Origin of the sequence: Duganella sp. Leaf126, from assembly GCF_001423125.1 — a bacterium.
Taxonomy (GTDB): Bacteria; Pseudomonadota; Gammaproteobacteria; order Burkholderiales; family Burkholderiaceae_D; genus Rugamonas.
Window position 1 is genome coordinate 399,721 of the sequence record NZ_LMNW01000023.1, and the last position, 57,671, is coordinate 457,391.

General features: G+C 67.5%; 36 protein-coding genes and 2 pseudogenes (2 of these 38 only partly in view). 13 read left to right on the top strand and 25 right to left on the bottom strand.

The features are described 5' to 3' along the window. Positions 1-232: pseudogene (locus tag ASF61_RS24600) on the bottom strand (LysR family transcriptional regulator); its annotated part reaches 50 nt to the left of the window's first position; the annotation flags it as partial. Between ASF61_RS24600 and ASF61_RS12960 the strand changes: the two are divergent. The 3 genes from ASF61_RS12960 (at position 204) to ASF61_RS22815 (ending at position 2,415) form a co-directional block, all read left to right on the top strand. Then, positions 204-824, top strand: a complete 621-nt coding sequence (locus ASF61_RS12960; RefSeq protein WP_056156411.1) for an FMN-dependent NADH-azoreductase — start codon at positions 204-206, stop codon at positions 822-824. The pseudogene ASF61_RS24600 and the gene ASF61_RS12960 sit on opposite strands and share 29 nt — an antisense overlap. A gap of 32 nt (positions 825-856) precedes the next feature. Next, positions 857-1,168, top strand: a complete 312-nt coding sequence (locus tag ASF61_RS12965; protein ID WP_056156412.1) for a YciI family protein — start codon at positions 857-859, stop codon at positions 1,166-1,168. Positions 1,169-1,575: 407 nt separating this feature from the next. Then, positions 1,576-2,415 carry an alpha/beta fold hydrolase gene (locus tag ASF61_RS22815; protein ID WP_229205836.1) on the top strand — a complete coding sequence of 280 codons (840 nt, stop codon included), beginning with the start codon at positions 1,576-1,578 and terminating at the stop codon, positions 2,413-2,415. On the opposite strand, the gene ASF61_RS12975 is transcribed toward ASF61_RS22815, so the two are convergent. The 3 genes from ASF61_RS12975 to ASF61_RS24100 form a co-directional block, all read right to left on the bottom strand. Then, positions 2,412-3,026, bottom strand: coding sequence for a glutathione S-transferase family protein (locus ASF61_RS12975; RefSeq protein ID WP_056156415.1), 615 nt, complete (start codon positions 3,024-3,026; stop codon positions 2,412-2,414). The genes ASF61_RS22815 and ASF61_RS12975 overlap by 4 nt on opposite strands. Before the next feature lie 109 nt (positions 3,027-3,135). Continuing rightward, a complete protein-coding gene (locus tag ASF61_RS12980; protein WP_056156417.1) occupies positions 3,136-5,736 on the bottom strand; it encodes an EAL domain-containing protein in 2,601 nt (866 codons plus the stop codon). 252 nt (positions 5,737-5,988) lie between these two features. Continuing rightward, positions 5,989-8,952: a PAS domain-containing protein gene (locus ASF61_RS24100; RefSeq protein WP_056156420.1), complete on the bottom strand. Its 2,964-nt coding sequence runs from the start codon at positions 8,950-8,952 to the stop codon at positions 5,989-5,991. Between the two features lie 173 nt (positions 8,953-9,125). On the opposite strand from ASF61_RS24100, the gene fur reads away from it, so the two are divergent. Further along, complete coding sequence (fur, locus tag ASF61_RS12990) at positions 9,126-9,578, top strand: ferric iron uptake transcriptional regulator (protein WP_056156422.1); 453 nt, start codon at positions 9,126-9,128, stop codon at positions 9,576-9,578. A gap of 161 nt (positions 9,579-9,739) precedes the next feature. Here the strand turns inward: fur and ASF61_RS12995 are convergent, their stop codons facing one another. Continuing rightward, positions 9,740-13,933 (bottom strand): ATP-binding protein, encoded by a 4,194-nt coding sequence (locus tag ASF61_RS12995; RefSeq protein WP_056156425.1) that lies wholly within the window; start codon positions 13,931-13,933, stop codon positions 9,740-9,742. Positions 13,934-14,073: 140 nt separating this feature from the next. Here ASF61_RS12995 and ASF61_RS13000 point away from each other — a divergent pair, with 140 nt between their 5' ends. The 5 genes from ASF61_RS13000 to cphA all read left to right on the top strand — a co-directional run bounded on the left by ASF61_RS13000 (position 14,074) and on the right by cphA (position 26,055). Continuing rightward, on the top strand, positions 14,074-18,747 hold the full coding sequence (locus tag ASF61_RS13000; RefSeq protein WP_056156427.1) for a DEAD/DEAH box helicase: 4,674 nt from the start codon (positions 14,074-14,076) through the stop codon (positions 18,745-18,747). A gap of 99 nt (positions 18,748-18,846) precedes the next feature. Continuing rightward, a complete protein-coding gene (locus ASF61_RS13005) occupies positions 18,847-20,931 on the top strand; it encodes an AsmA family protein (protein ID WP_056156428.1) in 2,085 nt (694 codons plus the stop codon). A 134-nt stretch (positions 20,932-21,065) separates the two neighbouring features. Continuing rightward, positions 21,066-22,541, top strand: a complete 1,476-nt coding sequence (locus ASF61_RS13010; protein ID WP_056156431.1) for an iron-containing redox enzyme family protein — start codon at positions 21,066-21,068, stop codon at positions 22,539-22,541. A gap of 2 nt (positions 22,542-22,543) precedes the next feature. Next, on the top strand, positions 22,544-23,380 hold the full coding sequence (locus ASF61_RS13015; RefSeq protein WP_056156433.1) for a cyanophycinase: 837 nt from the start codon (positions 22,544-22,546) through the stop codon (positions 23,378-23,380). After that, positions 23,377-26,055 (top strand): cyanophycin synthetase, encoded by a 2,679-nt coding sequence (cphA, locus tag ASF61_RS13020; RefSeq protein WP_056156435.1) that lies wholly within the window; start codon positions 23,377-23,379, stop codon positions 26,053-26,055. The genes ASF61_RS13015 and cphA overlap by 4 nt, the downstream gene beginning before the upstream one ends. A 12-nt stretch (positions 26,056-26,067) precedes the next feature. Here the strand turns inward: cphA and ASF61_RS13025 are convergent, their stop codons facing one another. From ASF61_RS13025 to ASF61_RS13040, 4 genes and pseudogenes are all read right to left on the bottom strand, one after another. Further along, on the bottom strand, positions 26,068-28,518 hold the full coding sequence (locus ASF61_RS13025; RefSeq protein ID WP_229205837.1) for a glycoside hydrolase family 127 protein: 2,451 nt from the start codon (positions 28,516-28,518) through the stop codon (positions 26,068-26,070). A gap of 116 nt (positions 28,519-28,634) precedes the next feature. Then, entirely contained in the window at positions 28,635-29,597 is a 963-nt protein-coding gene (locus ASF61_RS13030) for a sigma-54-dependent Fis family transcriptional regulator (protein ID WP_229205838.1), read from the bottom strand. A gap of 1 nt (position 29,598) precedes the next feature. Further along, positions 29,599-30,315, bottom strand: a pseudogene (locus ASF61_RS22820) (dicarboxylate/amino acid:cation symporter); the annotation flags it as partial. 219 nt (positions 30,316-30,534) lie between these two features. Further along, the gene (locus tag ASF61_RS13040; RefSeq protein WP_056156438.1) at positions 30,535-30,909 is read right to left on the bottom strand and encodes a lysozyme inhibitor LprI family protein; all 375 of its coding nucleotides are present in this window, start codon (positions 30,907-30,909) and stop codon (positions 30,535-30,537) included. Between the two features lie 175 nt (positions 30,910-31,084). On the opposite strand from ASF61_RS13040, the gene ASF61_RS13045 reads away from it, so the two are divergent. Next, the gene (locus ASF61_RS13045; protein WP_056156441.1) at positions 31,085-31,918 is read left to right on the top strand and encodes a hypothetical protein; all 834 of its coding nucleotides are present in this window, start codon (positions 31,085-31,087) and stop codon (positions 31,916-31,918) included. Between the two features lie 25 nt (positions 31,919-31,943). Here ASF61_RS13045 and ASF61_RS23770 read toward each other — a convergent pair whose 3' ends face one another. The 3 genes from ASF61_RS23770 to ASF61_RS13060 all read right to left on the bottom strand — a co-directional run bounded on the left by ASF61_RS23770 (position 31,944) and on the right by ASF61_RS13060 (position 35,163). Beyond that, positions 31,944-32,984 carry a hypothetical protein gene (locus ASF61_RS23770; protein WP_200919858.1) on the bottom strand — a complete coding sequence of 347 codons (1,041 nt, stop codon included), beginning with the start codon at positions 32,982-32,984 and terminating at the stop codon, positions 31,944-31,946. A 68-nt stretch (positions 32,985-33,052) separates the two neighbouring features. Beyond that, on the bottom strand, positions 33,053-33,622 hold the full coding sequence (locus ASF61_RS13055; protein ID WP_156369584.1) for a hypothetical protein: 570 nt from the start codon (positions 33,620-33,622) through the stop codon (positions 33,053-33,055). A gap of 317 nt (positions 33,623-33,939) precedes the next feature. Continuing rightward, positions 33,940-35,163, bottom strand: coding sequence for a glycoside hydrolase family 30 beta sandwich domain-containing protein (locus ASF61_RS13060; RefSeq protein ID WP_056156444.1), 1,224 nt, complete (start codon positions 35,161-35,163; stop codon positions 33,940-33,942). Positions 35,164-35,437: 274 nt separating this feature from the next. On the opposite strand from ASF61_RS13060, the gene ASF61_RS13065 reads away from it, so the two are divergent. Next, the gene (locus ASF61_RS13065) at positions 35,438-37,009 is read left to right on the top strand and encodes a catalase (RefSeq protein ID WP_082491582.1); all 1,572 of its coding nucleotides are present in this window, start codon (positions 35,438-35,440) and stop codon (positions 37,007-37,009) included. Positions 37,010-37,073: 64 nt separating this feature from the next. On the opposite strand, the gene ASF61_RS13070 is transcribed toward ASF61_RS13065, so the two are convergent. From ASF61_RS13070 to ASF61_RS13085, 4 genes are all read right to left on the bottom strand, one after another. Further along, the gene (locus tag ASF61_RS13070) at positions 37,074-38,384 is read right to left on the bottom strand and encodes a right-handed parallel beta-helix repeat-containing protein (protein WP_056156446.1); all 1,311 of its coding nucleotides are present in this window, start codon (positions 38,382-38,384) and stop codon (positions 37,074-37,076) included. A 90-nt stretch (positions 38,385-38,474) separates the two neighbouring features. After that, complete coding sequence (locus tag ASF61_RS13075; RefSeq protein WP_056156449.1) at positions 38,475-39,716, bottom strand: glycosyltransferase; 1,242 nt, start codon at positions 39,714-39,716, stop codon at positions 38,475-38,477. A 141-nt stretch (positions 39,717-39,857) separates the two neighbouring features. Continuing rightward, positions 39,858-40,652 (bottom strand): ABC transporter substrate-binding protein, encoded by a 795-nt coding sequence (locus tag ASF61_RS13080; RefSeq protein WP_056156452.1) that lies wholly within the window; start codon positions 40,650-40,652, stop codon positions 39,858-39,860. A gap of 5 nt (positions 40,653-40,657) precedes the next feature. Further along, positions 40,658-44,914, bottom strand: coding sequence for an ATP-binding protein (locus ASF61_RS13085; RefSeq protein ID WP_056156454.1), 4,257 nt, complete (start codon positions 44,912-44,914; stop codon positions 40,658-40,660). A gap of 295 nt (positions 44,915-45,209) precedes the next feature. Between ASF61_RS13085 and ASF61_RS13090 the strand changes: the two genes are divergently transcribed. After that, the gene (locus ASF61_RS13090) at positions 45,210-46,490 is read left to right on the top strand and encodes a sugar MFS transporter (protein WP_056156456.1); all 1,281 of its coding nucleotides are present in this window, start codon (positions 45,210-45,212) and stop codon (positions 46,488-46,490) included. A gap of 45 nt (positions 46,491-46,535) precedes the next feature. Here the strand turns inward: ASF61_RS13090 and ASF61_RS13095 are convergent, their stop codons facing one another. From ASF61_RS13095 to ASF61_RS13105, 3 genes are all read right to left on the bottom strand, one after another. Further along, positions 46,536-46,889 (bottom strand): hypothetical protein, encoded by a 354-nt coding sequence (locus ASF61_RS13095; RefSeq protein ID WP_056156458.1) that lies wholly within the window; start codon positions 46,887-46,889, stop codon positions 46,536-46,538. Between the two features lie 127 nt (positions 46,890-47,016). Then, on the bottom strand, positions 47,017-48,852 hold the full coding sequence (locus ASF61_RS13100; protein ID WP_056156460.1) for a glycoside hydrolase family 28 protein: 1,836 nt from the start codon (positions 48,850-48,852) through the stop codon (positions 47,017-47,019). 124 nt (positions 48,853-48,976) lie between these two features. Beyond that, positions 48,977-50,752: a M14 family metallopeptidase gene (locus ASF61_RS13105; protein WP_056156462.1), complete on the bottom strand. Its 1,776-nt coding sequence runs from the start codon at positions 50,750-50,752 to the stop codon at positions 48,977-48,979. 68 nt (positions 50,753-50,820) lie between these two features. Here ASF61_RS13105 and ASF61_RS13110 point away from each other — a divergent pair, with 68 nt between their 5' ends. Beyond that, positions 50,821-51,189: a Fur family transcriptional regulator gene (locus ASF61_RS13110; protein ID WP_056156464.1), complete on the top strand. Its 369-nt coding sequence runs from the start codon at positions 50,821-50,823 to the stop codon at positions 51,187-51,189. Positions 51,190-51,217: 28 nt separating this feature from the next. On the opposite strand, the gene ASF61_RS13115 is transcribed toward ASF61_RS13110, so the two are convergent. From ASF61_RS13115 to ASF61_RS13135, 6 genes are all read right to left on the bottom strand, one after another. Further along, complete coding sequence (locus tag ASF61_RS13115) at positions 51,218-51,607, bottom strand: MerC domain-containing protein (RefSeq protein ID WP_056156466.1); 390 nt, start codon at positions 51,605-51,607, stop codon at positions 51,218-51,220. Continuing rightward, a complete protein-coding gene (locus ASF61_RS13120) occupies positions 51,607-53,703 on the bottom strand; it encodes a TonB-dependent receptor domain-containing protein (protein ID WP_056156468.1) in 2,097 nt (698 codons plus the stop codon). The genes ASF61_RS13115 and ASF61_RS13120 overlap by 1 nt, the downstream gene beginning before the upstream one ends. 80 nt (positions 53,704-53,783) lie before the next feature. Further along, entirely contained in the window at positions 53,784-53,915 is a 132-nt protein-coding gene (cydX, locus tag ASF61_RS22825) for a cytochrome bd-I oxidase subunit CydX (protein WP_082491585.1), read from the bottom strand. 40 nt (positions 53,916-53,955) lie between these two features. Beyond that, positions 53,956-55,110, bottom strand: coding sequence for a cytochrome d ubiquinol oxidase subunit II (gene cydB, locus ASF61_RS13125; protein WP_056156470.1), 1,155 nt, complete (start codon positions 55,108-55,110; stop codon positions 53,956-53,958). Between the two features lie 10 nt (positions 55,111-55,120). After that, complete coding sequence (locus tag ASF61_RS13130) at positions 55,121-56,725, bottom strand: cytochrome ubiquinol oxidase subunit I (protein WP_056156472.1); 1,605 nt, start codon at positions 56,723-56,725, stop codon at positions 55,121-55,123. Positions 56,726-56,812: 87 nt separating this feature from the next. Beyond that, positions 56,813-57,671: the final stretch of an amino acid ABC transporter ATP-binding/permease protein gene (locus tag ASF61_RS13135; protein ID WP_056156474.1), read on the bottom strand. It continues 944 nt past the right edge of the window; the window shows 859 of its 1,803 coding nt (coding positions 945-1,803); its start codon lies beyond the right edge, outside the window; it ends in the stop codon at positions 56,813-56,815.

The following is a 57,671-nucleotide window of genomic DNA, read 5'->3' on the forward strand; positions in this document are numbered from 1 at the left end:
GCAGCAACTCGGCAGCGCGGCCGACATTTTCCGTCTCTGCCACCGTGATAAAGAAATGCAGCTGCCGCAGGTCTAGCATGGTACGCCCGTGAAGTCGGAGTTGAGACCGGATCGGTCTGAACTCCAGCATAACCGGTCTTGGACAGGGCCGCCAGCTGCAGGCAAGCTGCACCCCATGCCAACCCTCTCCAGAAGGACTTACCATGCACATCCTGCACCTCGATTCCAGCATCCTCGGTGATGCCTCCGCCTCGCGCGCATTGAGCGCAGCGCTGGTCGCGCAACTGCTGGCGCAGCAACCTGGCGCCACCGTGGTGCGGCGCGACCTGGTGGCCAACCCGGTCGCCCACCTCGACGGCGCCATCGCTGCCGGCTTCCGCCCGATCCAGGGCGGCGCCGCCGGTCCGGCGCAGCACGCCGAACACGCACGCTCCGAAGAACTGGTGCGCGAGCTGCTTGCCAGCGATGTCATCGTCATCGGTTCGCCGATGTACAACTTGTCCATACCGAGCCAGCTGAAGGCCTGGATCGATCGCGTGGTCCAGCCGGGCATGACCTTCCGTTACACGGACACCGGCCCGGTGGGCCTGGCTGGCGGCAAGCACGTGATCGTGGTCTCCACGCGCGGCGGCATGTACTCGGACGGACCGGCAGCCGCGATGGACTTCCAGGAAGCGTATCTGAAAGCCGTCTTCGGTTTCATGGGCATCGACCGGGTACAGATAATGCGGGCCGAGAACCTGTCGCGCGGCCGCGAAGCACGCGCGCAATCGCTGCCCGCCGCGCACGCAACACTGGCCGAGATTGCCGCCATGGCCGGCTGATCGCCCCACCTTCAACTTTGCAGGAGAACCGCATGTTATACGTCGTCAAAATCATTTATACGGTGCCGATGGACCAGCTGGCGCCGCACATCCCGGCCCACAAGGCGTGGCTGTCCACCGAAGCGGGCAACGGCCACATCATCGTCGCGGGACCGTTCGAAGACCGCAGCGGCGGGATGCTGATCGCCCACTGCGACAGCCGCGCCGCACTGGACGCCATGCTGGCCCGGGATGCCTACCAGGTACACCAGGTGGCGACCTGCGAGGTAACCGCCTTCGACGCCGCCCTGCGCGCAGCCAGTTTCCCGGCAGCGTGGGCCGCAGCCGACGCCAGGGCCGCGTGATGGCCGCCATTTATAGGCTGCGGGCCCGCAACGACAGCGCCGGCGCTGCTGGAAACATGGCAGGTCGCTGCCGGCACGGCACAAAGCTGGATGGGTCGCTGCTGGCGCCTGCGATTCGATGCCTGGCTGGGAATGCAGCTCCCGGCCCAGGCGGCAGCCGTGCCGGCGGTATCGACGAGCTTGTGCGCGACGCTGGCGGCAGCACTGCTTGCAGCCGTGAGAGACATCGTGTCATCGGCCTGACCGGCGGCCCTGGAAGCAGTCCCCTTCAGGGGGCGGCTTGCGGGCCAGGCGGCAGCCTTGCTGGCAACTTTGCCGGCAACGCTGCGAGCACGCTCACCGGCGGCGCGGCGTCAGGTGCCGGTGCCAGGTTTGTCGGCGGCATTGCTGCCCTGCTGCTGGCCGCCTTGTCTGCTGCAGGCGCTGCGGCGGCAAGCACGCCAGCGAACCAGGTGCAGCAGCCTGCGCCGCCCGGCATTCGCAACATCGTACTGGTGCATGGCGCCTTTGCTGACGGTTCCTGCTGGACCGACGTGATGACGCTGTTACAACGCCGGGGCTACCACGTCACGGCGGTGCAGAATCCGCTCACGTCGCTGGCAGACGACGTTGCCGCCACGCAGCGCGTGCTCGCAAGGCAGCCGGGCGACGTACTGCTGGTCGGCCACTCGTGGGCCGGCGTGGTGATCACGCAGGCAGGCACTGCTGCGAACGTCAAGGGGCTGGTGTACCTGTCGGCCATCGTGCCCGACAGCGGCGAGTCGGCGGCCGACGTGCTGACCCGGCGCGGTGCGCCGATGGATGGCATGACGCCCGACGCGGATGGCCTGGTATGGCTCGACGACAGCAAGCGATACCGCGCGGTGATGGCCCACGATGTGGCGCGGGAAAAGGCCAACATGCTGGCAGCCGCCCAGCAACCGATCGCAGCCAGCGCATTCGGCCAGAACGTGACGACCGCGGCGTGGCGCAGCAAGCCGCGCTGGTACCTGGTGACGGACGACGACCGGGCATTACCGCCGGCGGTCCAGCGCTGGACCGCCGCCCACATCGGCGCGATGCGCCGCACGCTACGCTCGAGCCACATGTCGATGGTGGCGCATCCCGCGCAGGTGGCAGACTTCATCGCTGCAGCGGCGCGTGCACAGCCTCACCTGGCGGCGCCGACAGCGGCGCCGGGCCAGGCCCGGTACCGAAGCGCCGGCGCTGCCCGCGCCAGCGCTGAAGCCGAAACGGGGCAGCCTTAGCCGCCGGTCGCCGCCATCGCCTTTTGCCAGGCCGGGCGCGCTTCGATGGCGGCTGTGAATGCCTTGAGGCGCGGCCAGTTGCCTGCCTCGGGCTGCTTGGCGGCGATGCCGACCGGGAAGCTCAGCATGATGTCGGCGCCGGTCAGGTCGTCGCCGATGAAGTAGCCGGACGGCTCCAGGATGCTCTCGAGGTAGTCGAAGTGGCTGGCGACTTCGCTGTCGATGCGGCCGTGCAGCGGTGCGCCGCCCTCGCCCAGGCGCGACACGTAGATCCGCAACAGCAGCGGGATCATGGCCGAGCCTTCGGCGAAATGCATCAGCTGCAGGTGGCGCAGCGCGGCAGGCGTGCCGGCGGCTGGCTGAAAACGGCCCTTGCCATAGCGGTCGAGCAGGTATTGCACGATGGCGCCCGATTCCTCGATCAGCACACCGTCGTCTTCAAGCAAGGGCGACTTGCCCAGCGGGTGGATGGCTTTCAGTTCCGGCGGGGCAAAATTGGTGACCGGATCGCGCTGGTAACGCACCAGTTCATAGGGCAGGCCCAGTTCCTCGAGCAGCCAGACGATGCGCTGCGAACGGCTTTTGTTGAGATGGTGTACACGGATCGTCATAGTTTTTCCTCTCTAAACTTGGGAGAACCTCGTAAAACCTGCTGCGCGATCCGCTACGGTTTTTCGAGGTCCCCTTGGGAGGAAGATTGTACAACAGGGGCCGTTCTGTTCAGGCCGCTATCAGGGCCGGAGACGCCAGCATCTGTGCCAGCTGCTCCGGCGGCAGGGGGCGGCTGATCAGGTAGCCCTGCAGTTCGTCGCAGCCGTTCTCCGACAGGAAGCTGCGCTGCTGCTCGGTTTCCACGCCTTCGGCAATCACGCGCAGCTTGAGCCGGTGCGCCAGGCCGATGATGGACGTGGCGATCGCCTCGTCACCGAAGCTGCGCCCGAGGTCGCGCACGAAGGACTTGTCGATCTTGAGGGTGCTGATCGGGAACGACTTCAGCGCCGACAAACTGGAATAACCGGTGCCGAAATCGTCGATCGACAGGAACACGCCCATCGCCCGCAGCTGGCCCATCTTGTCCACCGCCTGCGCCAGGTCGCGCATGATCACGCCTTCGGTCACCTCCAGTTCCAGCCAGCGCGGGTCCATGCCGCTGTCGGCCAGCGCCCGCGCCACCCGGTCGACCAGGCCCTGCTCCTCGAACTGGCGCGGCGACACGTTGACGGAAATGCGCAGCGGCGCCAGGCCGGCGTCCTGCCAGGCCCGGTTCTGGAAGCAGGCGCTGCGCAGCACCCATTCGCCCAAAGCGACGATCATGCCGCTCTCCTCGGCCAGCGGGATAAAGCGGTCGGGACCGATCACGCCGCGCACCGGGTCGTTCCAGCGCACCAGCGCCTCGCAACCGAAGATGCGGCCGGTGCGCATGTCCACCTTGGGCTGGTACATCAGCCGGAACTGCTGCTGGTCGAGCGCAACCCGCAGCCCCTCCATCAAACGCAGTTTTTCCTCGATGTCGAGGTTCATCGCGCGCGTGTAGAACTGGTAATTGTTCTTGCCCAGCTCCTTGGCGCGGTACATGGCGGCGTCGGCGTGCATCAGCAGCGTTTCGGCGTCCGCCCCATCGTGCGGATAGACGGCCACGCCGATGCTGCAACTGACCTGCACCTGCTGCCCGGCCACGCACATGGCCTGCAGCACGGCGTGGCGCACCTGCTCGATCACGGCGGTGGCGTCGGCCGCGCTGGCGCTGGCGTCGAGCATGAGCACGAACTCGTCGCCGCCGAAGCGGCCCACGGTGTCGCCGGGGCGCAGGCAGCCCGCCATGCGGTCGGCGACGATCTTCAGCAATTCGTCGCCGGCGTTGTGGCCCAGGCCATCGTTGACCAGTTTGAATCCATCGAGGTCGATGAAGGCCACCATCACGGCGCCGCCGGCTGCGACCATCTGGTTCAGCCGCGCCGCGATCCGGATGCGGTTGGGCAGGCCGGTGAGATTGTCGTGGTGGGCCAGGTGCAGCATGCGCGCCTCGGCCAGCTTGCGCTCGGAGATGTCGCGCACGATGGCCACGATGCCGCCCTCCACCGACACCACCTGTTTCTGCATCCAGCGCGGATAGCGTGGCTGCGTGGTGTTTTCCCATTCGCGCTCGTGCACGGCGCCGTCTTCGCTGGCCTGCACCAGCAGCTGGAACATGCCGACCCGTCGCGCTTCCGGGATCATCTGCATCAGGGTCATGGCGCACAGCTGGTCACGCGTCATGCCGGTCATGCGCTCGGCGCGGGCATTGACGTCGATGAAGCGGAAATCGGTGATCACCTTGTCGGCATCGCGTACCTCGCGCAGCACGAAAAAGGCGTCCAGGCTGGCGGCGGAAGCGGCAGCGAAGGTCTCGCGCGCGCGCCGCACCCGGATGGCATTGCGCGCACCCTGCCAGGCCCAGATCCACAGCAGCGCCGTCGCCACCACCAGCGCCACGCTGACCATGGTCATGGCGAACAGCTTTTCGCGGGCATCGCGCTCGAACGCGGCCATGTGCTCGTTTTCGTCCAGGCCGGCCAGCACCCGCAGCGGCACCTGGTGCAGGTCGCGGGCGGCAGCGAAGCGGTTTACGCCATCGTCCACATCGACAGCACCGGCCGGCAATTGCTGGCCATACGAGACCTGGTCGCCCACGCGCAGTGCACGCACCACGCCATCGGTGCCGACCAGCGCCAGCATGCCGCGCTCGCCGAGACGGCTGCGTTCATAGCCGCTGGTGAAATAGGCGGGATCGGCGTCCAGCATCACGATGCCGGCGAAATTGCCCTGGTTGTCGTCGAGCCGGCGCGAGAACTGCAGGTGCGCTTCGGCGCTGGCCGGATCGCGCTGGGTATGGCCGATGAAGATACTGCCGCTGTCGCGCTGCTGGTGATACAGGAAAAAAGCCTGGTCGGCCACCGATACCGGCAGTGACCGCGGATTGCTGGCCACCACCATGCCGTGGCGATCGACCACGCTCACGCCAAATACCATGCCGGGAGGAAGCAGACCTTCGCGCGACAGTTCCGCCAGCGTGTTCGCCGCGCCGCTGCGCTCGACCGCGTACTTCATCACGCGCAGGGTCTGGTCGATGCCGTCTACGCTGCGCGCCACCTGGGCTTCGTAGGTGCCCAGTACCTCGCCGACCGTGTTGAGTGCCGCTGCACGCGCGCGCTCGCGTCCCTGCTCGATATCGTGCAGCGACAGCAGCCATAGCCCGCCCAGCAGGGCGAGCGCGAACAGTGGCAGAGAAATATAGGTATCGAGCCCGCGTCGCAGCCAGCGCGCAAGCAGATCAACGATCATGTGGAACTCCCGGCCCGGGCCGCAGGCCGCCCGGCGAACGAACGCAGGCGCGCCGGAGCGGGCGTGTACATCACAAAAAATGGGGCAGACCGGTGAGACGGCCGCAGTTAGGCAGCCGCGTGCCGTGAAGACACCGCAAAGATAATGCCATACGGCAATATATCAAAGATTCTCACCAAAAACCACCATTTATTTGATAGAAATACACCAATAATTGCTTCTTGTTATTAAAAATGGCGCCGGCTTCAGGGATCAGGGACGTGCCAGCGCGGTCACCAGCTGGTCGATACTGAACGGTTTGAGCAACAGTTGCGCACCGGCGTGCGGCGCCTTCGGCGTCTGCCCGCTGGCAAAGATCACTTGCAGCCCGGGGCACAGCGCCAACGCGCGCGCGACCAGCACTTCGCCCGACAGGTCGGGCAGCGAAATATCGGTGAGCATCACCTCGAAGGGGCAGGCCGCTAGGGCAGCGAGCGCGCTGGCCGCATCGCCGCAGGCTTCGACCTCGTGCCCGAGCAGCGCCAGCAATTCAGCCGTGGTCTCGCGCAGCTCCGGCTCGTCCTCGACCAGCAGGATGCGGCGGCCGGCCGCTGGCGACGGCGGCGTTGCCGGTACTGCTTGCGGTGCTTGCGGTGCTTGCGTTGTAGGTGTTGCTTGCGTTGCCGGCACTGTTTGCGGTGCATGCGTTGTCTGCGTTGCCGGTACTGTTTGCGCTGCGTGCATGGCAAACGCTGCCTGCTTCGCCTGCGTTGCCTGCACAGCGTGCGCTGCCTGCGCCCCCCGTGCAGTTTGCGTTACCAGCGCTGCCTGCGCTGCCAGCTGCCCCGCGTGCTGGCGGTTGGCCAGCACGTGGCGCACCTTGCGCGCCAGCGCTTCGCGGGTATAGGGCTTGCCCAGCAAGTCCACGCCGGCATCGAGACGGCCGCCGTGCACGATGGCGTTTTCGGTGTAACCCGACGTAAACAGCACGCCGATGCCGGGCAGGCGTTCGCGCGCCTTGCGCGCCAGTTCCGGGCTGCGCAGGGGTCCCGGCATCACCACGTCGGTAAACAGCAGGTCGATCGGGATGCCGCTGTCGATGATGGACAGGGCGCTGGCGGCGTCGCCCGCCTTCAGTACACGGTAACCGAGTTCGCCCAGCATCTCGACCACGGTGGCGCGCACGCCTTCGTCATCCTCGGCCACCAGGATGGTTTCCTGGCCGCCCACCACGGCGCGCGGTTCGGGCGGCGCCGGCGCATCCTCGATGTCGGTGGAGCGCGGCAGGTAGAGTTTGACCGTGGTGCCGCAACCGGGTTCGCTGTAGATCTGCACATGGCCGCCGGACTGGCGCACGAAGCCGTACACCATCGACAATCCGAGGCCGCTGCCCTTGCCTTCGGGCTTGGTGGAGAAGAAGGGATCGAAGGCCTGCGCCATGATCTCGGGCGACATGCCGCTGCCGGTGTCGCTGACGGCGATCATCACGTACTGGCCTGGCGCCAGCTCCGGGTGGTTGCTGGCATAGCGCTCGTCGAGCAGGGCGTTGCCCACTTCGATGGTGAGCTTGCCCACGCCGTCCATGGCGTCGCGCGCGTTGATGCACAGGTTGAGCACCGCGTTCTCCACCTGCGCCGTATCGACCAGCGTGTTCCACAGGCCACCCGAGATCACGGTTTCGATCTCGATTTCCTCGCCCAGGCTGCGCCGCAGCATGTCTTCCATGCCGGTGATGAAGCGGCCGATGCGCACCACGCGCGGATCGAGCGCCTGGCGCCGGCCGAAAGCCAGCAGGTAGCTGGCCAGCTTGGCGCCACGCGTCACACCGGCCAGCGCCTGCTCCACGCGGTGCACCGCGCGCGGCATGCCGCGCACGTCGGACGCCAGCAGCTGCAGGTTGCCGGAAATGACTTGCAGCAGGTTGTTGAAGTCGTGCGCCACGCCGCCGGTCAGCTTGCCGATCGCTTCCATCTTTTGCGCCTGCTGCAGCTTGAGCGCGGTGCGGCGCACCTCCTCGGCAGCGGCCCGCTCCACGGTGATGTCGCGGCCCACGGCGTGAATATAGCCTTCGTCAGGCACCGCGGTCCATGACAGGATGGCGTGGCCGCCGCCCTTGCGCAGCGTACGGTTCTCGAACCTGAAAGTCGTCTGTCCCTGGGCCAGGCTGGTCATTTCCGCCCGCGACGATTGCAGATCGTCGGGGTGGATCAGCTGGTAGAGCGAGGTGCCGATGATCTCGTGCTCGTCCCAGCCCAGCAGGCGGGTGAACGCCGGATTGACGGACGTGATCCAGCCATCGAACGAGGCCACGAGCATGACGTCGGTGGCGTGGCGCCACATGCGGTCGCGCTCGGCCGTGCGTTCGGCCACCTGCTGCTGCAGTTTGCTGGCGGTGGCTTTCTGGTCTTCGATGTCGGTACTGGTGCCGACCCAGCGCTGCACCACCCCGTTGTCGTCGATGATCGGCATGGCGCGCACGATGTGCCAGCGCCAGGCGCCGTCGGCGCGGCGGATCCGGTATTCGACCTCGAAGTTCTGCGCCGTCGCCACCGACGCGCGCCACGCGGCCGTTACCCGGGCGCTGTCGTCCGGGTGGAGCACGGCGGTCCAGGCGTCGCCGGTCAGCTGACCCGGCTGGGTGCCGGAATAGCGGTACACCTGCTCGTTCAGCCAGGTGAGTGCGCCGTCGGCGTCGGCTGCCCACACCTGGCTCGGGATCGCCTGGGCCAGGGTGCGGAAGGTGTTTTCGCTGGCCCGCAGCTGCTGCACGGCGCGCACCTTGGCCGTGGTTTCCACCACCACCACCAGCACCCCGAACGGCTTGCCCGCTTCGTCCAGGATGGGCGCGTAGTCGAGATCCATCCACACCTGTTCCGGCCGGCCCGAGCGCAGCAAGGTCATCTCCTGGTCGGTGTAGGCCAGCGTGCCGCCGGCCAGGGCCACGCGGATCACGTGGGCATTGTGCTCGGCCACTTCGGGCCATGATTCGCAGACCCGGGAGCCGAGCGACATCGGATGGCGGCGGCCGGCAAACACGGAATAGCCATCGTTATAGATCATCACCCCGTCTTCGCCCAGCAGCGCGACCATCGGCAGCGTGGAGCGCAGCATGTTGGAGACGGTGGTCTTCAGTGATTGCGGCCAGCTGTCGATGGCGCCGAGCGAGGTGCCGGTCCAGTCGTAGGATGCGATGATCTGCGCGATGTGGCCGCCGCCGTTCAGGAAGGGATAGTTCACGAAAAAACCCGGCTGTATTTAACTTGTCATACGCAAGCGATGATAAAACACCGATTATAGGATGAGCGGGCGGCCCCAGTTAATCCGCAGTGCAATCGGACATTGCAACGAAAGCAAAACCTGGTTATAGTGCGAATGGGAATCATTATCATCTTGACGCAGATCGGCACCGCATGGACATTCCGCAAGAACTCCGCAAATTGGGCCTGAAGGCCACCCTGCCCCGCCTGCGCATCCTGCAGCTGTTCCAGGAATCGAAGGCCAAACACCTGAATGCCGACGATGTCTATCGCCTGCTGCATGACGAGGGCATCGACATGGGCCTGGCCACCGTGTACCGGGTGCTGATGCAGTTTGCCGACGCCGGCATCCTGATCCGCCGGCATTTCGAATCGGTGGCCTCGGTTTTCGAGCTTAATGAAGGCGGCCACCACGACCACCTGATCTGCACCGGCTGCGGCAGGATGGAGGAATTCCTCGACGCTGCCATCGAGCTGCGCCAGGAAGCCGTGGCCCGTGAGCGCAACTTCGTGCTGCACGAGCATTCGCTGTCGCTCTATGGGCTGTGCGGCGACTGCGCCGACAGCGTGCAACCCGGCAGCGGCAGGCGCCTTCGCCGCAGCTGATCTTCGGCCCGACGCGCGCTTCGCCTGCGTTCGGGCGGTGCCGATTCATGTGCGCAGCCGCACTGCCGGCCGACGGCGCTGCATGGTGCGCAATGCGTCGGCTGTCGTCGTTGTGCTGCAAAGGCCGTTATCGTTAGCCGATATTTGTTAGCCGATATTTGTTAGCCGGTCTCGCCGCCGGTGTTGTGACCGTCCCTGCGCCGCGCGGCCCTGCTGCGCTGACTTTCGCGCAGCAGCGCGTCGAGCGCGCGTGGATCGACCGGCTTGGTCAGGTGATGGTCGAAGCCCGCTTCGGCGGCGCGGCGACGGTCGCTGTCCTGGCCATAGCCGGTAATGGCCACCAGTACCAGCTGGTCGCCGCCACTGCGCTGGCGCAAATGTCCGGCCAGCTCGTAGCCATCCATGCCGGGCAGGCCGATGTCGAGCAGACAGACCTGGGGCGCGAACTGCGGCGCCTGCGCCAGTGCTTCGGGCGCACCGAACACCACCTGGACCTGATGCCCGAGCAGCTCGAGCACCTCGCCCAGCGCGCTCGCCGCATCCTCGTTGTCATCGACCACCAGCACGCGCACGCCGCCGCCCGGCGTCGCCGCAGCGGCCACCGCAGCAGTGGGTCGCGCCGGTTCCGCACGTGCTGCCGATGCCGCCGTGACTGCCGATTGCGTGTCCGCTTCTGACGCAGCACCCGGTGCCCGAGCCATACCGGGTGCCGGTGCGGCAGGAGCCACTGAAGATCGCGCGCCCGCCGCCGATGCGGTACCTGCTGCCGATGGGACAGGGGCCGCTGGCAGTTGCGTGCCCATTTCCGTTTGGGTCTCCGGTGCCGCTGCGGCAAGCGCAGATGGCGGTTCCGAACCCATTCCCATGTCGCCAGCCGCTGCCGCTGCAGCAGACGCCGAAGGCATATCCGTCCTCGTTCCTGGTGGCGTACGCGGTGCTGATGCTGCAGGCGCTGCTGGCGCAGCCCCGGCGGCCAGCGCCGCTGCCGCCTCCTGTTGCCCGAGCAGCGGCAGGCGCACGGTGAAGGTGCTGCCCCGGCCCACGCCGTCGCTGTGCACATCGATGCTGCCGCCGTGCAGCGCCACCATGCTGCGGGCGATGGTGAGCCCCAGACCGAGTCCGCCCTGCGAGCGGCTCAGGGCCTGGCGTTCCTGCACGAAGCGCTCGAAGATCGCCGCGCGCATGGCCGGCGCGATGCCGATGCCGTTGTCGCGCACGGCCACGGCCACCATATCGGCGCCAGCAGCGCCGCTATCGCCGTCACTGTCAAAGTGTTCGCGCCAGGCGCTGACCTTGAGCACGCCGCCGGGTTCGGTATACTTGGCGGCGTTGGTCAGCAGGTTGGCCACCACCTGCACGCAGCGGCCAGGATCGACCAGCGCCAGCAGGCCCGCGGCCGGCACGTCCACTTCCAGCACATGGCGCTTCTGTTCGATCAGCGGACTGGCCGTCTCGATCGCGCGCGCCACCACGTCGGCGATTTCCACCGGTGCACGCCGCAGCTCGATCTTGCCTTCCGCCACGCGCGAGACGTCGAGCAGGTCATCCACCAGCGCCACCAGGTGGCTGGTCTGGCGTTCGATCACTTCGCGCTCCTTGACTGCGTGGTCGCCGCCGCGCAGGCGCATTAATTGCAGCGCCGCGACGATGGGCGCGAGCGGATTGCGCAGCTCGTGGCCCAGCATGGCCAGGAAGTCATCCTTGGCGCGATTGGCGGCTTCCGCCTCGCGGCGGGCGCTGGCCAGCTCGGTGACCTCGAATGTCACCATCACTATCCCGGCCGGCAATCCATCGTCGCCGCGCAGCGGCTGGTAGATGAAATCGAAGCTGCGCTCGACCAGGCGCTGATCGGGACCGGTGCGCAGCAGCACCGGCAGCGCCTGGCCCACGTAAGGTTCGCCCGTCCGCGCGACCTGGTCGAGCAATTCGAAGATGCCCTGGCCTTCCAGTTCGGGAAACGCGTCACGCATCGCCACGCCGTCGAGCGCGCGCGGCCCCACCAGCTGGCGGTAGCAGGCATTGGCCTGCTCGAACACATGGCGTGGTCCGCGCACGATCGCAATGGCGACCGGCGCCTGGCTGAAGATGCTCTGGGTGCGACGCGCCACCGCTGCGTCCATCTCGCGCGCACGCTGCCGCTCGCGCAGCAGGTCCAGTCGGGTGACCAGTTCGTGCCCGGAGAACGGCTTGACCAGATAGTCGTCGGCGCCGGCCTGCAGGCCTTCCAGGCGCGCCTCTTCGCCGGCGCGCGCCGACAGCAACATGAAGGCAATGTCGCGCGTGGCCGGGTCGGCCCGCAGTGCCGCCAGCAGGCCGAAGCCGTCGAGCTCCGGCATCATCACGTCGGACAGGATGACATCGGGCGGCCGGCGGGCAACGGCGGCCAGCGCTTCCACGCCGTTGCTGCACACGTCCACCTGCCAGTGGCCGGACAGCAGCCGGTGCAGGTAGTCGCGCATGTCGGCATTGTCGTCGGCGATCAGCAGCCGGCCGCTGCGCGTGGACACCATCTGCGGCGGGTCTGGAAGCACCGGGGTGGCGCGCTGCACCCAGCCCTCGGCTTCGGCCACGTACGATCTGACCGCCGTGGGCCGGTGCGGCGCGGACGGCGCCTCGACCACGTGCGCCGGATCGAGATGGGCGCTGCCGTTCTGCAGGGTCACGCGGAACACCGTGCCCTGGCCGACGACGCTTTCCACCTCGATCCGTGCGCCGTGCAGCGCCACCAGGTCGTGCACCAGCGCCAGGCCGATGCCCGAGCCTTCGTGGGTGCGCGAGCGCGCGCCTTCGACCCGGTGAAAACGCTCGAACAGGCGCGGCAACTGGTCGGGCGCGATGCCGATGCCGGTGTCGGCTACGGTCAGCGCAACCTGGTCGCCCAGCGCGTGCAGTCCGATCGCGATCTGCCCCTCGAACGTAAACTTGAACGCGTTCGACAGCAGGTTCAGGACGATCTTCTCCCACAGCGCCGGATCCACGTACACGGGGCCGGGCAGCGGCGGACAATCGACCACCAGCGCCATGCCGGCGCCTTCGACGGCGGACCGGAAACTGCTGGCCAGGTCCGTGGTCAGCGCGGCCAGGTCCACCGGCGCGAACTGTGCCTGCGCGCGGCCGGCCTGCACGCGCGAAAATTCGAGCAGTGTATTGACCAGCTTTTGCAGGCGCAGGCCGTTGCGCTGAATGAGCTCGATGCGGGCGCGCTGCTGCGGCGGCAGCGGCTGCGCCGTGTCGCCCAGCGCATCCTCCATCGGTCCCAGCATCAGCGTCAGCGGGGTGCGGAACTCGTGGCTGACATTGCTGAAGAACTGGGTCTTGGCCCGATCGAGTTCGGCCAGCATTTCGGCGCGCAGCCGCTCGTCCTCGGCCACCCGTGCATGCTCGATGGCGTTGGCGGCCTGGATCGCGACCAGTCCCAGGAAGCGCCGGTAGTCGGCATCGAGCCGGCGCGCCGCGCTCACCCCCAGCACCAGCACGCCCACCACCTGCTGGCCGGCGCCCATCAGCGGCAGCATCAGCGCGCGCCGCAGCGGCTGTCCGGCCAGGCCATCGGGCAGGCAGACGGCACGCGGATCGCCGGCGTAGTCCACGTCCACTGCCTGGCCCGAACGCAGCACCTTGTCCACGTCGAACAGCCCGGGATCGATGCCGTCGTGGGTGGTGCGCACCAGCACCGGCGACAGCGCGGAGGCAGCGGCGGAATCGGTCTCGCCGCGCGCCAGGTAGAGCAGCGCGAACGGCAGGTCGTCGGGGTTGCCGGCCACGCTGGCCATGATATTGCCGCAGGCCTCGTCGATGGTCTTGTCGTCGCGGGTGCGGGCGCCAAGGTCGGAGAGCGTGAGCAGCCCGCGCGCGTTCAGGTGGCGGGCCGTGACATCGAGGTTGGGACAGAACAGGCCCGCCACCCGCCCCGATTCGTCGCGCACCGGGCTATAAGAAAACGAGTAAAACACTTCTTCGAGAAAGTCGCCGCGGCTCATGAACAGGCGCACGTCGTTGGCCAGCGTGGCCTCGCCGTGGCGGAACACGCGGTCCGCCAGCGGCCCGCAGATGTCCCAGATCTCGGCCCAGACTTCGGCCGCCGGCCGGCCCAGCGCCCACGGATGCTTGGCCATGCTGAGCACTTCGATGTAGGCGTCATTGTATAAAAACGTCGCCTGCGGCCCCCACCCCACCCACATCGGCTGGCGGGAGCTGAGCATCAGGCTGACCACGGTTTTCAGGCTTTGCGGCCACTGCGCGATCGGGCCGAGCGGCGTGTGCGACCAGTCGTGGGCCAGGATTTGCGCGCTCAGCGCGCCCGGCGCAGTCAGGAAGTCGGGCGCGGCAGGGGTCGGAACATCCGGGAAATTCATCGGTACAGGCCTCAGGTGAACGCATGAACTACAATCGAAACACAACGGGATGCGGCACGCGCAATGTTTAAAAGCCTATCATTTATTTTAACCTTCGGTAGCGCTGTTGCATTCACCGATACTGTCACCATCTACGCTGCATGATCCAAGCTGACCCTCCCGAGCGGCATGCCTTCCACCCCGCCGTCGCCGCGTGGTTCGACGCCACCTTTGCCGCCGCCACCGAAGCGCAGCGGCGCGCCTGGCCGCTGATCCACGCGGGCAGCCCCACGCTGATCGCCGCCCCCACCGGGTCGGGCAAAACCCTCACCGCCTTCCTGGCGGCGATCGACGCACTGGTACGCGAGAGCGCCGCCGGTCCGCTGCCCGACGCCACGCGGGTCCTGTATGTATCGCCGTTGAAAGCGCTGTCGAACGATATCCGGGTCAATCTGCAGGCGCCGCTGGACGGCATCGGCGCCCGGCTGCAGGCCATGGGGCTGCCGCCGCACGGCATCCGCAGCGCCGTGCGCACCGGCGACACGCCGCAGGCAGAGCGCAGCGCGATGCGCCGGCGCGCGCCGCACATCCTGGTCTCCACGCCGGAATCGCTGTACGTGCTGCTCGGCTCCGACAGCGGGCGCGCCATGCTGGCCGGCGTGCGCACCGTGATCGTCGATGAGATCCACGCGGTGGCCGGCAGCAAGCGTGGCAGCCACCTGGCGCTGAGCCTGGAGCGGCTCGACGCCCTGTGCGCCGCCCCGCCGGTGCGCGTCGGCCTGTCCGCCACGCAGAAGCCGCTGTCCACGGTGGCGCATTTCCTGGCCGGCACGGGCAGGCAGTGCGCGGTGGTGGACGTAGGCCACGTACGCGCGCGCGACCTCGGGCTGGAACTGCCGCCGGCGCCGCTGGAAGCGGTAATGTCCAACGACGTGTGGGAACGCGTATACGACAGGCTGGCCGAACTGACGGTCCTGCACCGCACCACGCTGGTATTCGTCAATACCCGGCGCATGGCCGAGCGCATGGCGCGCCACCTGGCCGACCGCCTTGGTGGCGAGCACGTGGCCGCGCACCACGGCAGCCTGTCGAAGGAATACCGGCTCGATGCCGAACAGCGCCTCAAGCACGGCGCGCTGCGGGTGCTGGTGGCCACGGCCTCGCTGGAACTGGGGATCGACATCGGCGACGTCGACCTGGTCTGCCAGATCGGTTCTCCGCGCAGCATCGCCGCGTTTCTGCAGCGCGTGGGCCGCTCCGGCCACCACGTGGGCGGCCTGCCGAAAGGTCGGCTGTTTCCCACCTCGCGCGACGACCTGGTGGAATGCGCGGCGCTGCTCGACTGCGTCCGCCGCGACGAACTCGATGTGCTGCACGTGCCCGTCGCACCGCTCGACGTGCTGGCCCAGCACATCGTGGCCGAGGTGGCCAGCCGCGAGTGGCACGAGGATCTGCTGTTCGACCTGGTGCGCAAGGCCTGGCCCTATGCCGACCTGGCGCGCGAGCGCTACGACGCCGTGCTGCGCATGCTGGCGACCGGCTACGCCACGCGCCAGGGCATGCGCGGCGCCTACCTGCACCGCGACACCGTGAGCGGCACCGTGCGCGGACGGCGCGGCGGGCGGCTCACGGCCGTGACCTCGGGCGGCACCATTCCCGACAACGCGGATTACACGGTGCTGCTGGAGCCGCAAGGCCTGGCCATCGGCACCGTGCACGAGGACTTCGCGGTCGAAAGCCTGGCCGGCGACGTGTTCCAGCTGGGGAATACCTCTTACCGCATCCAGCGCATCGACGCCGGCAAGGTGCGGGTCGAGGACGCGCATGGCGCCGCGCCCAACATCCCGTTCTGGATGGGCGAGGCGCCGGGCCGCAGCGACGAGCTGTCGTTCGGCGTGGCGCGCCTGCGCGGCGAGATCGACCGCCTGCTCGCCGGCGATGCCGAGCCACCCGGTGCGCCCGCGCGGAAGGGCACCAGAAAGTCGGCCAAAGCCCCGACAACGGCGGCGTTGACGCCGGCGACGGCAACGGTGGCGATCACGGCGGCAAAGGCGACGGCAGCAGTGAAGGAAACCGCGGTGGCGGCACCGGCAGCAGTGAAGGCAACTGCAACGGCGGCAGCGACGGCAGCTAGGGAAGCGGGAGAAACGGCAGAAACGGCAGAAGCGGCAGAAGCGGCAGAAGCGGCCAGGCAGCGCGCCATGGACTGGCTGCACGATCAACTGGGCCTGCACGACGCCGCCGCCCGCCAGCTGGTCGATTACCTGGCGCGCGCACGGGCTGCGCTGGGCGCCCTGCCCACCCACGACACACTGGTGATGGAGCGCTTCTTCGACGAGTCGGGCGGCATGCAGCTGGTGCTGCACGCCCCCTATGGCAGCCGCATCAACCGCGCCTGGGGCCTGGCGCTGCGCAAGCGCTTCTGCCGCAATTTCAATTTCGAATTGCAGGCTGCCGCCACCGAGGACGCCATCGTGCTGTCGCTGTCCGAGAGCCACAGCTTTGCACTGGACGAGGTATGGCGCTACCTGCGCTCCGCCACGGCCGAGCAGGTCCTGGTACAGGCGCTGCTCGATGCGCCGCTGTTCAACGTGCGCTGGCGCTGGAACGCCACCACCGCGCTGGCCCTGCCGCGCTACGCGGGCGGGCGCAAGGTGGCGCCGCAGCTGCAGCGGATGAAGAGCGACGACCTGCTGGCCGCCGTGTTCCCCGACCAGGCCGCGTGCCTGGAAAACATCGTCGGCGAGCGCGAACTGCCCAGCCATCCGCTGGTGGACCAGACCCTCGACGATTGCCTGCACGAGGCCATGGACAGCGACGGCTGGCTGGCCTTGTTGCGGCGCATGGAGGCAGGCGAGGTACGCCTGCTGGCGCGCGACCTGGCCGCGCCGTCGCCGCTGGCGATGGAGATCCTCAACGCCCGTCCGTACGCGTTTCTCGACGACGCGCCGCTCGAAGAGCGCCGCACCCAGGCAGTGCTCAACCGGCGCTGGACCGATCCGGCATCGACCGACGACCTCGGCGCGCTCGACGCCGGCGCCATCGAGGCGGTCGCGCGCGAGGCCTGGCCCGATGTGCGCAACAGCGACGAAATGCACGAGGCGCTGGTGGCGCTGGCCGCCGTCACCGACGCCGAGGCGCGTGCGCATGCCGGCTGGCCGGAATGGCTGCAGGCGCTGGCCGCCAGCGGACGCGCCACGCTGCTGGCCGACGGCGACACCATGCTGTGGGTGGCGCTGGAGCGGCTGGCGTGCCTGCGCGCAGCGTTTCCGGCCGCATCGGCCACGCCGGCGCTGACGCCTCCCGGATACGCCGATGACGAGGCATGGACCGATGACGGCGCCCTGGTGGAGCTGCTGCGCGCGCGGCTGTCCGGCTTCGGTCCGCAGGCGGTGGCCGCGATCGCCACGCCGCTGGGACTCGATCCTGCGGCGGTCGGCATTGCGCTGGTGCGGCTGGAAACCGAGGGCTACGTGATGCGCGGCCGCTTTACACCGGGCGTGGACCACGAACAGTGGGTGGAGCGCCACCTGCTGGCGCGCATCCACCGCTACACGATCAACCGGCTGCGGCGCGAAATCGAACCGGTGGAGCGCCAGGACTTCATGCGCTTCCTGCTCGACTGGCAGCACGTCTCCGCCGGTACCCGGCTGACCGGCCAGGACGGGCTGGCGCAAAGCCTGGCGCAGCTCGAAGGCTACGAGGCGGCTGCCGGCGGCTGGGAGAGCGATGTACTGGCCCAGCGCGTGGACGACTACGAGGCCGCCTGGCTCGACGACCTGTGCCGCACCGGCAAGGTCGTCTGGGCCCGCATCGGCGCGCCGGCCGGCGCCGGACGGGCCCAGGGCGATGCCCAGCTGCGTGGCCCCGCGCGCGGTCCGGTGCGCGGCACGCCGCTGGTGCTGCTGCCGCGGCGTCAGCTGCCGTTGTGGCACGCGCTGCCGCCTGCCGCCGGCGACATCACGGTCTCGTCGCGGGCGGCGCGGGTGCTGGCGGCGTTGCGCAGCGAAGGCGCGATGTTTTTCGACGAACTGGCGCGCGAGGCCCGCCTGCTGGGCGCGGAACTGGAAACCGCGCTCGGCGAACTGGTGGCCACGGGGCTGGTCAATGCCGACAGCTATGCCGGCCTGCGCGCCATGCTGGCGCCGGCGTCGAAGCGCAACACGCTGGACCGGCGCCGCCGGCGCGGCCTGGTGGGCGCCGGCCCGGCAATGGAAGAAGCCGGCCGCTGGGCGCTGGTGCGGCGCGCACTAGGCCACGCGGGCGGCGTCAACGTGATCGAGCTGCCGAGCGAGATCGTGGCGGCCGCGGTTGCCGGTCAGCAGAATCCGGCCAGCGCAGCCAGGAAGCCGGCGCCGGCGCAGCGCGCGCGCACCGATCCGGCCGCGCTCGAGCACGTCGCCATGACGCTGCTGCGGCGCTACGGCGTGATGTGCTGGCGCCTGCTCGAGCGCGAGGCGGCGTGGATGCCGGCCTGGCGCGACCTGCTGCCCGTGTACCACCGGCTCGAGGCGCGCGGCGACATCCGCGGCGGCCGCTTCGTGGCCGGGCTGTCCGGCGAACAGTTCGCCCTGCCGGAAGCGATCCCGCTGCTGCGCGAGACGCGCCGGCGGCCGCCCGACGGACAGCTGGTCTGCATCTCGGGCATCGATCCGCTGAATTTGTGCGGCACCGTCCTCCCGGGCGACAAGGTACCGGCGCTGGCCGGCAACCGCATCGTGCTGCGCGATGGCCTGCCGGTGGCCGCGCAGGTCGGCAACAGGCTGCGCTACGTGGGCACGCCCGAACCGGTCGAGCGCGAACTGCTGCGCGCCCACCTGCTGGCCCACGCGTGACGCCCGGCGTCGCCAGAATGTTAGCCATGAGGCAAGCAACCTTGCGCGTATGTGGTGGAGCGCACATAGGCCGGCCGTGCCCGGGCCTACCATGGTGTCATGACAAAATCACGCCCACTCAATATCTTCCTGGCGATCCTCGGCTTCCTCGTGCTGCTGCTGGTGGCGATCGTCGTGTTCATCCTGACCTTCGACTGGAACCGCGCCAAGCCCTACATCAACAGCAAGGTGTCGGAAAGCATAGGACGCGAGTTCGCCATCGACGGCAATCTCGGCGTGCATTTCAAGTGGCGCGAGCCGAACGAAACGGGCTGGCGCCACTACGTGCCGCGCCCGCAGATCGACGCGGCCGATGTTCACATCGCCAATCCCGGGTGGACCAAGACCGGGCCGCAGCTGGTGCGCGTAGGCCGCATCTCGGCCGGCATCCACCTGCTGCCGCTGCTGCACAAGGAGGCGCACATCACCGACCTGGCGGTGGAACAGCTGGCGGTGGCGGCCGAGCGCCGCGCCGATGGCAGCAACACCTGGACCTTCAAGGATAACGGCCCGTCGCAGTGGGACGTCAACATCGACCGCGTACAGCTCAACGAAGGCACGGTGCGCTATGTCGATGGCGGCATCAAGCTCGATCTCGATGCCAAGGCCGAGACCATCAGCGGACCGGAAGCCGGTCCCTACGGCCTGCGCTTCGTGGTCGGCGGCAGCTACCGCGATGCCAAGATCGTCGGCGGCGGCAAGCTCGGCAACGTGCTGTCACTCGAAAATGAACACATCAACTTCCCGGTACAGGCCAACGCCACTGCCGGCAAGAACAAGCTGTCGCTCGAAGGCGTGCTGACCGACCCGCGCGCGCTGGCCGGCATCGACCTCAAGATGTCGCTGGCCGGCGCCACCATGGCCGACCTGTATCCGCTGACCGGCGTGCTGCTGCCCGAAACCCCGCCTTACGCCACCAAGGGCCGCCTGGTGGGCAAGCGCGCGGGCGACAAGCCGGACGCCGGCTGGCGCTGGTCCTACCGCGAATTTACCGGCACCGTGGGCGGCAGCGACCTGCAAGGCACGCTCGAATACACGCCCCGCAACACCCGTCCGCTGCTGACCGGTGCCGTCGAATCGCGCCAGCTGCGCCTGGAAGACCTGGGACCGACGATCGGCGCCGACAGTGCCGAAGACAAGGCTGCGCGCGGGCGCAAGAACGTCCAGCCGAAAGACAAGGCGCTGCCGGTCGAGCAGTTCAATACCGAGAAGTGGGACGCGCTCGACGCCGACGTCAAGTTCACCGGCAAGAAGCTGGTGCGCACGCACGATATTCCGATCAACGATGTCAGTACCCACATCAAGATGCAGGACAAGGTGCTGACCCTGATTCCGCTGAACTTCAGCATGGCCGGCGGCCAGATCACGTCGCACATCCGCCTCGACGGCCGCGAGAAGAACATTGACGCCCAGATGCGCCTGGCCGCGCGCCACCTGAAGATCCGCCAGCTGTTCCCCAAGCTCGAATCGATGCAGGCCAGCGTGGGCGAAGTCAATGCCGACGCCGCGCTGCTGGGCAAGGGCAATTCGGTCTCGACCATGCTGGCCACGTCCAACGGCGAACTGGGCGCCACCGTCAGCGAAGGCACGGTCAGCAAATTCATCCTCGAAGCGGCCGGCCTGAACGTGGCCAACCTGGTGTTCGTCAAGCTGTTCGGCGACAAGCAGGTGCAGCTCAACTGCGGCGCCGGCGACTTCGTGGTCGAACGCGGCAATGCGCAGATCCGCCGCTTCGTGGTCGATACCGACGAAGCGGTGATCAATGTCATGGGTTCGGTCAATCTCGCCAGCGAGCAGCTCGATCTCGACGTCACGCCGCAGACCAAGGGCGCGCGCATCATCACACTGCGCACGCCGCTGTACGCCAAGGGCACGTTCACCAATCCGAAGGTGGGGCCGCACGCCGGACCGCTGGCCCTGAAGGGCGGCGCCGCCGTGGCGCTGGCGTCGGTGGTCAATCCGCTGGCCGCGCTGCTGCCGCTGATTAACGTCAGCAAGGTGGAACCGGTCAATTGCGCTGCCGCGCTGGCCGACGCCACGCGCACGCGCAACCTGGCGCAATCGCCTTCCGCCGCGCGCAATGTGCAGGCCAAGAAACCGGTGCCGGACGCCCAGAACGTCACGCCGGTGCCCAGCAAAAAGTAAGCATCGAAGTGAGCATCAATACCCTGGGGCAAGCCGTGTAATCATCCTCTTACACAGCCTCAGGGGAACTACCGCTATCGGGCATGTCGGCTTGCCCGGATAATGCATTAAATAAACTAGTTTCCGGGCCTACCATGCAAACCTCCTACGCGCCGATGCTGACGCCTGCGCCGCGGGCCGCCGCCACGCCCTCCTCGAAAGAACTTTATTTCATGCTCGAACATGGCGCGCTGGCCGAACACCGCGACACCGCGCGCGCCTATCTCGAGCGCCAGCTGCAGGCAGCGCGCGCCCTGCGGGACGATGTGCCGTCCGCACTGGCGCAGCTCGGCGACTGGATGCGCGAGCGCAGCGTGGCCGTGGGCCAGCAATACCGCGCCTACCTGGACGATCGCCGGGCCGGCGCCCCGCGCCGCTATTTCGCCAGCAGGTCGCATGCGCTGTATTTCATCAAGGCCGTGGCGCCCACCAAGCTGGTGGACGGCGCCTGGCTGTTTGCCCTGCTCGAGCGCTGGGAAGACCCGGACTTCCGGCCGCTGATCCAGACCTACCTCGAAGAACTCGGCGACGGCATCGCCGAAAAGAACCACGTGGTGCTCTACAAGAAGCTGCTGGCCGGCCTCGAATGCGACCACTGGCAGGGACTCGACGACGACAAGTTCGTGCAGGGCGCGATCCAGCTGGCGCTGGCGTCGGACGCCACCCACTACCTGCCGGAGATCGTCGGCTACAACCTCGGTTACGAGCAGCTGCCGCTGCATTTGCTGATCACCTCGTACGAGCTCAACGAGCTGGGCATCGACCCGTACTACTTCACGCTGCACATCACGGTGGACAATGCCGGCACCGGCCACGCCCACAAGGCGCTGCAGGGCGTCCAGCAGCTGATGGCCAATGCGGCCGACCCGGCCGAATTCTACCGCCGCATGCTCGACGGCTATCGCCTGAACGACCTCGGGGCGTGCACCACGTCGGTCATCGGCGAATTCGACCTCGAGGCGGAACTGGTGCAGATCATGCAGGCAAAAAGCGTGGTGGGCCAGAACATGCACTCCGATTACTGCCGCGTGGCCGGGCGCAGCATCAACGACTGGCTGGCGGAACCGGCGCAAATCCCGCACATGCTGCTGGAACTGGAAAACGCCGGCTGGATCAAGCGCGGCGAACCGGCCGAGAACAGCCGCTTCTGGAAACTGATCCAGAGCGAGCGTGCCGAAATGTTCGGCGTCTTCAGCAGCTACGAGCAGCAGATCCTGCGCGACTGGATCGCCACGCCGCGCACGGCCAATTCCGGCGCGCCGGCAGCCACCGGCGCGCGCGTGATCAGCTTCCGCGCCCGCCAGCGCGCGCTGGAAACACTGGGCGATGGCGCCGCCACCCGACCCAACGCGGGCAAGCCGCGCGGCGTGATCCGCCACCACCCGGCGCGCGAGGCGGACCTCGACGCCGGCGACGGCGGCTCCGAGCTGCGCCGGCTCGAACAGCGCCTGGCGGCGGCCGGCAGCAAGCCGGCGGCCATGACCATGCTGATCGACCTGATGTCGCCCGCGCGCCACCACAGCGCGGCCGGACTGATGGCCACCCGCATCTTCCGCCAGCTGCTGGCGTGATCATGGGGACCGGCCACCTGATCATCATCGGCGGCGGCGAAGACCGCACCGATGACAAGAACGTCCTGACCCGCTTCGTCGAGATGGCAGGCGGCGCTGAGCGCCGCTTCGTCGTCATCACCACCGCCAGCCGCGTGCCGGACAAGGTGTGGGAAATGTACGATGCCGCCTTCGGCGACCTGGGCGTGGACGCCCGCACCCACCTGCACCTCGATACCCGCGCCGACGCCAACAACCCGGACCTGGTGGCGGAAATCGAGCAGGCCGACGGCATCTTCATGACCGGCGGCGACCAGAAACGCCTGCTGGCCATCATCGGCGGCACGCTGGCCGACCACGCCATGCACCGCGCGCTGATCGAACGCGGCGCCGTCATCGCCGGCACCAGCGCCGGCGCTTCCGCCATGTCGGCGCACATGCTGGCCGACGGCAAGACCAACCTCCACCCCGAGAAGGGCGCGGTCCACCTGGGCGCAGGCCTGGGCCTGGTCAACCGCGTGGTGATCGACCAGCACTTCTCGCAGCGCCACCGCCTGTCGCGGCTGTTGACGGTGATCGCCGCCAACCCGCACCTGCTGGGCGTGGGCATCGATGAAGACACGGCGCTGATCGTCACGCCGGGCTCCAGCATCGAAGTGATCGGCGACGGCGCGGTCACCATCGTCGATGGCCGCGACACCATCACCAATATTGCGGACCTGCCGCAACACGGCTGTCCTGAACTGATCGACGTCCGGCTGCACCTGCTGCCCTCGGGCTCGCGCTACAAAACCAGCGAAGCTCCGGCCCCGCTCCAGCACTTTATGCACGTCATCACGCAAAGGAACACCCTGTCGTGAACCTCATCGAACAACGCGTGCTGCGCGGCCCGAATCTGTACAGCAGCGCGCCGTGCCTGCTCACCGTGATCGACCTGGCGGAACTGCAGGGCGTCAGCACCAGCGCCCTGCCCCATTTCAATGATGCGCTGCTGGCCCTGATGCCCAGCCTGGCGCAGCACTACTCCCCGCCCGGCAAGCCGGGCGGTTTCGTGCAGCGCCTGCAGCAGGGCACCTATATGGCGCGCGTGGTCGAACACGTGGCACTGGAACTGCAAACGCTGGCCGGGGCACCGGTCGGTTTCGGCCGTTCGACGCCGATCGAAGGCCAGCCGGGCCGCTACCGCGTGATCTGCGGCTACCAGTTCGAGCAGGTGGCGCAGGAAGCGTTTGCGCTGGCCATGGCGCTGGTATCGCACGTGGCACTGACGCCCGAGCAGCCGTTCGCGTTCGACGACCCGCTCGACGACCTGCGCGAGCACGCGGAGCGGCGCGCCATCGGCACCAGCACGGGGGCCGTGATCGACGCGGCTACCCGGCGCGGCATTCCCAGCCTGCGCCTGACCGAAGAAGCCAACCTGTTCCAGCTGGGCTGGGGCGCGCGCCAGAAGAGGTTGCAGGCTACCGTCACCGGCAACACCTCGCTGGTCGCCGCCAACATCGCTAGCGACAAGCAGTTGACCAAGACCCTGCTGGCCGGCGCCGGCGTGCCGGTGCCGCGCGGACGCCTGGTCACCGATGTCGAACAGGCCCTGCGCGCAGCGCGCCGCATCGGCGTACCGGTCACCATCAAGCCGCTCGACGCCAACCAGGGCAAGGGCGTCACCACCGTCTGCATCACGCCGGAACAGATCGAGACAGCCTTCGAGCATGCGCGCGGCTACAGCCGCCGCGTGATCGTGGAACAGTATCTCGAGGGCCATGATTATCGCGTGCTGGTCACGGGCAACCAGGTGGCGGCCGCGTCGCGCCGCCGCCCGCCGGAAGTGACCGGCGACGGCGTGCGCACCATTGCCGAACTGGTGGCCCATGAAAACCTCGACCCCGCGCGCGGCGACGGCCACACCAACATCCTGACCAAGATGCGCCTCGACCAGATTGCGGAAGACCTGGTGCGCAAGCAGGGCTACAGCTTCGACAGCGTGCCGCCGGCCGGTGTGGTGGTGGCCCTGCGCGGCAACGCCAACCTGTCCACCGGCGGCACGGCCGAAGACGCGACCGACCTGCTGCACCCGCTCACGCGCGACATCTGCATCCGCGCCGCCCGCACCATCGGTCTCGACGTGGCCGGCATCGACATCATCTGCCGCGACATCGGCGTGCCGCTCGACGAGCAGGATGGCGGCATCATCGAGGTCAATGCCGCGCCGGGCATCCGCATGCACCAGTACCCGAGCAGCGGCCAGCCGCGCGACGCCGGCGACGCCATCGTGGAAGCCATGTTCGGCAAGGACAACGGCCGCATTCCGGTCATCGCCGTCACCGGCACCAACGGCAAGACCACCACCGCCCTGCTGCTCGGCCATGCCGGCCGCGTGGCCAAACTGGGGACCGGCGTGACCACCACCGAGGGGGTGTTCATCAACGGCACACGGATCGACCAGGGCGACTGCTCCGGCTACTGGTCGGCGCGCAAGGTGCTGACGTCGACCGAAGTCGATTTCGCGGTGCTGGAAACGGCGCGCGGCGGCATCCTCAAGCGCGGCCTGGCATTCGACCGCTGCGACGTGGGCGTGGTGCTCAACGTCAGCGCCGACCACCTCGGCATGGACGGCGTGGAAACGCTGGCCGACCTGGCGGAAGTCAAGGCGGTGGTGGCGCGCACCGCCAGCCGCGCGGTGGTCCTTAATGCCGAAGACCCCTACTGCGTGCGCATGGCGTCGCAGGTCGAGGACGGCGTGGAGGTGCTGTATTTCTCGCTCGATCCCGAGCACCCGGTGCTGCTGGCCCACCTCGAACACGGCGGCCGTGCGGCCTGGCTGCAGGACGGCGTGATGACGGTGTCCGACGGCGCCTACCGGCATGCCGTGATCGACGCAGCCGCCGTGCCGATGTCGGTGCAGGGCCATGCCATGTTCAACGTCGCCAATGCGCTGGCGGCCACCGCCGCGCTGATGGCCAGCGGTTTCCAGCTGGCCCAGATCACCACGGCGCTGGCCAGCTTCGTGTCGGACAGCCACAACAATCCGTTGCGCTCGAATATCTACAGCCTCGGCCAGGCCACGGTGGTGGTCGATTACGCCCACAACCCTGCCGCCTACCGGGCGCTGGGCAAGATGGCGCGCTCGCTGGTGGGCGCCACCACCAGCGGCAAGGTGATCGGCGTGGTGACCGCGCCCGGCGACCGGCGCGACGCCGACCTGCGCGACGTGGGCCGCAGCTGCGCCATCGACTTCAACGAGTTGATCGTCTATCAGTCCAATCCGCGCGGCCGCGCCGACGGCGCAACCGGCGCCCTGATCGTGGAAGGCATCCGCCAGCAGCTGCGCCGCGACGGCACGGCCGTGCAGATCGACGATGTCCACCGCGCGCTGGCGGTGGCGATCGCCAAGTCCCAGCCCGGCGATGTGCTGGTGTTCTCGTCGCCATCGACGCCGCACATGCTGGTCGAGGCGCTGCGCCCGCTGTACCCGGAGCAGGCCGCCATCATCGCGGCAGACCTGCAGCCGATGCACAGCGAGTGCCAGGACGCCTGATCCGGCCGGCGCTCAGGCCACCCGGTACAGGCGCACGCCGAATACCGGGCCGGCCGTGTGGCCCGGTTCCGGTTCGAAGCGCACCACGATTGCCTGCTTGCCCTGCGTGAGCGCAACCGGCACCGGGTAGTTCGCGTCGAAAAACGTGCCGGGATGGCTGGCGTCGAGCTTGACGCGGGCCACGCGCTGGCCGTCCACCAGGATGTAAAAGTCGCGGTTGCGCTCCTCGCCCCAGTAGCTTGCCTGCAGCACCAGCGGGCCGTCGCCGCACTTGAGACGGAAGCTGAAAAAACCGCCGGTACGGGCATCGCGTCCCATGCGGCCCCGGTACGACACCGGGTATGACATCTCCGATTGCAGGTCGTGGTCGCGTTCCGGCTGCATTTCGCCCAGGTGCATCACGTCCACCGACCGCGCCGCCAGCGCCTTCAGCCGCGCCTCCTCCTTGCGGAAGTCCGCTTCCGACTGCGCCCATTGCGCTTCCGTGTACGCATTGAAGTACACGGCCGCGCGCCGCTCGTACTGCGAGAAGAACGGTTTGAAGGTCATGTCCCCGGGCCGTCCGCTGCCCACGCTGCGATAGGTGGCCTGGCGCCGGTCCACCGCCACGAACGTCCCGAGGATGTCGGCGCCGACCAGCGCCGGCGCCAGGCCGTCGAACGGCTGGTCCGACGGCCCCAGGTCGGCCGCCAGCACCATCGGCCCGCGCAGCAGCGCCTGCACCTGCCCGTTGCCGGCAGCACCTTCGAGCCGCAGCGCCAGCGGCAGCGACAACCGGACCTGGTCGCCGGCCTGCCAGCGCCGCTGCAGCAGCAGATAGCCGTGGCTGCGCGCGGCCCGGAATGGCTTGCCGTTGACCAGCAGCGTGTGGTGCGCAGCCCATGCCGGCAGCCGCAGCGCCAGCGTGGTGGCGTGCTGCGCGTCGGCGCGCCTGACCGCGATATCGATCTCGCCCTCGTACGGGTAGCGCGTGGTCATCTCGAGCGCCGCAGTCCCCTCGCGCCAGGCGACTGTGGACGGGATGTACAGGTTGACGAACAGGGTGTCGCCGTTTTCCCAGTAGATGGAATCGCCGTGCTTGGCGTGGCTCTCCATGCCGGACAATACGCAGCACCAGAAATCGTTGTCTTCGCTGGAAAATTCGCGCGCCACGCCCGACATCAGCGGCGTCATGTACGTGAACATGCCGGTGCGCGGATTCTGGTGCGCCAGGATGTGATTGAGGTGGGTGCGCTCGTAGTAATCGAAGTAGGCGGCGTGCGGCGCCCAGCTGTAGAGCTGGCGCGTGAGCTTGAGCATATTGTAGCTGCAGCAGGCCTCGCAGGTCTGCTCGGTGATGTGGGTGGCGATGGTGTCGGGCGCGGAAAAATATTCGCGGTCGCCGTGACCGCCGATCACGTAACTGTGGTGCCGGGTCACGCGCTGCCAGAAGAAGCGCGTGGTTTCCGCATAGCCGGGGTTGGGGTCCACCTCGTGCAGACGGCCCAGGCCCAGCAGCTTGGGAATCTGGGTGTTGGCATGCAGGTTGGCCAGCTCGTCCCGCCCGTGCGCCAGCGGGTCCAGCACCTTGCGGTGGTACAGGCGGTGCGCCAGCGCCAGCCAGCGGCGGTCGCCGGTGCGCGCATACAGTTCGGCGAAGCTTTCGTTGATGCCGCCGTGCTCGCAGGCGAGCACCTGCTGCAACTGGGCGTCGTCGAGCGCCGCGCACACGGTGGCGATATAGCCGGCAAGACCGGTCGCCACCTGCAGCGCCTCGGTATTGCCGGTATAGGCATGGGCGTCGAACAGGCCGGCAAACACCTTGTGCCAGTTATACAGCGGCACCCAGCAGCCATTGAGGTCGAAGCCGGCCGAGTGGATCTCGCCACGCATGATTTCGGGGAAGATCTCCTTGCCATCGACCACCGTGCCGTCCTTGCGCTTGCGCATGAAGCCGCCGACATAGCCGTCGCCCTGCGCCTGCTGCACGCGCGCCAGTTCGGCCACGATGTAGGCGATGCGCGGCGCCAGCGCCGTATCGCCGGTCTGCGCATGCATCAGCGACAGCGCCGACAGGTAATGGCCGAGGCCTTCGCCGGCAATGGTGTCCGACTCCCAGCCGCCGTAGATGGCGCCTTTCACCGGCAACCCGGCGAACTTGTGATAATTGTGCAGGAAACGGTCGGCGCTCAGCCGCAGCAGGTAGGCCTGGTTGGACCGCACGGCGTCCGCATACACCGAAGGCAGCAGCCGTACCGCCGCCAGCGGCACGGCGCGCGCGGTGCCGGGCATGCCGGCCCGGTCACCGTCCGCGGCAGGCGTCTGCGCCTGCTCGCGCGCGTGATGTTCGGCTTCGCCATGCGCCGGCGCTGCGCCCTCCCCGGCGCCGACAGCAAAGGTAGCGCCACTCCAGCCGGCCAGTCCCAGGCTGGCGGTGCCCTTCAACAGCAGGCGGCGGTGGCGAAACGGATCGGATGGGGACATGGCGGCTCCTGGTGCACGATACTGCGCCTAATTTACCGCGCCGCCAGCCCCATCGTCTTGCACGGCCGCGCCGCAAACGATGACGAATTGTGCACAATGCGCGCTGCGCCACGGGGCTAGCTCTTGTAGTCGTCGGCATTGAGCCCGTATTTCTGCAGCTTGTAGTACAGCGTCTGCTTCGGCACGCCCAGCGCCAGGCTCACTTCCGTCACGCTGCCGCCGGCCTTGCGCAGCTCCTGCTCGATCACTGCGCGCTCGAAACCGCCCACCTGGTCGGCCAGCGGCACCGGCGTGAGCGCCCGGGCCGACAGCAGGCCGTCCGCCCCGCTCGACAGGCCCAGCGCGTAACGCTCGGCGATGTTGCGCAGTTCGCGCACATTGCCGGGCCAGTCGTGCGCCATCAGCGCCTGCATCAGCGGTCCCGGCACCGGCGGCACCGCGCGCTTGTAGCGCGCTGCCGCGCCAAGCAGAAAATGCTCGAACAGCAGCGGAATGTCCTCGCGCCGTTCGCGCAGCGGCGGCAAGGTCAGCACGATCAGGTTCAGGCGGTAATACAGGTCGCTGCGGAATTTCTGCTGGTCCGACCATTCCTTCAAGTCGACCTTGGCGGCCGCAATCACGCGCAGATCGACCGGCACCGGCGTATTCGATCCCAGCCGCTCGACATAGCGCTCCTGCAGCACGCGCAGCAGCTTGACCTGCAGCGGCAGGGCCAGGCTCTCGATCTCGTCGAGGAACAGCGAGCCGCCGTCCGCATGTTCGATCTTGCCGATCTGCCGTTTGGCCGCGCCTGTAAACGACCCCGGCTCGTGGCCGAACACTTCGCTCTCGAAGATGTGCTCGGGTATGGCGCCGCAATTGAGGGCGACGAAATGCCGGTCGCGGCGCCGGCTGTACTGGTGCAGGCAGCGCGCCACCATTTCCTTGCCGGTGCCGGTGTCGCCGTAGATCAGCACGTCGGCCGGTTCGTCGGCCAGGTCCAGGATCAGGCGCCGCAGGTCGCGCATGGCCGGCGAATCGCCGAGCAGTGTCGCCTCGATGCCTTCGCCATGCTCGATGCGGTGGCGCAGCGCCGCCACTTCCCCACAGGCAGAACAGGCCGAGATAGAATCCGCCCATGAACTTGGCAAAGGTCAGCAGGATGCCCAGGCCGTTGGTGGTCACCACCGACGCCATGGCTGCGAACACGGCCAGCGGCGCCAGCTTCATGATGGTGCCGGTAATGCGCAACATGACCTGCGCCAGCTGGTCGATGGCCGCCGTCAGCTTGGTCGCCGATTCGCCCAGCGCTCCGAGCGCGCTGCCGAAGAACAGCGAAAACACCAGCACCTGCAGGATCTCGTTATTGGCCATCGCCTCGACCGGCGAGCGTGGTACCAGGTGGCTGACGAAATCCTTGAGCGTGAACGCGGCGGTCTTCAGGCCGGTGGCGGCATCGGCCGGCGGCAGCGGCAGGCCCAGGTGCGTCCCCAGTTGCAGCAGGTTCGACAGCAGCATGCCCAGCGTCAGCGACAGCAGCGAAGCCACCACGAACCAGGCCATGGCCTTGACGCCGATACGGCTGGCGGCCTTGCCGTCGCCGAGGTGGGCGATGCCGACCGTCAGCGTGGAAAATACCAGCAGCGCGATCACCATCTTGATCAGGCGCAGGAAGACATCGGTGATGATGGCGATGTGCGACGCGATCTGGGCGCTCAGCTGCCGGTCGGTGCACACCATATGGCAACCGTAGCCGACGGCGATGCCAAGCACCATTGCGATCAGGATGTATAACGTTAACGGGCGTTTCTTCTTCATGTGCTCCTCCAGGTTTTGCCCCGGGTCGTCGCCCGGATATGGAGGAATAGCAATCGATATGCCAGCGATCATCCGCCGAGATGACGATCGCAAGTCATTGAAAATTCAAAGGATTTTTTGTGGCGTCGGCCCGCGCCAAGGCGAGCGTGCGCGGAACTCTGTAAAGTGCGCACGCCAGGCGTATGAAAAACTGGACATCCGCCTGCAGCAGTCAGGCCGTCAGCCGGGGCCCGTGAAGCGCTCGAGTTCCCTTGTCCGCGTCTCTGCCCGGTCCTGCATGCAGCCCAGGTACATCACGGTGCGGGCGCTGCCGGTGCCGTACAAGGCCAGCACCGTCTTGCAGTCGGCCTCGCGGAACTTGATCCAGAGCCGCTGGGCGGCTACGAACTGGGTGCGTATCGCCCCTCTGTCGAGCGTGTCGCGCACGCGCTGGTACTCGGTATTGAGACGGTCTTCGGCCGCCTTCTGGGTGCCCGCCGCGCACGCGTTCATGTCGCGCGTACTGGTGGCGGTGGCGCAATCGCGGGCGTGGGCGCTGCCGGCGCCCAGGACGAGAACGAGGGCGAACGTGAAGGCGGACAGCGGTCGGGACATGGCGCTCCTGGCACGAAAAAGTCAGATCGAAGACGAACGGCTGACCATCAATATAGCATCTCCCCCGTCCCGCAGCCGGCCGCAGCCGGGCGCTGGTACAAACCAGGAAATACGGTTACCCTTGCCGTGGTACTGACCAGCCGTTGCGCCCGCAGATCATGATAAGGAGACCGCTATGAACCGCCGAACCGGCTTGATCGGGGTAGCCCTCGTGACCGTCCTCGTGTCCGCCTGGCTGCGCGGCCCAGGGACGCCCGAGGTCTCGCCGCAGGCCGAGCCGGCACCGGCCGCCGCCGCGCCGCCGGTGGTACGGGCATCCGCCGCGCCGGTGTCGGGCTGCGCCACGCCTGCCTTGTTCAGCAGCGCTGCGCGCCCTGTGACGACCGCACCGGACCGCACCCTGGCGCAGCTGGCCTACAGCGCACCGGGCGCCCTGGCAGCGCGCGTAGGCACCGAACCGGGCGCCGGCATCGCGCTCTACCAGATGCTCGCGTATTGCAGCGCGGTGCCGAACCGCGATGCGGGGCCGGTAGCGGTCGCGCCGGCCGCGAACTGCCCGGTGTTCGATCCGGCCACCGTGGTGCGGCGCCACCGGGTGGAGCTGCTGCAGCAGGCCGCCCGGCTCGGGTCGCTGGAGGCGAAGCTGCTGTACCTCGATGCGGCGCCGGCGGTGGCCGACGAGTTCCGGCTGCAGGAAACGGACGATGGCAAAGCCTACGCGCGCGCGCTGCTGGCCGACGCCGAGGCGTTCGGCCAGGACGCCGCCCACGCCGGCAGCGCGGAAGCGATGCGCTTCATGAGCGCCGCCTACGCCTCCGGCCTGTTCGGCCCCGCCGATCCGCAGCGCGCCTACCTGTTCGCCCTGCCCCTGCAAACAGCAGGTACGATCGCCGATCGCACGCGCCTGGCCGAGCTGGGCGCGCGGCTCAGCGAAGCGCAGCGGCGCGCCGCCCGGCAACAGGCATTCGGCTGCCAGGACGCGGATGGCGGGCCGGCGCACGCTTCCTGAGCGGGCCGGGCGCCTGCCGCAGGTATCAGCCGCCCAGCACTTCGCTGAACTGCTGGCGCTCGGCCGCCGAGGCGCCGGGGCGCTTGACGGCGGTTGCCAGTGCCGCCCGCAGATTGGGCGTCAGTTCCACGTCGCCGCTGTCCACCGAGCTCAGGGTTTCCCGCACCAGGTCGCTGTACGCCCCTTTCGCCAGCTGCGCGACAGCGATATTCGACGCCTCGGCCGGGGAATTGAGCCGGTAGAGCTTCTGCACCGCCAGTGCGCGCACCATATCGCTGCCCTGGCTTTGCGCCGTCTGGTTCAACAGCGCGATGGCGTCGCTGCGCAGGTTGGCGACATCGGCGTTCTTCTGTTCCGCCAGGGTGCCGATGAAGTTGAGCCGGGACACCGCGGTTCGCTCGTCGGCACCGGCGCCTGCCCTGCCATCGGCCAGCGCGCGGACGATCACCTCCGGCGGCGCCTTGCCGGGCAGGTTGAAGTAGGTTTCGTACATCTCGGCGAACTTGCTTTGATCGCCGTCGGCCCAGATCGCGTTCGCCTCGTGTAACACGATGCTGCGACCGGCCGGGGTGGCAACCAGCAGCGAGCGCACCATGTCGCGCTCCATGCCCTGGTCGGCCGGCATGTCGTGATAAAACTGCTGCACGGCCTTGACGACGTCGAGGTCGTTTTCGATCGACGCCAGCAGGCGCGCCTGGAATAACTCGGTTTCCGCGCGCGACAGGTTCTCGCGCTTGACGATCTTGTCGACAAAGGCGCGCAGTCCGTCGCTGGCTTGCTGCCCGGTCAACGGCTTGACCGCGGCAGCGCCCGGCGCATCGACCGGCATGCCCGCCGTGCGCGCAAGCGGCATGGCGCCCGTTGCGCCGTGCGCCACCTGCACCGGCGCCGACGGCACGGCGGAACCGGGGCCGACTGGCGCTGACGCGGCTGTCGCAACGGCCGGCGCGGCCTGATGCGGGCCGCCGAACACCAGATAGCCCGCGGCCGCAAGCAGGGCGCTGGCGCCGATGACGACGGTGGCCGCCGTGCGGGTGGAGGAGGAAAAGGAACATCTCGAAGGCATGGCAATCCCCGGAAAAATGGTGGTCTGGGCAGGACGGCCCGGCGGCCGTCCGGAATACGGGTCAGGTATCAGATCCGTTCGTAGTCGCAGCTGCTGCCGCGCCACTCGGGCAGGTAGCCGTCGGTATCGTAGGTGCCGCCCACGTAGACGCAGCGCCAGCTGGTCCCGCCCAGCCAGTCGGCGCGCCATTTGTCCGGGCAGTCGTTATCGATAGTCAGGTAGGTGTCGCCGCCGGTCACGCGCAGTCTTCCGTAGCGTTCGCTGAAGTTGATCACGGCGCGGCCCTTGTAACCCTTGTTGGGACTGCACGTGATGGTTTCGCTGCGGATGTTGCAGGCGGTCCAGGAACGGTTGGCCGAGGCATTGATCTCCATGCCGCCGATACGGGTCGGGATCGCCCACTTGCCGCCGATATTGAAGCCGGTCGTGTGGCACGAGGAATGACCGGTCGTCAAACCGACCGAGCCGCAGCTGCCGCCCTGGTTGCTGAAGCAGTAGTGCCATTCCGAACCGTCGAGGTAATACCCGTGCTGGTTCTTTCCGAGCCACCCCTGGAACTGGGTATTGAGGCTTTGCGCCCCAGCCAGACCGCACAACGCGGCCATCCACAACAACACAACGTACTTTATTGATTTCATGATGGTTTCCTGAAACGGGTTTCGTAAGATGACTGACATGAACAAGCAAGGTCGTTGCGATCGGAGCATTTCCTTTCAACCAACAACCCACGCGCAGCGTAGCGAATTTTTGTGACCGCAGCGTTACGACGTGAAACTAGATGAAGGGAATGACTGGCGCGCGACAGCTGCAAAACGGGCGGGCGGCGGATCGGCTCACTCGGGGACGGGAGCGGCCAGGGAAGGAAGTGGAGAAGTGCGCAGCCTGGCGGCAGGGAGCCGCCAGGCTGCAAGCAGCGGATCGGCGCCGGCCGATCCGCTGCGCTGACGACTGCGCGTCAGGGGCTGACGAAGGTGCTGACGCTGCCCGGGTCGATGAAGGCGGTGGCAACGCCGCCGCTGACCGCGTACTGGCCGCCGTATTCATTGTTGGTGCTGGACGACGTGCGGGTCTTTTGCAGCGACGCTGGCGCGCCGCTGCTGAAGGTCAGCTGCAGCTGGCGCTGCGCGGTGCCGTTGTTGATCGCCACCACCACGATCTTGCCGCTGCTGTTCTTGTACGCGGTGACGAACACGTCCGAATACGGGTTGGCGGTGGCAGCGATGCGGGTGTAGCCGGGACGGACATACTTGGCGTACTGCGCCATGATGTAGCCGCGCTTGCTCAACAGGCCATCTTCCGTCATCAGGCCGTACGAACGCCGGATATACCACCAGATGTAGGCGTTGTACTTGGCGATCATGCTGTTGTGGATTTCCAGCGCCACCGGCAGCGCGGCGCTCCAGTTGTTGGCGTCCGTGTTGTCGGTGTAGTGCTCGGTCATCCACACTTCCTTGCCCTTGGCGGCAGCCAGCGGGAACTCCGACGGCGTGGTGCCGTACAGGTGACCGCCGATCACGTCGAGATGCTGCGCGGCGCCGCTGTCGTTGAGGATGGGCGTGGCAATCGCCTTGTCCGAACGCAGCGACTCCGGTGCGATCACTTTCAGTGCGCCGAAACGCGACCCCTGGCCGGACAGGAAGCTGATGAACTGGGACGACGTCCACGAGCATCCCTCGTACGGCGCCTCGAAGTCGGGCTCGTTCTGCACCGAGATGCCGTACAGGGCCGCACCGTTGTTCTGCATGAAGGATGCAAAGTTCAGCAGGTGGGTAGCGTAATCGCCGTAGGACGCCGGTTTCAGGCTGCCCTGGATCAGGCTGTTGTTGGTCTTCATGCTGGCCGGCGGCGACCACGGCGAGGCGAACAGCGTCACGCCCTTGGCCTTGGCCAGCACGGCGGTCGGTACCTGGCTGCGCCAGGCGTTGCTGTCGGGTGAGATGCGCATGCGCATCATCGACAGGCCCATCTGGCCGTTACCGGTACCGAAGGCGGTGTCCACCTGGGCCGGGGTGAGATCGGCAATCCAGTCGGGACCGTTGAAGCCGCCAAAGCCGCGTATCTGCTGGTACGTGGTGGCGGGATTGATGGTCACGACCTGGGCCTGCGCCAGCGACCCAGCCCCCAACGCGGCAGACAGCAACAGGGCGCGCACGGCGCCGTTCAGCATTACCTTGTTCATTGTTTGTCTCCTCCAAAACGTTCATCGAATGCCGCGCGACCGCGTTTAACATCGTGTACCAGTTTTTGGTAGCGCAACCAATGCAGTGTAGCAAGCTGTTCAGGATTGTCAACTTGCAAAGTTGCCGCAACCAAAAGTCGTTGTACAAAGCGATGACAGCGGTTGCAATCCCGCCAGATCACAGTAAACACTATCGATTTCATAGAAATAATTGACTGGATCAATTAATGACCAGGTCGTAATGTTGTCTTCCTTGCCTTAACACGGAGACATCATGAAAGCTACCACCCGGGTCACCTTCAGCCTGGCCCTCGCAGCCGCGATGGCCGCCGGCGCCGCCCACGCCCAGACCGCCAGCCAGCCAGGCAGCCCTGCCCCCACCCCGCCCGCGACGCAGATGACGCGCGATAACGGCGCACCGGTCGGCGACAACCAGAACTCGCAGACGGCCGGCCCCAACGGCCCGGTACTGCTGCAGGACGTGCACCTGATCCAGAAGCTGCAGCGCTTCGACCGCGAACGGCAGCCGGAACGGGTGGTCCACGCGCGCGGCACCGGCGCCCACGGCGTGTTCGTCGCCAGCAAGGACCTCTCCGCGTACACGCGGGCGGCCGTGTTCACGCCGGGCCAGCAGACGCCCGTGTTCGTGCGTTTTTCCAGCGTCATCCACGGCAACCACTCGCCGGAAACCCTGCGCGATCCGCGCGGCTTCGCCACCAAGTTCTACACCAGCCAGGGCAACTGGGACCTGGTCGGCAATAACCTGCCGGTGTTCTTCATCCGCGATGCGATGAAGTTCCCGGACATGGTGCACTCGCTCAAGCCGGCGCCCGATACCAATATCCAGGATCCGAACCGCTTCTTCGATTTCTTCTCGCACCAGCCGGAATCGACCCACATGCTCACGCGCCTGTACACGGACCAGGGCACGCCGGCCAGCTACCGCGAAATGGATGGCAACAGCGTGCACGCGTATAAATTCGTCAACGCGAAAAACCAGGTCCACTACGTGAAGTTTCACTGGAAAAGCCTGCAGGGCGAAAAAAATCTCGACGCCAAACAGGTGGAAGCGATCCAGGGCCGCGAGTTCAACCACATGACGCGCGACCTGATCGGCGCCATCAAGGAAGGCCGCTATCCGCAGTGGGACCTGTATGTGCAGATCCTCACACCGGAACAGCTGGCCCGGTTCAACTTCGATGCGCTGGACGCCACCAAGATCTGGCCCGGTGTTGCCGAGACCAGGATCGGCACGATGACCTTGAACCGCAATCCCGATAACGTGTTCCAGGAGACCGAGCAGGTCGCGATGGCGCCGTCCAACCTGGTGCCCGGCATCGAGCCGTCGGAAGACCGCATGCTGCAAGGCCGCCTGTTCTCGTATGCCGACACCCAGCTGCACCGGGTAGGCGCCAACGGCCTGCAACTGCCGGTCAACCGTCCGCGCAATGACGTCGCCAACAACAACCAGGATGGCGCCATGAACGGCGGCAACCGCAAGGGCGATGTCAACTACCAGCCAAGCACGCGCGCGCCGCTGGCCGACAATGCCGAGTTCAAGGCCACCGAGCTGAAACTGACGGGCACGACCCAGCAGGCGCGCACCGTCAAGACGCTCAACTTCGCCCAGGCCGGCGACTTTTACCGGTCGCTCGATGCGGGCCAGCAGGCCAACCTGGTGCGCAACCTGGCCGGCGACCTCGGGCAGGTGAAGGACGATGGCGTCAAGTACACGATGCTGTCCTACTTCTACAAGGCCGACGCCAGCTACGGCCGCGCCATCAGCGCTGCCGTGCAGGCCGACCCCGAACGCGTGGCGCAGCTGGCCGCGCAGCTGAAGGAATGAGCTGAAGGAATGCGCTGCAGGGAGGCGCTGCACGACGAAGCGCAAGCCGCAAGCCGGCCGCCGCTCAGCGCCGCTCGAACGCGCCCAGGTCGGGCGCAGCGCCGTTGAACGGCAGGCCGACATCGACGCCCCGGTCGATCAGGCGGCTGCCGGCCGCCAGGTGGTAGGCGCGCAGCACCGGCAGGCTGCCGTCGGCCTGGCGCGGGGCATCCCAGCCGGTGGCAGCGACGTCGTCGAAGTCGGCGTCGCCGGCTGCATCCGGCAAATTCCAGGAGTTGTTGCGCATGTCGGCGCCGTCGAGGTTGCGCCCGAGGCGGCCACGGTACGAGACATTGTTGCGCAGCGTGCCCAGGTTGATGCGCGCGCCGTCGGGCGCCACGCCCAGCATGTCGTAGTTGACGCCGTTCTCGAACGCCGTGTTGTTGAAGAAGTCCAGTGCCAGCGGATGGTGGTTGGCATAGAAGCCGGCCGCCTTGTTGCGGAACGCGACCGAAAAACGCACCACGTGGCGGGCGCCATTGGCGACATAGGCGCCGTCATAGCCGCCGGCCTTGATGCCGTTGCCGTTACCGTCGGGCAGCGGCGTGCGGGTGCCGGGCAGATAGCCTTGCGACCACGCCCACGAGTGTTCGATCACCACCGGCGAGTAGGCGTTGATCAGGTCGAAGCCGTCGTCCGAATTGGCCCAGGCGCGGCAGCCGCGAAACACATTGCCCGGGTGGTTGGCCTTGATATGGGCGCCGAAACCGTCGGCACTCTGGCCGGCGCCATTGGACGTGTATGGATCGTAGTTGTGGTGCGAATCGGAGTTGAGCACCAGGTTGTAGCTGCCGTTCTGGATGAACAGGCCCGGTCCCATGTTGTGGTGCAGATCGAGCTGCTCGAAGATGTCGTGGCTGCCGCTCACCCACACGCCCCACGATTCGTGATTGAGGCGGTTGCCCGGCTGCTGCGGCGCGCCCGTGATTTCTAGTCCTTTCAGATGCAGCCAGCTGCCCGTCACATTGAACCCCTTGACCCGGCAGTCGTCCTTCATGGCCGAGAAATCAAACACCGGCTTTTCGCCCGGATAAGCCCAGTAGCGGATCGGCAGCCCGTCGGCGCCGCTCTTGTCGAGCGTGACGGCGTTGACCGTGGCCGTGCGGCTGGCGCAGCTTTCCACGCCGGCCGTGACCAGGTACCGGCCGCCGCGCAGGTACACGGTGTCGCCCGGCGCGGCCTGGTCCTGGGCGCGGGCGAGCGTAGCAAAGGGCGCGGCCTCGGTGCCGGCGTGGCCGTCGTTGCCGGCTGGCGCAACGTACCACGTGGCGCACTGCGCGGGCGCGGCGCCCAGCGCCAAAATCCAGCCCGGAACTAAGATGGCAGAGAATCTCATTGGCAATGAAGGTAGTTTCACGTGTCGCCGATTATAGGGTGAAACGCTGCGTGCCAGACCGGGTCGCGTGCGGCGGCCCGCACCGATCCGTCAGGCGCGCGATGAGCGCACCTGCGCAGCGCCGACCCGGTGGCCAGGCGCTGCCAGCAGACCGGCGTAGCGTTCGAGCAGTTGCGGCATCACGTGGTTCCAGTCGTAGTGCTCGCAGGCCTTGCGGCGGGCATTGCTGGCCAGCGCCGCCAGGCCGGCCTCGAACATGGCCGCCACGCCGTCGGCCAGCGCCCCGGCGCTGTCGGGCGCCACCACCAGTCCCGTGTGGCGGTCGATCAGCTCGGCCACGCCGCCGCCCGTGCCCAGCACCGGTATGCCGCAGGCCATCGCTTCCAGCGCCACCAGGCCGAAGGTTTCACCATCGGCCGGATGGACGAACAGGTCGCAGCCGCCCAATAGCGCCGCCAGCCGCTTCGGGTCGGAGACGAACGGCAGCACCGTGCTGCGCGGGATCACGGCAGCGGCCCCGGCCGCCACGCCGCCGCCGACCAGCAGCAGGTGGTACGGTCGTCCCAGGCGCTGCATGGCGCCGGCCAGCAGGTGCAGCTTTTTTTGCGGCGTGAAACGGCCGGCGTAGACCAGCAGACGGGTTGCCGGGTCCAGCCCCAGACGCTGGCGCAGCGCAGCGTCACGCCGCGCCGGACAGAATACCCCGGCATCGACACCGAGCGGCTGGTGCACGGCGGCGGGAACGCCCAGTTGCGCCAGCCGCCGCACCATCAGCCGGCTCGGCGCCAGCACCAGGTCGCAGCGGCGGTACACGCGGGCCAGGTAGCGGCGGACCAGCGCCGCCCCGGCTGGGCCGAAGCGCTGCGCCGCCAGCGCATATAGGTCGGAATGGTAAAAGCCGACCACCGGCATGCCCAGGCGGCGCCGCGCCGCCAGCGCCGACAGTGCGAACGGGCCGGCGTCGCCCACCTCGACCAGGTCGGGGCGGGTGCGCTCGCATATCTGGAGCAGCGCGCGCGGCGTGCGCGGCAGCCGGTAACCATGGATGCCCGGCACGCTTCGGCCCGCCAGCGCGATCAGCGCAGTGCCGGCGCAAGGGGACGCAGAGCCCGCCGTAAAAACCGGTGCAAAGCCGGACCTCACGTCGGGCATTGCATCGGACATTACAGCGGGCACTGCGCCGCCGGTGGCACACCCGGGCGCCATGCTGGACGTGACGATGGTGTGGCGCCACTGGCCAAGCTGGGCGAGCCAGCGCGACTTGGCGTTCAGGTAGCTGCTGATGCCGCCGCCGTGCACGGCATAGAACATGGTGACGTCGAGCAAATGCATGGCAGGATCCGTCGCGCAAAACTGGGACCTTAGCAGTGCCACCCGGGCCGGTCTTGCGCGCGCTCACCGGCGCAGGCCGAACTTCTACGGCAGAGCCATCTGCCGTCCCGGCGGCGCCGAGCACCGGTGCGCGCCAGGCCCTCAGCGCAGGCCGGTGCGCGTGCCGGCGTCGGTCGGCCCGGGCAGCTTCTGCAGCTTTTGCAGCGTGCCGTCCTTGCGCATCGCCGCCAGCGCCCGGTCGAAGGCGGCCACCACCTGCGGCGCCACGGTGCGGCGGTTGAAGATCAGATAGGCCTGGGTGCGCTCGATCGGCGGGCCGATGACCTTGACCTTGTCCTGCATGCCCAGCCGCTGGAGCACGGCCATTCCCACGGCCCGGCTGCTGACCAGGGCGTCCATGCGTCCGGCCAGCAGTTTGCGGAAATTGGCTTCGTGGTTCTGCGCTACTTCCAGGCGGGTGAACACGCCGCGCGCGACGGCGGTATCGACAATGGCGCCGTACGAAATGTTGTTGACCACCCCCAGGCGCACATCGGCCAGTTCGCTCACGTTGCCGTGAAAGGTCAGGCGCGCATCGTCGCGCACGAACACCACGACATCCTGGGTCAGCAGCGGCTCGCGCGGATACAGGTACTGCCGTTCGCGCTGCGCCGTCTTCTTGATGGTGAAAAAGCCGTCGGCGGACGGCGTATCGATCAGCGACAGGCTGCGCGCCAGCGGATAGAACTGCAGCGCGACCGGCTGTTTCATGCGCGCGAAAACGGCGCGCACGAGGTCCACCGCGATGCCGGTTGCCGGCCTTCCCTGCTGCACTTCCATGTAAGGCGGATAGTCGTAGCTGACCAGCACCAGCGGGCGCTGCGCGGCGCCTGCCGGCAAGCAGACCGCCAGGACCAGCAGCCAGCCGGACAGCACGCGCACGAACAGGCGTTTCATCGCTGCTAGCTGGCCACCCGCCCCGCCAGATCGGCCATCAGGCGCACGATCTCGTCGAAGCTGACCGGCTTGGTCAGGTGGTGGTCGAAACCGGCTTCGTCCGACTTGAGTCGGTCCGCTTCCGTGCCCCAGCCGGTCAGCGCCACCAGGACGACGCCGCCCAGCCCCGGCAGCTTGCGCAGCGCGCGCGCCACGTCGTAGCCGTTCATGCCGGGCAGGCCGATGTCGAGGAACACCACCTGCGGCAGGAAAGTCTGCGCCCGCCCCACGGCGTCGATGCCATCGTGGGCGGTCTGCACGGCGTGGCCCTTGATCTCGAACAGCGCCGACAGCGTCTCGGCCGCATCGACATTGTCGTCCACCACCAGCACGCGCAGCTTGGCGGTCGATGCCGATTGCTCCTTGCGAGCAGGCGACGGTGCCGACACCGGCGACGAGGCGGCCGGCGCTGACGCCGCCCCTGCCGCCAGCGATTGCGCGGCCGGCATGCGCACCGGCAGGTGCAGGGTGAAGGTGCTGCCGCAGCCGGCGCCGGCGCTGTGGGCGCTGACCTTGCCGCCATGGAGTTCGGTCAGGCGCCGTACCAGGTTCAGGCCGATGCCGAGGCCGCCCTGCGCCTGCGCTTCGCTGCCCGGCACCTGGGTAAACATGTCGAACACGCTGCCCAGCGCCTCGGCCGGAATACCGACGCCGTTGTCGGAGACGCTCACGGTCAGCTCGCCGTCGGCCACCGCGGCGCGCAGCTCGATGGCGCCATGGTCGGGGGTGTACTTGGCGGCGTTATTGAGCAGGTTGCCGATCACCTGGGCGATGCGCTGGGCGTCGAGCCACACCGGTTGCGGGTGGTCGGAGACGGAGAGCTTGAGGCGGTGATGGCGGGCGTCGATCAGCGGCGTGCTCAGTTCCACCGCGTTGCGCACCACGGCATTGAGGTCGGCCGGGCCGAACACCAGCACTTCCTTGCCGCGCGCAATGCGCGCCAGGTCCAGCAGGTCATCGACCAGGTGCACCAGGTGACCCACCTGGCGCTCCATCATGCCGCGGATCCGCTCGATTTCTTCCTGCGCCAGGTGCTGGGCGCGCATCATTTCCAGGCCGCTGCGGATCGGCGCCAGCGGATTGCGCAGCTCGTGCGCCAGCGTGACCAGGAATTCGCGCTGCGCCTGGTTGGCCTGCGACAGCTCGCCGGCCTTGCTGCGCAGTTCGGACTCGCCGCTCTTCTGGTCGGTCACATCGAGCGTCACGCCGTCGAAGTGGATGATGCCGCCCTGCTCGTCGTGCTGCGACCAGGCGATCATGCGGATCCAGCGCGGCGCCGTCTGGCCCGGCGCCGGCGCCACCCGGAACTCGGCTTCGTACCCCTCGCCCTCCACCATCGCACGCTGGAACTCGTCCTGCACGCGGTCGCGGTCGTCGGGGTGCACGCGCAGGTAGAACTGCGACACCGGCACCAGGCCGTCGGCCGGCAGCGCGAACTGGGTGCGCAGCTGGGCGTTGGCCTGCATGGTGGACAGCGGCGAATCGGCATACCAGACGCCGATGCCGCTGGCGCGGGTGACGTTGGCAAAGCGGTCCTGCAGCATGCGCCGCTCGTGGACGTCGATCACGGTGCCGATGTAGCCGACCAGGCGACCGTCGCTGCCCAGGCGCGGCGCGCCGGCGTCGATCACCCAGCGGTAGGCGCCGCTGCGGTCGCGCAGGCGGTAGTCGATCGAGAACGGGCGGTTGCGGTCGCAGGCGGCGGTATAGGCTTCGCCCACGCCGACGGCATCGTCCGGATGGATCAGCTCCATCCAGCCGCGCCCCAGGTCCTGCTCCGGCGAACGGCCCGTGTAGTCGAACCAGCGCTGGCTGAGGAACGTGCACTGGTGGTCTTCGTCGGTGGTCCAGAACATGGCCGGCGATGCATTGACGAGCGAACGGAAATATTCTTCGCGCTCGCGCAGGGCCAGCGTGGCCTCCTGCCGCTCGCGCGCCTGCTCGATATGGTTGCGCACGCGGGCCAGCAGTTCATTGGCGGAAAACGGCTTGACCAGGTAATCGTCGGCGCCCGCCTCCAGGCCTTCGATGCGCGCTTCCTCGCCGGCGCGCGCCGACAGCAGGATCACGGGCACATGGCGGATCGCCTGGTCGGCGCGGATGGTCTTGAGCAGCGCGAAGCCGTCGAGGCGCGGCATCATCACGTCGGACAGCAGCAGGTCGGGCGGGTTGCGGCGTACCGCCTCGAGCGCCTCCTGGCCGTCGGCGCAGGTCTCGACGGTGAAATCGCGTTCGAGCAGGGTGCGCACGTAACCGCGCATGTCCTGATTGTCGTCGGCGATCAGGATGCGGGCGCGCTGCGCCGGGGCTGCCGCCGCATCTGCTGCAGTCGGGATCGAGGCGGCAGCGGCGGCCGGCGCGGGCGGCACGCTGTCGGGCAGCCAGCGCAGCGCTTCCTCGACAAACGCAGACCCCATGCGCTCGCCGGTAGAGCTTTCCGGGCGCGCCACCACGTACTGCGGCGGCAGGTGGCCGGAGCCGAACGGCACCTCCACCGTGAAGATGGTGCCCTCGCCCAGCGTGCTGTCGACGCTGATGGCGCCGCCGTGCAGCCGCACCAGTTCCTGGATCAGCGCCAGCCCGATGCCGGTGCCTTCGTAGCTGCGGCCCTGCACCCCTTCCACCCGGTGGAAACGCTCGAACACGCGCGGCAGTTCGGCGGCCGGAATGCCGGCGCCGGTGTCGCGCACGGTCAGCCGCGCGCCGCCGGCGACTTGCTCCAGCCGCACCGTGACGCTGCCGCGCAGGGTGAATTTGAACGCATTCGACAGCAGGTTGAACACCACCTTTTCCCACATTTCGAGATCGACAAAGACCGGTTCGGACAGCGGCGCGGTCTCCACCCGGTAGGCCAGCCCCGCCTTGTCCATGGCCGCCTCGAACACGCTGGCCAGGTTGGCCGTGAGCTGGGCCAGGTCCACCGGCGCGAAGCGCGCCTGCACCCGGCCGGCCTCGATGCGGGAAAAGTCCAGCAGCGAGTTGACCAGTTTGAGCAGCCGCAGCGCGTTGCGGTTGGTGAGGTCGATGCGGTCGCGCTGGCGTGGCGAGAGCGCGTCCGCCGTGTCGCCCAGCGCATCTTCCAGCGGGCCGAGGATCAGCGTGAGCGGGGTACGGAATTCGTGCGGAACGTTGGAGAAGAATGCGGTCTTGGCCTTGTCGATTTCCGCCAGCGCGGCTGCGCGCTTCTGTTCCTGCTCGTAGGCCAGCACGTTGCCGATGGCGGTGTTGAAGGCGCCGCGCAGCAGCTCGTAGAAATTCAGGTAGGCGTCGTCGAGGGCGCGGCGCGCACTCACGCCGGCCACCAGGAACCCGTAAGGGCGCTCCTGCCCCGCCACCGTCAGCGGCAGCACCATCGCCGTGTGCGGCGCCTCCTCATAGGGCGGGCAGTCGAAAGCGCCGAAGCGCGCAGCCAGGTGTTCGATGCGCTGGTTGCCGCCGGCCGCCAGCGCGGCGGCAAAGTCCCAGCCGCCCTGGCCCGGCACGGTTGCGGACGCGACGTCGGGCGCCAGTGCACTGCCTGCCGGCAGACCGACACGCGCGCGCAGCGCCAGCGTGCGGCCATCGTCCGACAGTTCGTAGAGCAGCATGAACGGCACGTCCATGGCCAGCGTTTCGCTGTCATACACCATCATGCGCGCCAGTTCGTCGCCGGTGCGCGCCAGCGCGATGTGGCCGGTCAGGTCGCGCAGGTTCTGGGTGCGGCGCGCGTCGAGCACTGCCGCCGTGCCTTCGCTGATCGGGTGGAAGATGCCGCCGACCTTGCCCGATTCGGCGCGGATCGGCGAAAACGAAAACGTCATGAACGCTTCTTCGAGATAGCCGTAGCGGTCGAGGAACATGCGCTGGTCGCGGATGTACACGCCCTCCCCCGCATGGGCGCGGTCGAAGGCGTCGCCGACCACGGGCAGCGCGGTGGCCCAGCAGATCTTGAATGGTTCGCCCATCGACTGCGGATGCTTGGCGCCGCAAATCGGCCGGTAGGCATCGTTATAGATCTGCACATCTTCCGGCCCCCAGGCCACCAGCATCGGAAACGTGGACGACAGGCACAGGCTGACCGACGTGCGCAGGCTTTGCGGCCAGCCGGACACGGGTCCGAGCGGCGTGGTGGACCAGTCCATCGAGCGTATCAACTCGCCCATGTCGCCGCCGCCGGCCAACCATCCGAGATCGTCCGCCGTGGTCTTGTCCACCGCCTGCGCCCCTGCTCCCTGCTGCTCCATCCATCCCCCGTTCGACGCTGCGTCCGGAGGCCATTCCTCCGGTGCTGCAGTATAACCTTTTGCTTCCGGAAACCCCGCGCATGCTCTGCGGTGCGGCAGTATTTCGTGCATTCAGGCAATAATCAGCCATAATCTGATTCGGTGATAACTGTCATCATCATTTCGGTATAGAGGAATTCCATTTAGTTATTGGTGTTATGCACGCTTTGCTACTAAGATTGCGATCCAGGCAAGTCTATAAAAAGGATATAAAGTGGCGGCACCAACACCTTCGAGCAGCACCAGCAGGCCCTCCATGAGCGCAGCGCACGCCAACACGGCAAAATCGGCGATGTATTTGCTGACCAGCCTGTTCTTCACCTGGGGTTTCATTACCGTCATCAACAACACGCTGCTGCCGCACCTGCGCAGCGTGTTCGAACTGAACTATACGCAGACCACGCTGATCGAATCGGTCTGGTTCATCGCTTATTTCTTTGCCTCGATTCCGTCTGCGCGGCTGATCGAACGCGTCGGCTACAAGAAGTCGCTCGTCATCGGCCTGGTCATCATGGCCGCCGGTGCGCTGATGATGATCCCGGCCGCCCACCTGCCGTCGTACCCGGTGACGCTGCTGGCGCTGTTCGTCATTGCCTGCGGCATCACGCTGCTGCAGGTGGCAGCCAATCCGTACGTTGCCGTGGTCGGTCCCGCCAGCTCGGCGTCGGCGCGCCTGAACCTGGTGCAGGCGTTTAACTCGCTCGGCACCATGCTGGCGCCGCTGTTCGGCGGCTACCTGATCCTCGGACGTTCGAGCTCGGGCACCACCAGCGCCGACCACGTGCTGACCCAGGCCGAGCGTCTGGCCGACGCCCGCGCCGTGGAACTGCCTTACCTGATCGTGGCCGGCGTGCTGGTGATCCTGGCCGTCGTCATCGCCCGCTTCCCGCTGCCGGAGATCGGCGCCTCGACCAACCGCGAAGCGGCCAAGGCGGCGCGCAAGAACCACTCGCTGTGGAAGCACCGCAACCTGGTATTCGGCATTCCGGCCATCTTCATCTACCTGATCGCCGAAATCGGCGTGGCCAACCTGTTCATCAACTTCGTCTCGCAACCCGATATCGGTAACGTCACCCACGAAAAGGCGTCGCACTACCTGATGCTGCTGTGGGGCGGCATGATGGTCGGCCGCTTTGCCGGCAGTGTGCTGATGCGCAAGTTCACGGCCGAAAGCGTGCTGGCAGGCTGCAGCATCGCAGCAGCGCTGGTGATGCTGGTAGCGACCTACTCGGGCGGCTCGCTGGCGATGTGGGCGCTGATCTCGGTGGGCCTGTTCCACTCGGTGATGTTCCCGACCATCTTCACGCTGGGCATCAAGGGCCTCGGTCCGCTGACCGAAGAAGGCTCGGGCCTGATGATCATGGCGATCGCCGGCGGCGCGCTGGTCGTGGTCCAGGGCATGCTGGCCGACCACTTCGGCTTGCAGCAATCGTTCCTGCTGACGGTGGCGTGCGAACTGTATATCCTGTTCTACGCGCTGTGGGGCGCCAAGCCGACCAACGCCTTCCCCGAGGAAGCGGCAAGCGACCCGAAATAAGCACTCCCCCCAAAAAAAACCCCGGCGCGCCGGGGTTTTTTTATATTACTGGCATTTGCCGCGCAGCTTGGCGACAGCGATGAACGGCAGCGCCAGGTAGCCCGCCAGGAAAAACGTCGGCTGGCGCTTCAACCCTTGGGAATGCAGGCAATCGGGTACTTGCGCTTCGTCGAAGGCTGCTGTCATGATCGCGGCGTTGGCGGAACTGAATGCCGGGGCGCCGGAGAACGCCTGTGCCGGCGCCGCAGGCGGCGCTTCGGCCTTCTGCGCTGCGGCCACCGCCTGGATCAGGGCGGGGTCGAGCTGCCCCTGCAGGTGTTTGACATCGGCGACCGGCGCGGCGTCGAGCACCGGGTCTCTGGCACCATCGCCCGCGTGGGCCGCCAGTGGAAAGATCAACGCGCAAACAAGAACGAGCCTCATGACTTACCGCCCCAGGAAAATCGACCCCGATGCCACGGAGTAAATGTGGACAGCATAGCATCTCCGCTGGCGGGCGTCGCACCTGGCCGACTAAAAAAACCGCTCAGGCATCGATCTTCCGGTTGACCGTCTTGCCGGCGATTTTCACGTTCTTGAGCACCAGGTTTTTCACGTTGTAGGCAAACCAGGGCTGCTGCGCGTCGCGCGGCGTGCCGAAGTCGCAATCGCTGATCGTGATGTGATCGAGCGGCAGCGTGGGCTTGCCCGCCGGGCCGTTGTAGGTGCCGGCCACCGGCCCCAGGATCACGAACGCCTGGAAGCACGAATGCCTGCCGGTCGGCGTCTGCACGTCGCTCACGCGCAGGTTGGAGATGTGCACGTCGGAGACCTCGGGCGGGCGGATGCGCACGCTCTCGTCCACCGGCGTGTAGTCGCAATCGATGGTGATCACGCCGCCGGCCGTGGTGTACGGCACCGCCGGCAGGCGGGTGCCGGGCAGCTGGCTGTAGCTGCGGCCGATGGTGGCCACGCCGTTGGGCAGCGTGCAGTCGCGCACGTAGAAGTGGCGCAGGAAGCCGCCCCGGTTCATATTGGTCTTCATGCGGATGGCCGTGTTCAGGCCCGAGGTCTGCCAGTACTTGTTGCGGAAATCGAGCCGCTGCGCGTACACGTGCTCGATACCGCCGGCCATCTCGCTGCCCAGGGTCATGCCGCCATGGCCGCTGTTCATCACGCAGTCCTGCACCAGCACGTTGCGGGTGGGGCCGAAGCCGGTGTCGCGGTTGCGGCCGGCCTTGATGGCGATGCAGTCGTCGCCGGCATTGAACTCGCAGTGTTCGACGAATACCGTGTCGCACGCCTCCGGGTCGAAGCCGTCGCTGTTCGGTCCCTGGCTTTCCATGCGCACCTTGCGCACGTGGACATTGCGGCAGTTGACCGGGTGGTGCTGCCAGAACGGCGTGGCCGTCACCATATACCCTTGCAGCAGCACGTCGGTGCAGCCGATGAATTCGATCATGCTCGGGCGCAGGTAGTGGCCCACGCCGAACACGCGTTTGGCCACCGGCACGCCCGCTTCCGACAGCGCCGGCAGGTAGCGCACGTCGGCGCGGAAGCTCTGCGGCGTCGCTTCGATCATGCGCCGCTCGTGCTCCGGCAACTGCGGCGCCACTTCGGCCAGCGATGACGGATTGCGCTCGTTGACGGCATTCTCGGTCTGCACGCTATCCTTGTTGTGGCGTCCCTTCCAGTCCCACCAGCAGCCTTCGCCGTTTTCAAACGGCACGCCGCCCTGGCCGTCGAGCACGCTGGTCCAGTCCTCGCCGGTGAGCGCGATATTGGTCTGGCCGTAGGCGTACACGAGCGGCGAGTAATTGAGCACATCGTTGCCCTGCCAGCGCGAGATCGACAGCTTGCCGCTGGCGCCGCAATCGATCTCCCCGTACTTCGCATAGTCGGCCGGGTTGGCGCTGAAATACACGTGGGCGCCCGCAGCGAGATGCACGTGCACGTTCGAGCGCAGCACGATCGGACCGGCCACGTACCAGTCGCCTTTCGGTATCACCACGCGTCCGCCTCCGGCCTGGTGGCAGGCAGCAATCGCAGCAGCGATGGCCGGATAGGCATCGGGCGAGCCGCGCACCGGCGACGGCACCGCGGCCTTCTCGGTGTAGCGGACGATGGCGGTGACCGGCGCCAGCGTGCATGGCGTGGCGCCATAGGCAGTGATGACGAAGTCCTGGTCGCGGAAGGCCAGCGGCCGGGCGAACTTCTGTTCGATCTCGCGCGCGCGCTGCCAGGGATCAGCAACGCTGCTCCCGGCAGCGGCTGCGTGGGCGCCGGCGGCCGGCAGCAGCGCCGATGCGCCGGCGCCGAGTCCGAGGGCTGTCAACAGGCTGCGGCGCCTGCGGTCGATCGTGCGCGCGAATTTCACCTTCATGGTCTGGTCTCCGTCATTGGTTAACTGCCCGGATTGTCCGGGTCTGACACTGCGGGACCATTCTAGCAAGATTTCAAGGTGGTTAGACCAATTTCTATCTGGCCTAACCAGTTTAGCGGTCTCCTTATGGCCGCTCCGCCAGTACCGGGTAAGTCCAGCGCGCGCGGTCGAGATAGGGCGAACGCACCAGCCACCAGCGCAGGCGCCCCGAGGGGTCGCCGGCCAGCGCGGGGTCGGCCGCCAGCGCTTCGGCAAAGGCCGCACGCAGGGCCGGATCTTGCGCCATCATCCTGTCCGCCAGTGGCGCCAGCAGGTGGCGCGGCAGCTGGGCTTCGAATGGCAGGGCGTTGTCGAACCAGCCGTTGGCCAGGAACGAATCGTCGCTTTCCGGTTCCAGCAGCGCTGCCGCCAGCAGGTGGAACGGCTGGTCGGCCGGAATCCGCACCGAGCCGGCCGCCAGCGTCCACTGCTTGCGCACGCGCTGCGGCGCCGTGCGGTCCTTGCCGCTCAGCAGTTGCGCCGCTTCCAGCGTCAGCGTGCGCGGCGCCTTGAGTTCTTCCATCACGATGCCGTGGCGGCGCAGTGCCGCAATCATGGCTTGCTGGTCGGCGCTTATCCACCACGCAGTGGGCAGCGCCACGTCCCGCAGCGAGCGCACGCCAAACACCGGCATGGCGATATCGATTGGCTCACCGGTGTCGCGCCGTTCGCGTACGCCCGATACCGGCGACACGTAGGTCTCGTACCGGTAGCCCTTGAAGGTCTTGGTGCTCAGCGGCGCAGCGTCCCTTTCCCAGCGCACCATCAGCTGCGCGGGACGGTCGGCGCGGTCCTGCGCCTTGGCAGCTGCGATGCGGGCGCTGTCGCGCGCCACCGTCTTGAGCGACTGCTCGAGCAGCACGTAGGTGCCCAGCACGCGGCGCTTGTACGGCTTCATCACATGGTTTTCGACCAGTACCGTCGGTATGCCGACGAAATCGCCATAGCCGGTCGAATACCGCGGACCTTCGGCGCTGATGCGCAAGCCCTTCTCCGGTGCATCCTCGTCCACCCAGCTCGGGTACAGATCGGGAACGTGGCCTTGCGCGCCGAGCGCCGCATGCACTGCGCCGTGATAGCTTGTCATCAGCCAGTCGGCCGTGGCGCGCGAACGGGCGTAGGTGCCCCAGCCGGGGTAGGTATAGGTGACGTCGTACTGGTAATCGATGCCGTCGCTGACGTGGACGTCGATGTACAGCGCCGGATCGAAGGTCTGCAGCAGCTTCACCACGGCCGCGATCTCGGGCGACTGCAGGCGCGCATAGTCGCGGTTCAGGTCCAGCCCCTGGCCGTTGGTCCGCGCGCCCTTGATCTGCGGTCCGTTCTGGTGCGGACGACCGATGGTGCTCGCGCTTTCATGACCGTCGACGTTGAGGATGGGGATGAACACCAGGTCCACCGCATCGAGCAGATCGTCGCGGCCGCGCCGGGCGATATCGCGCAGCAGCATCAGCCCTGCATCCTTGCCATCGATCTCGCCCGAGTGGATGCCGGCTTGTACCAGCACCACCGGTTTCCTGATGCCCGGCTTGTCGGTGGCAGCCTTGCTGGCCCGCACGTACACCAGCTCGCGCCCCTGGAAGCTGCGCCCGAACGTGTGCAGCGACAGCAGCGGCGAAGCGGCCGTCAGCGTGCGCAGGTAGTCGATGGTCTGCGCGTACGTGGGCGAGACCTGGAAGCCGGAACGCTCGGCCGGAGTGGCCAGCGGGTCGGTGGCAGGCACCGCCAGCCGTTCGCTCTTGCCATGCCACGGGGCGGCCGAGGGCGGGGTATCGATCAACGGGGCCGCCACCGATGGCGCGGCCGCAGAAGAGGCCACGACGGAGAGCGAAGTGAGGAAGAACAGCGATCTTAATAACATGCAGAGGTTCCCGGTTATATAATTGAAGCCTGTCCGGGCCGTCGTCCGGCGCCGAGGAACAGAATCGAATGGAACGAAATACCCGCCAACGCACCGCCATCCACCAATGCATCACGGCTGCCGGGCGCCCGCTCGCGCCGCAGGAAATCCTCGAACACGCGCAACAGGCGGTGCCGGGTATCGGCATGGCGACCATCTACCGCAACATCAAGGCGCTGCTGGAGTCGGGCGAGATTGCCGCGGTGTCGCTGCCCGGCGGCGGCGACCGCTACGAAGTGGCCGGTCACGGCCATCACCACCATTTCCATTGCCGCGCCTGCGACAAGGTGTTCGAAGTCCACGCCTGCCCGGGCGACATGCAAAAGATGGCGCCCCGGGGCTTCCGGCTCGAGTCCCACGAACTGACCCTGTACGGCCTGTGCGACCAGTGCCAGTAGCGCGCCGGGGCGCCCTCGACGACTGATCCTAGCGACTTGCACAGCCCCTGCAATGGCCGTGATTGCGGCGGTGGGCGACGATCAGCAGCACGCTGCTGCAGATGGCCAGTACGGTTTCAGCCAGCTGGCCGAATAGCGGTCCCACCACGTACACGGCCACGATGAAGGCAGCCAGGCCGGTTGCACCGAGCAGCAGCGCCACCGGCTCGCGGTGTTTGATAAAACCCGGCAGCAGCGCCACCAGCACCGGTATCGTCACGCCCAGCACCAGCAGCCTGTGCACCGAGGCGTGGCCGTGATCTACGCCCAGCACCGGAAACGCCGCCAGCAGGAACGGCATCGCCACGCAGTGGACCAGGCACAGGCCGGACGCGGTGATGCCCGCATAATCGCCCCAGCGGATCAGATACTTCATCATCAGAACGACACGCGCACACCGGCGGTGAGGTTACGGCCCGGCAGCGGCGCCGCGTTCTTGATGAACGAGGTGTGGCTGGTCGCCAGTTCGTCGGTCAGGTTGTTCAGGCGCGCATACAGCTGCGCCGGCAGGCCGCCCAGGCGCAGCGTGTAGTGCGTGCCGAGGTTGAGCATGTTGTAGCCGGGCGTGGCGCTCTCGAAATCGGCCACCTTGTCTTGCCGCGCGACGCGGTAGAACTCCATCTGCCCGTGCCACTGGCCCCAGTTGGCATCCATGCGCGCGCCGAGGCGGGCGGCCGGAATGCGCGGCAGATTGCGGTCGCCGGCAGCACTGTCGAAACGGGCGCGCACGTAGTCGCCGAACAGCGTGCCCTCGTACGCAAGCGAGAACCTGTGTTTGATCTCGCCTTCCAGGCCCGTGAAGGTGGCGTCGCGCTGGGCGTACTCGATCAGCTGGAAGCCTTCGAAGTTGTCGCGCGTGCGGGCGTAGATGTAGCGGTCGACCTTGTTGTGGAAGGCGCTGAGCGAAGACGTGGTGGGGCCCGCGTACTTGCGCAGCGTCAGGTCCAGATTGTTCGAGGTTTCCTTGTCCAGGTCCTGGTTGCCGATCTCGTAGGTGCTGGTGGCAAGGTGTACGCCGTTGGCGTACAGTTCCTCGGCGGTGGGCAGGCGGTGCGCGCGCGAGAGCGAGGCGCGCAGCGAGTACTCGGGCGCGAACTTCCATACCGCGCCCACCGCCAGCGAGGTGCCGCCCACGTCGTGATCGCGCAAACCGGCCTGATTGACGGTGATGTCCTGCCACTCGTGGCGGGCGCCCGCTTCGAAGCGCCAGTCCTGCAGCTTGTATTCCTCGGTCACGTACACCGCATTCCTGCTGGTGACGGTGGCCGGCACATAGGCCTCTTCGCCGTCGGCGACGAAATCGCGCCGGGTCGTCTGCACGCCCACCACGCCGCGCCAGCCGCCCAATGGCGCATGCTCGGCTTCCACGCGCACGTCGTGCGCCTTGTTGCGGAAGCTGGTCGCCACCTCGGCGCCTTCCAGTTCGTCGTGCCGGTAATCGGTGCGCGAGGCGCGCAGGCGCAGCTTGCTGATGCCGGCCACCGGCGCCCGGTATTCGCCGCGCAGGTCCCAGCGCTGGCTGTCCAGTTTTACGGTAGGCACCTCACCTGCATGCTCATGGTCGTGCTCATGGTCGTGGTCATGGTCGTCCCCGCCCTCCTCACCTTCTTCCTCGTGCCCGTCGCAGGCCAGTGCGCCGTTGTCGAGCCGGCAGCCTTCGAAAGCGTGGTTATGGCCGGGAATGCCGTAACTGGTGCGCTCCTTGGTGTAGGCCAGACCCAGGTAGCCGTCGGCGCCGATCCACGACAGGCCGACGCTGCCGGTGTCGGTGTTCTTGAAACTGCCCTCGACGGTGCGTCCTTCGCTCCAGCCCTTGCCCACGCGGTAGGCATCGGCCTCGCGCTTGACGCCCTCGGCATGAAAGGCGATGCTGCCGGCGCCGCCGGTCACTTCGAACGCGCCGGCCTTTTCGCGCGCTACCGAGTTGGCGCGCAGCTCGGCACTGCCTTCGAGACCATTGGCCGGCAGCGCCGTGGGCACCTTGCGGTCGATGATGTTGATGGTGCCGCCCACGGCGCCGCCGCCGTAAGCCAGTGCCGACGGCCCGCGCAGCACCTCGATGCGCTCGGCCAGCATCGGCTCGAACGCCACGGCGTGGTCCGGGCTGATGGTGGACGCGTCCTGCACTTCGGCGCCGTCGGACAGGATTTTGACGCGCGGACCATCCATGCCACGGATGATCGGCCGGCTGGCGCCGGCGCCGAACTGGCTCGACGAGATGCCGGGCTGGCGGTTCAAGGTCTCGCCCAGCGTCGATTCGCGCACCCGCACCAGCTCATTGCCGCCGATGGCGGTCACCGGGGTGATCATGTCGCCGCCCTCCACGCCCAGCGCGCTGGCCGAGACGATCACGGTAGGTACCGCCTCGGGATCGGCCGGCAGGCGCCTGTCCGCTTGTGCCTGGGCAGAGAAATGGCTGAACGCCAGGGCGAGCGCCAGGGCAAGCGGCGTGCGGTTGCTGCGGAAAACGGACATGAATGGTTCCTCATCGATGCTGGACAGTCGGTAATGATAAGTCATTATCATTAAACACTCAAGCACCGTTGGCACCGGAGCTAACCGGGATGCACGCTGCCGCCCTGCGCGCCGTCGGCGCTGCCATCTTCGACCATTTCGTACCACATCGCGTTCAACACCCCGAACATCGCTGCCAGCGGCAGCCCCAGGATCCAGGCAAAATACCACATGATGATTTCCTCTCCAGTTGCTTGTTTTGGTGATGATGATTCAGTAGGCGTGGCCGCGCCGCTCGGCGATGGCCGCACCATCGACCTTGCCCCACAAGACCTTGTACACCCAGCTGGTATACGCGACGATCAGCGGAATGAAGATGGCCGACATCACCAGCATGATGAACAGCGTCAGGTGACTCGACGACGCATCCCAGACCGTGAGGCTGGCGCGCGGGTCGAGCGACGACGGCAGGATGAACGGGAACATCGCAGCACCCACGCTCAGAATCACGCCGGCGATCGCTGCGCCGGACGCCAGCAGCGCCAGGCCGCCGCGCCGCGCACGCATCAGCGCCAGCGCTGCCAGCGGCGCCGCCAGGCCCAGGACCGGTGCGGACCAGGTCCACGGATGATCGCTGAAGTTGGTCAGCCAGGCGCCGGCGGCAGCCTGCGCGCTCTTGGCCATCGGGTTCGACGGACCGTCGGTCGCGATGGCGCTGGTGATGCGGTAGCCATCGACCGCCTGCCACAACACCACGCCGGCCGCCGCATACAGCGCCACGGTGGCGATGGCGGCCACACTGCCGTAGCGGCGCGCCCGGGCGGCGACATCGCCGTCGGTTTTCAGTTGCAGCCAGGCCGCGCCGTGCATGGTCAGCATGGCGACCGACACCAGGCCGCACAGCAGGGCGAACGGATTAAGCAGGCCGAAGAAGGTGCCCTCGTAGAGGATGTGCATGTCGGCGGTGAAGCGGAACGGCACGCCCAGCAGCACGTTGCCGACGGCCACGCCGAAGATCAGGGCCGGCACCACGCCGGAAAAGAACAGCACCCAGTCCCAGCGGGCGCGCCAGCGCGGATCCTCGCGCTTGCTGCGGAACTTGAACGCCACCGGCCGCAGGATCAGCCCGACCAGGATCACGAACATGGCCAGATAAAAGCCCGAGAACGAGACCGCATACAGCTGCGGCCAGGCGGCAAAGATGGCGCCGCCGCCGAGGATCAGCCAGACCTGGTTGCCCTCCCACACGGGACCGATGCTGTTGATGATGACGCGCCGTTCCAGGTCGGTCTTGCCGGCGAACGGCAGCAGCACACCGGTGCCGAGGTCGAAGCCGTCGGTGACGGCAAAGCCGATCAGCAGCACGCCGAGCAGCACCCACCACACCAGGCGCAGGGTTTCGTAAGACAGTAATTCATGCAGGATCATGATGCGCTCCTCAGGCCGACAGTGGCTGGTTGATGGTGGGTGCGGCAGCCGGGCGCGGTTTCGCAGCCGCCGGCACGGCGGCAACCGTGAATGCTTCGGGTCCCTTGCGGATGGCTTTGAACATCAGCTTCGCCTCGATCGCCAGCAGCACCGTGTAGATCGCTGCAAAGCCGGCGATCGTGGCCAGCAGCGTGGCAGCCCCCAGGTGCGACACGGCCATGGCGGTCGGCAGCACGCCTTCGATCACCCACGGCTGGCGGCCCAGTTCTGCCACCACCCATCCGGCTTCGGCAGCCATCCACGGCAGCGGAATCGCCAGCACGGCCACTTTCAGCAGCCAGCGGTGACGGTCGAGCGTGCGCCGCACCGACAGCACGAAGAAGGTGGCGGTCAGCGCGATGAAGAAGATGCCGAGGCCAACCATCAGGCGGAAGGACCAGAACAGCGGCGCAACCGGCGGCACGGTGTCGAGCGCAGCCTGGTGGATCTGCGCTGCCGTGGCGAGCCTCGGGTCATCGACATAACGCTTGAGCAGCAAGGCATAGCCGAGCGCGTGGCCTTTTTCCTCGAAAATCGCCCTGGCGTCAGCCGGCATGGCGGTGCCGGGCGCCACGGCGCGGATGGTCTGCAGCGCATCGTAGGCGACGATACCCTCGCGGATGGTGTCCTCGCCCCTTTTTACCAGCTGGGCGATGCCGGGGATTTCGGTGTCGAGCGAGCGGGTGCCGATCAGGCCCATCACCAGCGGGATGTGCAGCGCGTAATGCGTCTCGCGCGCCTGCTGGTCGGGCAGACCGAAGGCGGTGAAGGCAGCCGGTGCCGGCTCGGTTTCCCACATCGCTTCGATGGCCGCCAGCTTCATCTTCTGGTGCTCCGACGACTGGTAGCCGCTCTCGTCGCCGAGCACTGCCGCCGACAGCGAAGCGGCCAGCCCGAACGCGGCAGCCACCGTCATCGAGCGCCTGGCCAGCGCCACATGACGGCCCTTGAGCAGATACCAGGCCGAGATGCCGAGCACGAAGATGGCGGCCACCGTGTAGCCGGCCGACACCGTGTGCACGAACTTGGCCTGCGCCACCGGGTTGGTGAGGACGGCGCCGAAGTCGGTCACCTCCATGCGCATGGTCTGCGGGTTGAGCGCCGCACCGACCGGGTTCTGCATCCAGCCGTTGGCGATCAGGATCCACAGCGCCGACAGGTTCGAACCGAGCGCCACCAGCCACGTGACCACCAGGTGCGCGCGCGGCGACAGCTTGTCCCAGCCGAAGAAGAACAGGCCGACAAAGGTGGCCTCGAGGAAGAACGCCATCAGGCCCTCGATGGCCAGCGGGGCGCCGAAGATGTCGCCCACGTAGTGGCTGTAGTAGCTCCAGTTCATCCCGAACTGGAATTCCATGACGATGCCGGTGGCCACGCCCATGGCGAAATTGATCCCGAACAGCACACCCCAGAACTTGACCATGTCGCGCCAGATGGTGCGGCCGGTCATGACGTACACGGTCTCCATGATGGCGAGGATGATGGACAGGCCGATGGTGAGCGGCACGAACAGAAAGTGGTACAGCGCAGTGAGCGCGAACTGCAGCCTGGATAAGGCGACGATATCGAAGTCCATGATGTTTCCCTGGTTGTGACGTTGTGACGTGAATGTTGTCTGCTGATTTTTCTGCTATGTCGTTGATTGGCGGCCCGGTGCCCGGCTTCAGTCCTGGCGCAGCGCCGCCAGTGCGGTCTCGAACTGCGGAGTGCCGCGCCGGGCATCGAAGGCGATGCGGCCGTTGCGCATCCCCACCAGGCGGTCGGCCAGCGCCGCCTCGCGCCGCAAGTGGGTGGCGATGACCAGCGTCTGGCCGCCGGCACGCGCCTGCGCGTCCAGCCGCTGCAGCACGTCGCGCGCGGTGGCGGCGTCCAGCGCCTCGGTCGCTTCGTCGAGCAGCCAGATGCGCGAGCGGTGCAGCAGCAGCCGCGCCAGCGCCAGCCGGCGTGCCTGCCCGCCCGACAGTCCCAATCCTCCCTCGCCCAGCATGGTGTCGAGCCCCTGGCTGAAGGCGCGCACCTGCGCGTCCAGCCCTGCCATCTGCAAGGCCAGCCACAGGCCCGCGTCGTCGGCCGCCGGAGACGCCAGCCGCAGGTTGTCGCGCACCGTGTCCTGGAACAGCTCCGTGCGCTGGGTGAACAGGCAGGCGGACGGACTTGCGACGCTGCCGGCCAGCGGCGCGATCTCGCCGGCGATCAGCGCCAGCAAGGTCGATTTGCCGGCGCCGCTGGGACCGACCAGCGCCACCCGCTCGCCGGGCGCGATGTGCAGATCGATGTGGTGAATCCGTGGTGCGGCCCCACCCTGGGCGGCGCTCGCCCGGTCGAGCGCGATCACGGTGGCTGCAGGTTTAACGGGGCCACCGGCGGCATCGGCGGCTGGCACCACGCCGATGTCGGTACCGGTGCCGGTGCCGGCGTTGGTGCAGGTGCAGGTGCCGGAGCCAGTGTCAGGGTCAGCGTCATCGCCACGCACGGCCGGCTGCGGCGCGCTGTCCTGCGCCAGTTTCGGTCCCAGCCGCTTG

What these genes read in the sequence shown, in the direction of transcription:
- ASF61_RS13110 (WP_056156464.1), top strand. Translation starts at nt 50,821, where the DNA reads ATGGAACGAAATACCCGCCAACGCACCGCCATCCACCAATGCATCACG.
- ASF61_RS12995 (WP_056156425.1), bottom strand. Translation starts at nt 13,933, where the DNA reads ATGAATTTCCCGGATGTTCCGACCCCTGCCGCGCCCGACTTCCTGACT.
- ASF61_RS12965 (WP_056156412.1), top strand. Translation starts at nt 857, where the DNA reads ATGTTATACGTCGTCAAAATCATTTATACGGTGCCGATGGACCAGCTG.
- ASF61_RS12975 (WP_056156415.1), bottom strand. Translation starts at nt 3,026, where the DNA reads ATGACGATCCGTGTACACCATCTCAACAAAAGCCGTTCGCAGCGCATC.
- ASF61_RS13045 (WP_056156441.1), top strand. Translation starts at nt 31,085, where the DNA reads ATGAACCGCCGAACCGGCTTGATCGGGGTAGCCCTCGTGACCGTCCTC.
- ASF61_RS13105 (WP_056156462.1), bottom strand. Translation starts at nt 50,752, where the DNA reads ATGTTATTAAGATCGCTGTTCTTCCTCACTTCGCTCTCCGTCGTGGCC.
- ASF61_RS13010 (WP_056156431.1), top strand. Translation starts at nt 21,066, where the DNA reads ATGCAAACCTCCTACGCGCCGATGCTGACGCCTGCGCCGCGGGCCGCC.
- ASF61_RS13120 (WP_056156468.1), bottom strand. Translation starts at nt 53,703, where the DNA reads ATGTCCGTTTTCCGCAGCAACCGCACGCCGCTTGCCCTGGCGCTCGCC.
- ASF61_RS13055 (WP_156369584.1), bottom strand. Translation starts at nt 33,622, where the DNA reads ATGAAATCAATAAAGTACGTTGTGTTGTTGTGGATGGCCGCGTTGTGC.
- ASF61_RS13060 (WP_056156444.1), bottom strand. Translation starts at nt 35,163, where the DNA reads ATGAACAAGGTAATGCTGAACGGCGCCGTGCGCGCCCTGTTGCTGTCT.
- ASF61_RS13070 (WP_056156446.1), bottom strand. Translation starts at nt 38,384, where the DNA reads ATGAGATTCTCTGCCATCTTAGTTCCGGGCTGGATTTTGGCGCTGGGC.
- ASF61_RS13115 (WP_056156466.1), bottom strand. Translation starts at nt 51,607, where the DNA reads ATGATGAAGTATCTGATCCGCTGGGGCGATTATGCGGGCATCACCGCG.
- ASF61_RS13015 (WP_056156433.1), top strand. Translation starts at nt 22,544, where the DNA reads ATGGGGACCGGCCACCTGATCATCATCGGCGGCGGCGAAGACCGCACC.
- ASF61_RS13040 (WP_056156438.1), bottom strand. Translation starts at nt 30,909, where the DNA reads ATGTCCCGACCGCTGTCCGCCTTCACGTTCGCCCTCGTTCTCGTCCTG.
- ASF61_RS13005 (WP_056156428.1), top strand. Translation starts at nt 18,847, where the DNA reads ATGACAAAATCACGCCCACTCAATATCTTCCTGGCGATCCTCGGCTTC.
- ASF61_RS12980 (WP_056156417.1), bottom strand. Translation starts at nt 5,736, where the DNA reads ATGATCGTTGATCTGCTTGCGCGCTGGCTGCGACGCGGGCTCGATACC.
- ASF61_RS13000 (WP_056156427.1), top strand. Translation starts at nt 14,074, where the DNA reads ATGATCCAAGCTGACCCTCCCGAGCGGCATGCCTTCCACCCCGCCGTC.
- ASF61_RS13085 (WP_056156454.1), bottom strand. Translation starts at nt 44,914, where the DNA reads ATGGAGCAGCAGGGAGCAGGGGCGCAGGCGGTGGACAAGACCACGGCG.
- ASF61_RS23770 (WP_200919858.1), bottom strand. Translation starts at nt 32,984, where the DNA reads ATGCCTTCGAGATGTTCCTTTTCCTCCTCCACCCGCACGGCGGCCACC.
- ASF61_RS13090 (WP_056156456.1), top strand. Translation starts at nt 45,210, where the DNA reads ATGAGCGCAGCGCACGCCAACACGGCAAAATCGGCGATGTATTTGCTG.
- cydX (WP_082491585.1), bottom strand. Translation starts at nt 53,915, where the DNA reads ATGTGGTATTTTGCCTGGATCCTGGGGCTGCCGCTGGCAGCGATGTTC.
- ASF61_RS13080 (WP_056156452.1), bottom strand. Translation starts at nt 40,652, where the DNA reads ATGAAACGCCTGTTCGTGCGCGTGCTGTCCGGCTGGCTGCTGGTCCTG.
- ASF61_RS13025 (WP_229205837.1), bottom strand. Translation starts at nt 28,518, where the DNA reads ATGTCCCCATCCGATCCGTTTCGCCACCGCCGCCTGCTGTTGAAGGGC.
- ASF61_RS13130 (WP_056156472.1), bottom strand. Translation starts at nt 56,725, where the DNA reads ATGGACTTCGATATCGTCGCCTTATCCAGGCTGCAGTTCGCGCTCACT.
- cydB (WP_056156470.1), bottom strand. Translation starts at nt 55,110, where the DNA reads ATGATCCTGCATGAATTACTGTCTTACGAAACCCTGCGCCTGGTGTGG.
- ASF61_RS13100 (WP_056156460.1), bottom strand. Translation starts at nt 48,852, where the DNA reads ATGAAGGTGAAATTCGCGCGCACGATCGACCGCAGGCGCCGCAGCCTG.
- ASF61_RS13075 (WP_056156449.1), bottom strand. Translation starts at nt 39,716, where the DNA reads ATGCATTTGCTCGACGTCACCATGTTCTATGCCGTGCACGGCGGCGGC.
- ASF61_RS12960 (WP_056156411.1), top strand. Translation starts at nt 204, where the DNA reads ATGCACATCCTGCACCTCGATTCCAGCATCCTCGGTGATGCCTCCGCC.
- fur (WP_056156422.1), top strand. Translation starts at nt 9,126, where the DNA reads ATGGACATTCCGCAAGAACTCCGCAAATTGGGCCTGAAGGCCACCCTG.
- ASF61_RS13065 (WP_082491582.1), top strand. Translation starts at nt 35,438, where the DNA reads ATGAAAGCTACCACCCGGGTCACCTTCAGCCTGGCCCTCGCAGCCGCG.